This is a genomic window from Candidatus Enterococcus avicola (assembly GCF_047470845.1).
GTDB classification, from domain to species: Bacteria; Bacillota; Bacilli; order Lactobacillales; family Enterococcaceae; genus Enterococcus_D; species Enterococcus_D casseliflavus.
The window spans coordinates 1-57671 of sequence record NZ_JBLGTY010000007.1; the positions used below are offsets into that span (position 1 = coordinate 1).

Genomic DNA, 57671 nt, shown 5'->3' on the forward strand with positions numbered 1-57671 from the left:
AAATTAAAATAACGATGGTTCATAGGGTTATCCAATCAAAACCGGAAGGTTAAAACCCTAACTCTAATATACAAGGAGGTGGATACGTGCTGCACACTTACGCACCTGATCAGATTTATTTGTATGTATTGATTGGCTGTGCCATTTTAGCCTTTTTGCTGCTTCTGTTTGGCGATATCTTCGATTTTGATGGTCCAATTGATCCGATGTTGATCATCCCCTGGTTTGCCTTTACGAGTCTTTTCGGTTACTTAGGGGAAACTATTTTCCCAGGCTATTCGATGATGCTTTTCATTGGTAGCGCTTGTCTTTCTACAGGGCTCGTTTTTCTCTTGAATTTTTACGTGCTGATTCCCATGAGGAATGCTGAAGCGACGCTGTCGAGTTCCGAGAAAGACTTTGAAGGTCGAATCGCAACGGTGCTGACGCCGATTCCTTGTGAAGGAATGGGTGAAATTCAACTCACAAGTGTCACTGGTTCAAGTAATCGTCCAGCCTCGGCTTTTCAACCTATCGATGAACCATTAGCAGCAGGATCAAAAGTGTTGATTATTGAAGTCAAAGAGCGTATTTGCTACGTCGTTCCCTATACAGAAAAATTTTTGGACAACTAAAATAAATCACTAAAGAGGTGCATCTATGGATATTTTCTTATCACCAATTGTCTTTCCGATCGCAATCGTGGCGTTCATTTTACTGATGCTTTTGATCATCTTTGTCACGAAATATCAAACAGCCAAGCCCGATGAAGCGTTGATTATTAGCGGAAGTTACCTTGGCAACAAAAATGTTCATGCGGATGAGAGCAATAACAAAATCAAAATCGTGCGTGGTGGCGGAGCCTTTGTTTTGCCAGTGTTTCAACGTTCAAACCGAATCAGCTTACTTTCCAGCAAGCTGGATGTTTCAACACCAGAAGTGTATACGGAACAAGGGGTTCCCGTTATGTGTGATGGAACTTCCATTATCAAGATCGGCTCATCCGTGGAAGAAATCGCAACGGCAGCGGAACAGTTTCTAGGAAAAACCCGTGAAGAATTAGAAAATGAGGCACGAGAAGTCTTGGAAGGTCACCTGCGTTCGATCCTTGGTTCGATGACCGTCGAAGAAATCTATCAAAATCGCGACAAATTTAGCCAAAGCGTGCAAGAAGTGGCCTCTGTCGATCTAGCGAAAATGGGCTTGATCATTGTCTCCTTTACGATCAAAGAAGTACGAGACAAAAATGGCTATTTAGATTCTCTTGGAAAACCTAGAATCGCCCAAGTCAAACGGGATGCTGAAATTGCAGAAGCCGAAGCGCTGAAAGAAACCCGCATCAAAAAAGCCCAATCGGAACAAGAATCGCAAACAGCGGAATCAAAACGCATGACCGAAATCGCTGAAGCATTAAAGGAAAAAGAATTGAAGTTGGCGCTTTATAAGAAAGAACAAGACATCGCCAAAGCCGATGCCGATCAAGCCTATCATCTGCAAAGTGCCATCATGAAACAAAAAGTCCGAGAACAAGAGATTGAAGTCGAAGTCGTTGAACGACAAAAACAAATCGAATTGGAAGAAAAAGAAATCTTGCGTCGTGAACGCCAATTTGATTCTGAGATCAAGAAAAAAGCCGATGCCGATCGTTATGCGCTTGAACAAGAAGCATTAGCGAAAAAAGCGTCTGCGTTAGCAACCACTGAAGCTGAGCAGTTTCGAACAGAGTCGTTGGCTAAAGCTGAAGCCGATAAGATTCGTCTGATTGGTTTGGCAGAAGCCGAGACGACTTTGGCGAAAGGAACGGCGGAAGCTGAAACGAAGGAAAAAATCGCTGAAGCCTTCAAGAAATATGATGAAGCAGCGATCCTTAGCATGATCGTTGAGATCATGCCGCAATTAGTCAAAGAGGCTGCCGCCCCATTAGGCAATATCGATAAAATTTCGGTCGTTGATACAGGATCAGGTGAAGGCGGCGGTGCCAATCGTGTCACCAATTACGCCACCAATCTTTTGTCGACCACACAAGAAACATTGAAAGAAACCCTCGGTCTGGATGTGAAATCGTTGATCGAAAACTTCGCCGGTTCCAATACGAGCGAGCCGCCTCAAGAATAAGAAAACTGCTGTTCGTCTTCATCGCTTCAAAAGCGACAAGGCGAACAGCAGTTTTTCTTACTCATTGCTATTGTGCTTACTCAGTGACCTCTTTGACATAGTTTGCAGGTACACCAGCCACGATCGTGCGCTCAGCGACATCTTTGGTCACCACTGCCCCAGCAGCAATGATCGCATGGTCACCGACGGTCACACCCGCAACGATCGTTGCATTTGAGCCAATCCAGACATTCTTCCCAATCGTAATGGGTGCTGGATAAAGCGTACTACGATCTTCAGGGTGAAGTCCATGATTCAAGGTAGCTAGAACAACGTTATGCCCAATTAGGGTACCATCACCGATCGTGATCCCTCCTTGGTCTTGAAAATGACAACCGGCGTTAAGAAACACCCCTTTACCAATTTGGATGTTTTTGCCGTAATCTGTATAAAAAGGCGGAAAAAGCGAAAATGTCGGTTCAACTGCTTTCCCAGTCAATTGGGCAAAAAGTTCTTGTAATTCATGAGGTTCATGATAAGCCGTATTGATTTCCATGGTCAGTTTTCTCGCCTCAGCACTCAAAGCCACCATTTGTTTTGAAGCTTGCGAACCGGCAAGTAAGGGTTCACCATTTGCCATAAGTTTGTTTAATTGATCGATTGTCATTTGTTTTTCTCCTAATCATTCGTTACTCACGAGTATTTTCTAGCGAAAAGACAACCTCCACGTCCTCTCCCCCCATTGCTTCCCTTAATCCTGCTGGATCTTCAATCACGCCGATACGACTATAGCCACCATAAGAATTGGTAAAGGTCTGATAAAACAGCACCAGCGTATGACTATTCCAGCTCATGATTTCTCCTTCGTGAATGATCTCCGGCCGTTCTGTAGTCATTTCTGGCAAATTCTCAGAAAAACGATAATATTTCTCGTTGTTGTTCAAGTCACTCATTGTCAACGTGAAGGGCATTTGATTCATTAGGTATTCAGACGCCTCATTTTCATAAAACTTCGCTATAAAATCCTGTTGACCAACCGTAATGACGACAGCTGTTTGTGATTCAATCGTCGGTTGATCATGATCCTGACTTGCCTCAGAGGAAGTTTCGCTGGCAGACAGCACATGCCTCTCCTCTGTTCCACTTGTCCCACAGGCACTTAGCAGGAACAGCAAGACAGCAGGGATGAGTTTTATCAACATGGCTTCGCTCCTTTCTGCTGATGATTCGATGTAGCGGCGGGCAACGGAATGCTTATTTTCTAAAACACGACTGCTCAGCAGAAGATATGGGACTGAACAGTCGTGCAGCTGGTTGTTGCGGTTTAATTCAAATGCTCTTGGAAGAATTCGGTCATTTGGTCAAAAGGAATCACCTCTGTTTGGTCGTATAGATCAACATGCGAAGCATTAGGAATGACTGTCAGCTCTTTGTTATCGCCTTGTAATTGCTCAAAGGCGTCTTGACTGAAGTAAAGTGAGTGGGCTTCTTCTCCATGAAGCAATAAAACGGCGCTTTGGATCTCATCAATGTAAGACAAAAGTGGCATATTCAAGAATGACAGCGAAGACGTGACATTCCAACCATCATTAGAGTTCAAGGAACGTTCGTGGTAGCCTCGTTCTGTTTTGTAATAATCAAAATAATCCTGCATAAAGACCGGCGCGTCTTCTGGCAGTGTATCTGGTACCCCACCTGCTCGTTCGTAGCTGCCATTGGCAAAATCAACTGTACGTTGGGCGTTCAGCTGCTGGCGCAATTCATGGCGTCCTTCAGCCCCCATTTCATCAAAATACCCTTGAGCATTGACTCTCGACATGTCATACATGGTGGCAGAAACAGTCGCTTTCACACGGGTATCGATGGCTGCGGCATTCAAAGCTAGACCACCCCAGCCACAAATCCCGATCAAACCGATTCTTTCTTCATCTACGTTTTCTTGGACAGATAGAAAATCGACGGCTGCTTGAAAATCTTCTGTATTAATGTCTGGAGAAGCCACATAGCGTGGTTCGCCACCGCTTTCACCTGTATAGGACGGATCAAAAGCGATCGTAACAAAACCACGCTCTGCCATCGTTTGCGCATATAGACCAGATGTCTGCTCTTTGACTGCTCCAAAAGGTCCGCTAACAGCGATTGCTGGAAGTGGTCCTTGCGCATCAATTGGTTCATAAAGATCAGCAACTAAAGTGATCCCGTAACGATTCTGGAAAGTCACTTTTCGGTGATTCACCGTGTCACTTTCTGGGAAAACTTTATCCCATTCATCTGTCAATGAAACATTTTCTGTCATCGTTTCTCCTCCTGAGCTGGCTTGCGGCTCTTCATTCGTCTCCTCATTATTGCTGCTACAAGCACCTAAAACCAACGGTGCCAGCACAACTAAAGACACAAAGGCCTTCTTTTGCCATTTTTTCATTTCATTCGCCTTCTTTCTCGATCAACTATCCTGTACCTTAGGGCGATTCTCCAATGTTTCTCAAATGATCAAGGGCTGGATGATCGTTTTTTCTTGATCGCTTGAGCTATTTTTGGATAAACCTATTGTACTTGCCGCATCTTTCTATGTAAAATACTAATATCAAATAACTAACTATTCATATAAAGCATAGAAAAAAAGGAGTATAGACCTATGGAATTAAAAAGTTTAACCACCTTTCTAGCAGTTGCAGAAAAAGAAACAATTTCAGCTGCCGCAAAACATCTGCATCTCTCGCAACCATCCCTGTCACGACAGTTAATGGAGTTAGAAAAAGAATTAGGTGTCACGCTGTTCACCAGAGGCAATCGCAAAATCACGCTGACGGAAGATGGCCTCTTGTTTCGTAAGCGGGCGGAAGAAATTGTAGAATTGTTAGAAAAGACCCGTTCTGAATTTTTGTCACCTCGAGATACGATTGCCGGTAACGTGTCGATCGGTGCTGGAGAAACCTACGTGATCCAGTTGTTGGGAAAAATCATCAAGGAGATTCAAGTTGAGTACCCTAACGTCAAATTTCATTTATTTAGCGGCAATGCTGACGAGGTCAAAGAACGGTTGGACAAAGGATTGTTGGATTTTGGCGTCGTGATCAGCCCCGTCGACGTCAAAAAATACCATTCCTTGCGCTTACCTGCCAGAGACACCTGGGGCGTCTTGATGCGAAAAGACAGTCCCCTTGCTAGTAACGAAGTCATCACACCAAAGGATCTCTGGGAGGTTCCGTTGATTACTTCACGACAAAGTCTGGTCAGCAGTGAGCTTTCTAAATGGTTGAAAAAAGACATGAACAAATTGACTGTCGTTGCCACGTATAATCTCGTGTACAATGCGTCAAAGTTGGTTGAAGAAGGCGTCGGCTATGCATTGACCCTCGACAAATTAATCAACTTCACCCCTGACAGTCCTTTATGCTTTAGAAAATTGAGTCCCACTCTTGAATCAGATCTTGCGGTCATTTGGAAAAACACCCAAGTTTTTTCAAAAGCCTCTGGACTTTTCTTGGAGCGGATGAAGGAACGCTTTATAGAGGAATGAGTTTTGAAAAACAAAAAACTAGGTGCCTCGTTTTTGACATGACACACCTAGTTTTTTATTAATTAAGATGATTCATTGACCAAAATCAGTTAGCGCGTTTCCTCTCTTAATCTCAGTCATTTCAATCCATCAACTGAACGAAACGAAATAACAGCCTATTGCTCTTATTTCACAGACCTTTATCGTGAGGTTTTCTAAAAAGTCATTCGATATTCTTATAGCTATGTTTCAAAAAATGGAACAAATTCTCTTTTCTTTTTTTCGAAGATGTCTAAGGATTTGACTCTACCTTTGCGAGATAAAACAGCCTAAATAGAATGCTTTCGAAACTCAGCGATTTGGTAAATATCAAGTAAAGGAACATCATTAGCGACATCAAAAATCACAGAAAAAAACTTCATTTTCGTGCCATTAGTTGGCGCCTTAAGAATGGTTTCCTTTGTCTCATCGCTTACTGGTAAAGACAATAACTGTGTTCGGACTTTCTCGCTAAAGTGAAAGGAGACTTTGAAGAAGCCCTCCCACATCGAGAGCCAAAAAATTGGTTTCACTTTATTCGTTCCACGAGTCGTTGTCCATTTGTATTCGCCTTTTGACAACCACGCTTTTCCATCTTGGTAATAGCGCCAATCCATAAGAGAGATGCCCTCGTTTTCAAGGGTTTCGATAAAACGTTGATAAATAACATATCCTTCACCCAGAGATTCTGCAATCAGCTGCTCTGTTGGTTTCACGTTTTTGTCTCGAAACAATTGCTTTTTGCCTTCCATCCTTCCACTCAACTCCTTTGCGCTTCGTTTTTTAAGGTTTTCGCTACGTTACAATTTGATTTTGTTGATATCATCTGTGATGACCCAATCATCCATATTTTTTTCACGATTGTACTGAAATGGTGTTATTTCTTCTAATTCAGCGATTTCATAGACTGCTAGATATTTTTTCCCTGCCCAACGATCGACTTGTTTTTTCGATAAATTCAACTCTTTTTCATAGCGTTTTACAAAATCTATGGATTCTTCTTTCGTCATCTTTTCAGATTCAACCACGTTGGCAATGATACCCCGATGAGTGATGGTCAAATCGCCGCCGGTCTCCACAAAATACACAAGATCGTTGATTTTGGCTCTTCCTCCTAAAGGTGATTTTCTGCCGGCTGCCCCCCGAATGATCATTGTTTTGTCACCTTGAATCAGTTTCTCAAGCTCTTTGGCTTCCTTATTTAAATAGACCAAATGTTCTGCCCGACCGGCTTTTCCTTGATACCATTCTGCTGGTTTTGTCATAAGAAGTTCCTCTTTTCATATGAATTGTTTTTTGAGCTGTTCATTCCATAGTGGCTAGTTATTGGAACGTTTTTTCAATGGTGTATAGGTGAGAGGTGCAACTGTTTAGATTGATGAATGAATAAAACTTTTGTGCAAAGGCATTAGGCGTGCCGCATCGGGCAAATGTTTCCGCATCTTCTTTCGTTTCGAACTTGGTGATGTCCGCCCAAGTTTCTCCATCTACTAATAATTCAAAAGAAAGGTATCCTCTTTGTTTGGAAATGTATTCTCGGTTTAATTGTTCAACGACACGAACAAATTCCGCTGTTGAAACGCCTTTTTTTAATTTGTACGAATTATGAAAAGCAACCTGTGCCATCGGGGCTTCCTCCTTTTAGATTCCATCAAGTAATAGAGCGTTTTAAAAAAAACTAACAGTTCTCCATTCAACCGTTCAAATGACTTTTTTAACGTCCGTTGTATTTCTACCCTGTCCTTTCTTAACAGTTGCAACAAAAAGTCCGTTCAGCAGGAGAGCATTTGGTACTAAAGCGAACACTCAAGAACTTCCCCCAATAGTTTGTCGTGGGGAACGATCAAACATTTCTCCATTGCTTTCCAGTAACTTTCATACAACTTTTTTTGAGCTTTGCCATAATTTTCTTCGCTATCAAACTCCCAATAGTGAGCATATTTCACACATTTTATGACTCTCGTCAATGGATCTGGCAGGCGACCTTCCTTGATGGTCCTCATTTCTTTGATGTAATGGGTTCGTTTCATTAATCGAAAGAACAAAGCCCCCTCCATGGCCTTCATTGCCTCTGTTGCATCCTGCATGACTGCTTCAAAGGTCTCAACACTACTGGGTTTCACTTGATAGATACTGATTTCTGAAAACACCCCGACCGCTCCTTTCACTTGTGATTTTCTTCTCAATTATAGTATACCAAGTTTACGTCATTGATAGTTTGGTCATTTTATTCATTTCTCATTTATCTTCCGTTTATTATTGATTTAGCCTCCTACCTGCGGGATCAAATTGCTAAATTATAATTTCATAAAAAGGCTAGCAGCCGAGCTTTATCAGTAGGTCACCTGCCTGCCATAGTCACAAAAGGGATCATTAAGCTTTCGTCTACAAAAAAAGCAATCAACTTTTGACAGCAGACTGCTTTTTCTTAACGCTCATTAGTGCAAAAGGAACGGTTTTAGCTCTGTCTCGATAAAGTCGATGCGATCAAAGACAGTTGGCTTAAAATACGCCGTAATGGCGATAACAGTCTCTGATTCGGGATCAATATAAAGGACATTTCCACTATTGCCGATGACGGCATAGGTGCTTTTCTCAGCATCCAAGATCCACCATAAATACCCATAACTCATATTTTGAAATTTCTCTATGTTTGTCTCTAGCGGATTGACCATTTCAGTGAGCCATTGTGAAGAAATCACTTGTTGTCCTTGATGGATGCCTTGGTTCAAGCATAGCTCACCGATTTTGGCTAAATCTTTTGCTGAAAGACAAAGCCCGTAACCTGCAGTGCCAATATTTAAAGGATCGCAAAACCAAACCGGTTTTTTTGGTGCCTTGCTCATCGTAAAGTGCTTATGCTCTTGTGCCGTTTCCGCATAATAATTGGTCAGTTCGGCTACACCAAGAGGTCGAAATAAATAATGGTTCGCATAATCAACGGTCGTCATTCCAGAAGCTTTCGCTAACAAACCAGTGAGGATCTGCAGACAAACGGTTTGATAATTGAATTCATTTGTCACCCCTTTTCTTCCTCCCAATAAATCAAGCGAGGCGCTGGTCCAGTCGTCACTCGAACAAACCTTTGTCCATGGATCACCTTTGCATTTATACGGGGCTCGCATCGTTAATAGGTGTTTGATCGTAATATCCTGAATCGTTTTTTCGCCCCGTTTTACTTGATAGTCTGGAAAATAATCGAGTACTTTGTCATTGACACTTCGGATGACACCTTGATCGATCGCTATCCCAACTAGTAGAGAAACGATACTTTTCGTAGCGGACATAAGGTGGCAAGTATCCTCTGGCTTATACTCATGCCACTCATCCGAGTAAACTTCCTTTCCATTTTGGTAGGCAGCAATTTGGCAAATATTAGGCTGGTTTTTACTGATACATGCATGCAGTTCTTGTCTATTCATTTGTGAAGCCTCCCTTCAAAGATAAGCATAATACCATTAAAAATTGTTTTCAATGTTATTTTTAAAATTGTTTTTGAAGGGTCTTTTAAAAGTCTATTAGCGATGAATACGCAAAAAAAGGCCCTCAATGATAGAGGCGCCTTACTTAAAACTTTCGAATATCGATTTTTGATTTCTATCCAGATTTTTTGAGAGGATCGTTATCAGCAATTCTTCTAATGCGGAAACAGTGGCGATGGTCCCCAAAATCAAGACAACAATTTTTGCATGACTCACCATGAGCAGCAATGGGAAACTACCTAAAAGAAAACCGACTGCTTTGTTGAGCCATGTATGCAGACTACTAAAAGACCGATATTTTACATAGCCAATCAGATAACTGACAAAACGAATCATAGCAATCACTAGTAGCCAGACCCAAAGCGTATGTGCCGCCAACAACTGTGGTAGAAAAGAAAGAAAAACTGCGAGAAAAAAGCTTACATCTGCGAAACTGTCTAGTAAGGCACCCACCTCACTCGTAAGATTCATCCTTCTTGCAAGCAGCCCATCGACGAGGTCGCTTACAAAACAATAGGAATAGAGCAGCCAAAACCAGCCAGACATTGGCTGAAGGAATAGTAAAAGTGGTGCGAGAATCAGTCGAGATGTGGTAAGGATATTGGGTAAATGATTCATTTGTTCTCCTTGCATTTCATTTTCTTCACAAATTTTGAAAGCCTAAGATTATTTCACGTACTTAAAAGTAGTCCAAAGACTTTTAAACGTTCTTTCAGTTGAGCATCCTGCAAGCCCTGATGCGAATGTTTCAAAACTGGTCCTTAGTATTCCTTCAACAATCGTATCCGATCCGTACTTCCTGGTATCCGATTCTGCACCTTTGTCCATCCCCCTGCTTGGTACACTTCATATTCTTCAAAGCGGCAAGGAAGACCTTTTGCATGGCCGATATCACTTGTGTCCATCACTTGAAAATGCAGATGAGGCGAAGTCGAATTTCCTGAATGGCCAACGTTTCCGATCACCATCCCTTTGGTGATATTTTGTCCTACGGAAACAGTGACAGATCCTTTTTGCAGATGAACAAATGCCATATAAACGCCCTCAGAAGCTTTTATCACAATGTAGTTGCCAGCTATTTGTTGATAATCATCTTTTTGTTCATTAAAAAACAGACCATTTTTTACAGCGATCGAAAAATCTCTGATCCAGTGAACGATTTTCCGTTCCCGATAGCCATCTCTTGCAACAATTACTTCGCCATCACAAGGCGCATAGATTTTTTCGCCCCAACAATAACAGCTCTCCAGCGGAACCCCTAAGAAGAAATAGCGCAGAAAGCTTCGATTATGAAAAGCTTTGGTTTTCCCCTCAAAATTAACTTGTAAAAAATCAAAGGCATAACGCAACCCCATTCGATCGGTACCATGGCTAGGAATCTTCTCGGCTGGTGTAGTCGGCGCAAGCCACTCACCTCTTAAGGGGAATCCAATGGTTATCGGCTGCTCTTTCATAGGGCTTTCTCCTTTTTGGATCACATGATCTCTTTTATTTTGAAATGACTATCAATCGCGCGGCACTCTATACCCGTGCTTTACTCCTTTTCACTATAGGTCACCTAAGGATTTTTTTCAACTCTAAAAAGTGGGCTAACGGGCGTGCCTATCAAAAAAACACCTCAATCATGTAGTGATTCCAAACTGTTAGACCAAAAATTCTAACTTTTGAGCGTCGCTTCATGGATGAGGTGTTCTTACATTTTATTTTTTTGTAGCTCTTGGCGGTGACGGCTAATCCATCTAGCTATCGTCTGACAAAATAGCATTTGTCCCCCCGCTACTGTTTGCGCTCCACCAATCGATAGTAGACTCTTGCGGTGATGAAATACACCAGTAGATAAATCATTGTAAACAATAGGACAGAAATAATCGTTACCGTGATCAATAAGTTACGATCCGTCAGACCAAAAAGAATCAGTAATTTTCGAATCATTGGTAAAGCAAACGCCAAATGGATGATCGCTGCCACCAAAGGAAATGAGAAGATCATCAAAACTTGCTGCTGGATCACTTGCTTGACTTCCTTATGGCTTAACCCAACTTTTTGCAAGATCTCGAAACGTTCTTTGTCCTCCATCCCTTCGGAAACTTGTTTATAATAAATAATCAATGCAGCAGCTAAAATAAAGATCACACCAAAAATCAAGCCTAAGAAGAAGAAGCCGCCGGTAAAGGTTTTTGTCTCAACTTCAAAAAGATCTTTTGATTCAACGCTCGCCTGAGCATCTGCTGCCAGAAGTTCGCTGCGAATCTCTTTTGCGATGGCTTCGCGATCGCTTGTTTCTGCTGCTTGAAAATTAAAGACTGTTGTTGTCACTGGTTGCTGGTAAAGTTGAAACTCTTCGTTTTGATACCAAGCGCTTAGCTTTTCGGCAAGCCACTGATCATCCACCACGAGAACAAGATGCTGAACGGGGTTTTCTGTTTTCGTGAATGTTGGCAGTTCTTTCAATTCCCGCAAGCGAAATTGACGATCATCGATCGTCGTCTTTTCTGGTAACGCTTGATGCGTCCAGGTGGCGGGAAAAACGAATAGTTCGTCGTCAGTGGGTCCTGTTTTCCCAGTGATTTCATGGTATTCAGAACTGGTAAGAAAAATAAGATACACGGCTTTATCTAAACTACCGCTATTTTCTTCAAAAGTGGTTGAGGGAACAAAATTTGGTTCCTCAAAGGTAAAAAGCAACGGTCTTGTTGTAGTGACTTGCTGGCGCTCTTTGATCGTTAGCTTCTCTTCAAGTCCATTAATTGCTGTGTTGATTTGCTGGGAATCAGCCGCTGACTCAATTTGAACATCGTAAGGAAAACGGGTTTCGATCACATTCTTTTGTCCAAAATAAAGACTGGCGGTCGTAGCAACGGTCACTAAAACCATCGTTGATAAAATACAAATACTTGCTAAACCAGCCGCATTTTGCTTCATCCGATACAACATGGTAGAGACATTGATAAAATGGGTCGTTTGATAATAATAGGTCGTTCGTTTTCTTAAAAACTGCAATGCTTTGATACTGCCCGCAATAAACAACAAATAGGTAGCCAAGATTACGAGGACAACGGCGACAAAGAACAGGCCTAATGCACTGATAGGAGACTTGATCGTCACAGAGATCGTATAGCCTGCCACTAAACAAAGGACACCTAATAGTGCCAAAATACCTTTTGCTCGTGGTTCTTTTTCATTTCGCTTGCTTCCCTGCAGTAATTGAAGTGGATTGGTTTTTCGGACTTGCAGTATGTCAAATAAAAATAAACAACCAAAGACGAACATAAAATACAGGATCACCAAGCCAATACTCTCAAATGACAGTTTGAAGACAAAGAACTCGCCTACGGCTAAGATTTTCTTCAGTATCAAAAATCCTAATCGTGCAAACAATAAGCCACTGATCAGTCCGGCGGCAAGGCTAATGAGAAAACTGTAAAAGAGTTCCCAAAAGACCACGAAGGCTATCTCACGTTTTCCTAGTCCTAAAACATTGTAGAGACCAAATTCTTTTTTTCGCTGCTTGATCAAAAAGTTATTGGTGTAAAAGGAAAAGATCGCCGCAAAAATCATGAGGATGATATTTCCTAAACGAAACATGAAGATGGCGCTTTGACTACTAGGAAGTTCCTTCATTCCTGGATTGTTCACGATGATTTGCGTCATCATCAAAACAGCCACCAAGAAACTCATAGATAATAAAAAGGGTGTGTAAGCTTTGGCATTTTTACGCAAATTGGAGAAGGCGATTTTTTGAAAGAACATTCGTTACTCCTCCTTTGCAAAGACAGCAGTCATTGTTTCGGCGATTGCTTCTAGAAAAGCGGTATTGCTGCGATCCCCTCGATACAGCTGGTGAAACACATACCCGTCTTTGATAAACAAGACGCGTTGTGCGCGACTGGCTGCGATCGAACTGTGAGTGACCATCACGATCGTCTGTCCATTTTGATTGATCTGTTGAAATAATGTCAGTAATTGATCAGAGGTTTTCGAATCCAGCGCTCCGGTTGGCTCATCTGCTAATAGCAGTTCCGGTTTTGTGATGATTGCTCGTGCGACAGCAACTCGTTGTTTTTGTCCGCCAGACAATTCATACGGATAGTGCTGCAATAAATCGGCGATCCCTAAAGTTTGTACGATAGGTTGAAGCTGCTTTTCCATTTGTTTGACGGAAACTTTTGATAAAACTAATGGCAATAAAATATTGTCTTTTACCGAAAAGGTGTCCAATAAATTAAAGTCTTGAAAAACAAAGCCTAAGTGATCCCGTCGAAAACTCGCTGCGTCTTTTTCTTTGATCGTGGTCAGATCGATGCCATTCAGCTGCATTTCACCCGCTGTTGGTTGGTCTAACGTCGCCATCAAGTTCAGCAACGTACTCTTTCCCGAGCCTGATTCCCCCATGATAGCGACATATTCCCCTTCTTCTACCATAAAGGTAATATTTTTCAACGCTTCAACGGGTTGTCCGTTCAGCTGGCTTTGATAGATTTTTTTTACTTGTTGAATGTTTAAAAGTGTCATCTTGTTCCCTCCTTCCTTTTTAGAATAAGCTGACTGGCAGAAAAAAGCGACTTACAATAAAAACCGCAAACTTACAGTGTTGAAAGTTTGCGGCTATCGGTTATTTGTGGTGGGAAAATGAAGTGTGACGATGGTTCCCTGTCCCACTTCAGAATCAATCGCTAAACGGCAGCCGATTTTTTCAGCCGCTTGTTGACTCATATATAAGCCTAGCCCGCTCGCTCGTTGCTGAAAGCGACCATTTTGTCCCGTATATCCTTTCTCAAACACCCTTGGCAAGTCTTCCTTACGAATACCAATGCCGCTATCTTGAATCACTAAGGCATTGTCTTTAGTGAAAACGTTGATGCCACCAGTTTCGGTATACTTCAAGCTGTTGAAAAGAACCTGTTCAAAAATAAAAACGAGCCACTTTCGATCGGATGTCACCGTTAAATCCACCGCCATGTCCAGTTGCAGATTCTTTTTCGAGAAAAACAAGGCATACTTTTTGATCGTTTGACGAACGAGGGGCGCTAAAGCAATCGACTCAAAGACAAAATCTTCATTCGCTAAATTTTGTCGTAAATAATTCAACATCATTTGCAAGTAATCATTCACCTTAAATAATTCCGCTTTGACCTCCGTCGGTGACAACGAATCGCTTTGGACCAAAAGATCCAGCGCAGCTAGAGGCGTTTTGATTTGATGAAGCCACAAGCCGAAATCTTCATAAATTTCTTCATTTTTTAACGCTGCCTTGTAATCAGAAGTGGTTTTTTCTCTTGCCAATTGTTTAAGAAGGGCTTGGTATTCGTCTTCTAAACGATTTCGAGTGGCAGGCAAGAACGCCAACGCCGCTTCCGTCATACGTTCTTTTCTTAATAAATGCTGCAGCTGCTTTCTTTTTTGTGCGTAACGAAAATAATGAAAAAGGGAAAGTCCCCCTAAGATCACCCCTGAAAAGACCACATAGTCAATGAAGGGCTCCAACGAAAGGCTGTGGAGAAAGAATAGCCCAAATAGGCCCGCACTAAACAGCAGGTAAACGAGATAAAACTTTCCATAAAGGACGAAATATTCTTTCACGTTAGTCATAGGCGTGTTCCTTTTCTATCAAATACCCTTTATTCTTTACCGTCTGGATCAAATCGGATAGTTCGATCTGGCTTAATTTTTTTCGCAAGCGGGTCATATTGACCGCTAATGTGTTATTATCGATGAATTCTTCACTATTCCAGAGCATTTCAATGATGGTCTCTTTGGCTACGATCTTCCCTCGATGCTGCAAAAGCAAGGAAAGAATCCGAGCTTCATTTGGAGACAGTGGCAACTGTTCCCCCTGCTTTTTTAATACATTTTCTGTGGGATAAAAGGTTACTTGCCCTATCTCAAAGGTCAGCGCTTGTTGGTGGCTATACTGATAGCTGCGCCGCAGCAATGCTTGGATTTTTGCCAAAACGAAGGCTAAATCAAAGGGTTTTGTTAAATAATCATCTGCTCCCATGTTCATCGCCATGATCTGATTCATCTGTTGATCCATCGACGAAAGGAAAATGATCGGCACTTCTGACTTCTTGCGAATTTCTTGGCACCAATGATACCCGTTGTAATAAGGCAGCGAAATATCTAAAAGAACGAGATCCGGTTTGATCTCATGAAACTCTTGCAAGATGCTAGCAAAATTCTTCGCGGAAACACATTCGTACCCCCATTGCTGCAAATATTCTGCTAGAACAGAGACGATCGTTGCATCATCTTCAACAAGATATATTTTTTGCATGTCTTTCTCCTCTCTGTTGATTAATCACTTGCTTCTTTACAGACAGTGTACCAGAAAAGAAAAAGAATCGTCTAGATGGGGGGAACCTTTCAAAGGGCTGTTTTTTTCCTCAATCCTCTGCCAATCGAGCAAGAATTTCTTGGTAACGCTGTGTGGCAAAGGGACTGATATGCCCTTTTTGGCAAAAATTCAGTTTCCTCAGTTTGGGTACGACCCGTTCTACGATGACATTGCCATTTTGAACTTTCGATTCAAACTGCTGCAAAGCCTCCAAAAATCGTGCGTCTTTTCTAGCAGAAGGATAAAAAGACAAGACATACAGATAATAAAAAAGATTGTATCCTCTAAAGGGATATTCTGTCTGCATAAATAATGTACCCATCCCATAATGACAGGGACTGAGTGGCTGACGGATCTCCCAATGAGCAAGCAAAAATTCGCTTGCTTGCTTAAGCGTTTCCATCTGTTCACGATCATGAGTATAGCGAAAGGCATCAAGGACCGTTAACGTCGTCATTGGCGTGGAAAAGTGGGTCTCAGGGCCGCGACCAAAACTATACTTATTGCACTTCCAGCCGCCATCTGCTTCCTGAGTAGCAAGAAAATAGTGAAAGGTCTGTTGCAGCCGCTGGTCCCTTGTGTAACCAAGAGCACACAGCGTTCGCAAAGCCAACGCCGTATGACATGGATAGATCCCCCCTGACGGAGAAATTTTAAATCTGCCGTCTTCTCTCCATCCTTGAAAGATCAATGCGGCTGTCTCTTTTAATAAGTTCTCCTCACGTGACATGCCAAGTTCAAGTAAATAAAGAGGACTTTCTAAGGTCGTAAAGGGTGCTCCTTTTAGTAATTTATGGTCTGGCGTCGACCATAAATCGGCGCCATGATCATATTGATGGGAAATGATTGCTTCGATGTCTTGCTGAACCCTCTGATCCATATTGATCTTCCTCAATCTCTTAAGTGTCGTGCAATCAACCCAATAATCCTCATTGACCCACGGTGCACTCGCTTCTAGAATGATAAAAATTCGAACGTTTTTTAACACATGAGTTAAGTTTTTGTTTTTGAATTGTCCAAATGAATTTTAGAAATCAAATAGTTTTTTCCCGACGGACGTACTTTTAAAAAGAATGTTCTAGTTTTCCTGATGACAGGTTTTAAAAAAGTTTGTCTCTGAAATCGCATGATCATCCGAACCCCATAATGAAAGATCACCTGAATAGGAACACGCTCACGCAACAAGTTCATGCCCCACTCTTTTAATAAAAGGAATCAGGCATAATGAAATAATTCAAAACGAATGCCTTCTGGGCTTTCAAAGAATAAGGCATAGTAGTTAGGGGCGATGCGCTCTTTGTATTCCATTGGTCGATCGTGAAGGATCTTTACCCCTAAAGCTTTTATTTTGGGAAAGATCGCATCTACGACTTCGCGGCTTTCCGCCTTAAATGCTATGTGTTGAACAGAGCCCGGTTTTCTTGAATCGATTTTCTCGTTCTTCCATTCTTTTCGTGGGGAACAAATGCCGAAATCAAATGAATCGCCTATATATTCTACTACTTCCATATCGGCATGTTCTAAGTACCCAGAATATTTCTTCTGAAGGTCAAAACCTAATAGTGCAAATAATTGATCATAAAAGCCTTCTGCTTTTTTTACATCATTGACTGTGATTTGGATATGGTGAAACTGAATGTTCATATTCGCTCCTTTCTGGCTAACAAATTAAGTGTTTCATGAAAAAAGCCGCTTGCGGAAGTTTGATTCAACTAAATTAGCTAGGAAGCTCACTTAATGTAGAAATTACCTTTTCCATTGCCGTTGCTACTTCTTTAGGCAACTTATTATAGCCATCATTTTCTGTCTCTTGAGCCAAAATAAAGTCCAGCCGTCCTTGCATCCGCTCTCTTAAATGAGTAACATAGGAGGCAGCTTGAAAATCGACTTTAAAGCCTGTTACTGGCAGGAAACTCATTTCAGTGATCCCACCGAAATTTTTAAATTCAGCCTCGCCTTCCACAATTTTTTCAATCGATGTTAGTGTGACTTCAGGCGTGACTTTCTTGCCTTTGTAAAAGCCTGTATTTAGAATATAACAAGCCGTTTGGTTTTCTTTAAACAAGTGCATGAAATGGGCAAAATCTTCCCCTAAAGGATAGACTCTAAATGGATTGGCATAAGGTTCGATGACCAGTTTATCTATATCCGTGGTCTCGACAATATGTTCAGCTGTCGTGCGCTTCGTAGCTAAGGTCAAACCAAAAACAGCGGCTAAAATCGGATCGTCAATTTTTACTACAGGAGGCAGCGTGTCATCTTTCATGATCCAACATACGGCATCGATCGGCGAATCTAAATGGTCCACCCGATTAGGTGTGACATATCGTGATTTGACGGTTCGACCATTCCCATTACGAATATCTTGGGTCACGAGGACCTTTTTTCCTTTCTCGTCTAAAGTAACCCCAACATTTTGACAGGTGATAAAGTAGCGGACACTTGGGTTGGTTAGTGGATAGTCTTGCGTTTTATCAAAATAAGAAGGCTCCAGTGCAGTAGATGCCCCATTTGTTTGATTAATCACAAATGCATCGTCATGCAGAACCTTGATCTCATATTTGCCACCATGTTCTGCCAATGTGATAGTCGATTTTCCTGATCCTGAAAGACCAAAAGCAGCCATCGTAAATGTTCGATTCGGTAACTGATACTGCTTCATTCCCCCATGACACGCCACAAAGCCATGGCGATGCGCGGTAGCCCAAGCCAAAGTTAATGTCGCTTTTTTCAATTCACCAAAATAGTTTAAACCTAAGACTGCCGCAACATTGTGTTCAGGATCAAAAAGAGACAGTCCATAAGGAAAATCAGGATGAGACCAATCTGGATCAGCGTACAAAAAAATGTCCGTCTCTGGATATTCTTTGGAACGTTGGTACCTTTCTTCCCATGATTTCGTCATCAATTGAAAATTCAACAAATAAGAGTAAAAGTTGGTTTCATAGTGCTCTGGTATCAACAGGTGAGCTTTGACCATAAACGCTTCATCTAATCCTACAACAACTTCACCACCATAAAATTGCTTGCGGGTTCCTTGGTATAAGGCATCTCGCAAAATGTCTTCATATAATTCTCGCTGGATTCCAGGATGCCCGATGATGCGTCGAGCTGCCGCTGTCCGTCCAACCACTTTTCCGTCATTAAACACGATGACTTTTGCATCCTCTGGTAGTCCTAACCCCTTGGTGTGTGTTACCGGCATATCCGTAAGAATAGCGCCAGAAGATTCTTTTGCTAAGTGATAGGCAGTGGCTAGATCATGAATCCAAGTGACATTGTTCCCATAAAAAGCTGACTCTATCAACACTTTAAAACTCGACAAATGTGTATTTTGCGGTGTAATCTCTTTGTGTGAAAATGCACGAATCGTTGCCATGTGCAATCCCTCCTAACAAAATTTTTTTATTCACTACGTTTATTATAATACTTTCTAATCACGCTATGCCATATTTTTATACACATTAACTATAAATTGCCGACAAACCATTTTGTTAAAGGATTTGGCTGTCTGCATATTTGTAACTTCACTGCTTTTTGCATTGATTTTGTCCCCGCTCATCATTAGTGAGAAAGAACAAAAAAACTGGAACAAAAAAGAATGTCTTTCTGTTCCAGTTTCTGGTTTTATATTTCATCCATTCCAAACGTCACAATCGACGTAATTAGATAGACAGATGGGTTATAGTTGCTTATTTCTCAATTGATTCGCCTTCTCTAGTAACTTTGTTATCGTAAGATTTTATGACAATTACCATAAAAAGAATTCACGGTCAAAATTGCTGAAAAGAACTCGTTTTTCTTAACGACGTTCTAACAACACGACACACTCCACATGGGTCGTTTGTGGGAACAAATCAACAGGTTGGACTTCTTTTGTCACATACCCTTCTTCTTCAAACAACGCGAGATCACGAGCCAAGGTTGCTGGATTGCAGGAAATGTAAACGATGCGCTCTGGTTTAACTGCAGCGGTCGTTTCAATAAAGCTGGCATCTAAACCTTTGCGAGGTGGATCAACGAAGACGACCGTCGGTTGAATGCCTTCACGTAGCCATTGCGGCATGATTTTTTCGGCTTTACCGATAAAGTAATGCACGTTTTCGACACCATTTCTTTTGGCATTGGCTTTGGCATCGTTCACTGCTTCAGGAATGACTTCCATCCCTAACACTTCTTTCACGCGATCAGCCAAACTGATCCCGATCGTTCCGATTCCTGCATAGGCATCCACAACGATATCATTTTCAGACAGTTGTGCCATCTCGAAGGCGGTTTGGTACAAGACTTCTGTTTGCGCTGTGTTGACTTGATAGAAAGATTTCGCTGAGATTTGGAAGGTTTTGCCTAATAATTGATCATCGATCGATGACTTGCCATACAAGACACGCTCGAACTCGCCCATGATCACATTGGTTTTTTCTTCATTGATGTTTTGAATGACAGAAACAACTTCTGGAATCTCTTCGTGGATCACTTCCGCGATCTCTTCTCCCTTGAAGAATTTCGGTTTACGTGTCACTAATACGACCATCATTTCACCTGAGTGATGCCCACGACGAACGACAATGTGGCGTAAGAACCCTTCATGGGCTTCTTCATTGTAGGCTTTGACATTGAAGCGCTGCAAAATATCTCTGACTTTGCTGATTGCTTGATCGATGTTTGGATCTTGAATATAAAAGTCTTCGATCGGTACCAGAGTATGGCTGTTTTTGCGGTAAAATCCAGTCGTTAATTTTCCATGAATCTTTTGCACAGGGATTTGCGCTTTGTTGCGGTAACCAAATGGTTTTTCCATTCCGATTGGTGCCTTGACCTTGATTTCAGGCAGTTTGGCGATTTTAGCCAAAACATTCTCTACTTGCTGCTGTTTGAAGGCTAATTGCTTGTCATAGTTCAAATGACTCAATGGGGCGATCCCGGTGCGCAACAATGCTTCATTCGGTAATTCTTGCCGATCAGGACTTGCTTGCAACAGTTTCATCACTTTGGCAAAACCAAATTTGTTGCCGACTTTCAATACTTTGACTAAGGCACGTTCATTTGGCAGGGTGTTTTCAATAAATAATAAGTAGCCATCGACTTTGGCGATCCCATTTCCTTCATGGGAAAGGTCCAAAATATCGACTTCAAGTTCCTGATTCTTTTTAACAGGATAATTTTTCATAGATTTCTCCTTTGTGCTTACTTTCTCCATTTTAAAAAGGAATGGTCGAAATTGCAAGCGCTGCTTATTTTAACGGTTCAACAGATCGGGTAGACGTGCAAAAAAGAACCGAAGGAGGGAAATCGGCTGATTGCTTTTCTAGGGGTTGCGGCGAAGAGCCGCTGCACCACAGGAGCAATCCCTTTTCCATCCTTCGGAAAATCGAACAGATCAGAAGTTGGTAAAAACCTTGATCATTGTTTATTTGTCAGCTGTTTTTTTCTTTTTCTGTGATTTTTCCCGTTCGCTCTTGTTCAAGATTTGTTTTCTCAAACGAATGCTTTCTGGTGTTACTTCACAATATTCGTCATCGTTCAAGAACTCCAATGATTCTTCTAGTGAAAGGATTCTTGGTTTCTTGATGACAGATGTTTGGTCTTTCGTCGCTGAACGAACGTTGGTCATTTGTTTTGCTTTCGTGATATTGACCGTTAAGTCATTGTCACGAGAGTTTTCGCCGACGATCATTCCTTCATATACTTCAGTACCTGGTTCAACGAAGACCGTTCCACGTTCTTCAATACTCATGATTGAGTAAGTCGTTGCTTTTCCTGTATCGATCGATACTAGTGCGCCGTGGTGGCGTCCGCCGATTTGCCCTTGGATCATTGGCAAGTATTGGTCGAAGGTGTGGTGCATGATACCGTAGCCGCGAGTCATTGATAAGAATTCTGTCGTATAGCCGATCAAGCCACGAGCTGGTGCTAAGAAAATGATCCGTACTTGTCCATTTCCTGTATTGATCATATCTTGCATTTCTGCTTTACGAATCCCTAGTGATTCAATCACTGAACCCATGTATTCTTCTGGTGTGTCGATTTGCACTCGTTCAAATGGTTCGCATTTCACGCCATCAATTTCGCGTTCGATAACTTCTGGACGAGAAACTTGCAATTCAAAACCTTCACGACGCATGTTTTCGATCAAGATCGACAAATGAAGTTCGCCACGTCCTGAAACAGTCCAAGAATCTGGTCCGATTGGTTCAACACGTAGAGACACGTCTGTTTGTAGTTGCGCCATCAAGCGTTCTTCAATTTTACGAGCGGTTACGAATTTCCCTTCACGACCTGCAAATGGTGAATTGTTCACGACAAAGGTCATTTGTAACGTTGGCTCATCAATGTGTAAAACAGGTAACGAGTCTTGGTGATCGATCGGTGTGACTGTTTCACCAACGAAGATGTCTTCCATCCCAGAAACAGCGATCAAATCGCCAGCTTTCGCTTCTTGGATCTCTAAACGTTTCAAACCGAAGAAACCGAATAATTTTGTGACACGGAATTTCTTCACTTGGCCATCAAGTTTCATCAAAGCAACTTGGTCACCAACTTTGATCGTTCCACGAAAGACACGTCCGATTCCGATGCGTCCAACGTAGTCATTATAATCAAGCAACGATACTTGGAATTGCAATGGCTCATCGCTGTTGTCGATTGGCGCTGGAATATGTTTTACGATCGTATCAAACAATGGTGCCATCGTTTTTTGTTGATCGGCAGGATCATCTGATTCACTTGAGGTTCCGTTGATCGCTGAAGCGTAGATCACTGGGAAGTCCAATTGGTCATCGTCTGCACCTAATTCGATAAATAGTTCTAATACTTCATCTACCACGTGCTCAGGACGAGCAGATGGTTTGTCGATTTTGTTAACAACAACGATTGGTACTAAATGTTGTTCCAACGCTTTTTTCAATACGAAACGTGTTTGAGGCATCGTTCCTTCATAAGCATCAACAACTAAAACAACACCATCGACCATTTTCATGATCCGCTCTACTTCACCACCGAAGTCCGCGTGTCCTGGGGTATCCATGATATTGATTTTGGTTCCGTTGTATTCAACCGCTGTATTTTTCGCTAAGATCGTGATACCACGTTCTTTTTCGATCGCATTTGAATCCATCGCCCGTTCTTGTAATTGGGTATGGCTATCTAACGTTTGGGATTGTTTCAATAATTCATCAACTAATGTAGTTTTTCCGTGGTCAACGTGGGCAATAATAGCGACGTTGCGGATATCATTTCTAATATTCAATTTATAAACTCCTTTTTTGGTGACATTGCACTCGACAAGCCATTATACCAGAATTTCTTTCTGAAATATAGTGCAAAGTTTTCATTTTTACAGAAAAAACCAGATATTTATTAAATATCTGGTTTTTTCTTATTGATTGACGATCGCCAATAATTCTTCAAAAGCTTTCGGTGTACCGCCTACGAACAATTCCCGTCCATTCAAGGATAGCGGCTCTCCTTTGATGTTTGCCATTTTTAATCCAAGGGTTTCTAACAAAACGCCCCCTGGCGCATAATCCCATGGCGCAAGATGAGAAAGATAGCCTGCTCTTTGTCCTTTAGCGAGGGCAATCAGCTCTACCCCAGCACAGCCAGTCATACGAATGCCTAATGCTTTGTCACTGACCTCGGTTTCGTGGTGGCGGTTATGGATCAACATGGGTGAATTCAAGCCAACGAGACCTTCGGATAAGGCAATATCTTTCGGCGGTTCGATCTTCTCGCCATTGTTATAGACACCAATCTCTGGACCACCCCATAAGAATTCATCTTTCATAACATTATAGACAAAGCCAAAGCGCCCTTTGCCCTCTTCGTAAATCGCGATCATGATACAAAAGTTTTCTTTTTCTAACACGAAATTCATCGTTCCATCGATCGGATCAATGATGAAGACCCGCCCACTCATGTCGGCAAGTGTGTCCAGTCCGTTTTCTTCACCTAAAATTTTGGCATCCGGATCATAGGATTGGATCTTACCAATCAGAAAATCTTGCGTGGCTTTATCCAATTCTGTCACTAAGTCTTTCCGTCCTGATTTTGTCTCGACCACTAAGTCTTCTTTATTTAAATTGTCTTTGATCGTTTCACCTGCAGCGATCATCCACTGGCGAACTTCATTAACGATTTCATGCATTCGTTGATCTACCCTTTCATTTTTAATTTTCCCTCAGTCTTTTTCGCTGCCTGCACAGCATGGTACAGCGAGTAGCCTGATAGTTCTTCAAATTCTCTGCCTAAACGGCGTTCCTCGCCAATACTAGGAACGACTTTCTTAAAGGCTTGATACGCCTCAAGAAACGTACTACTAGGAAGGCCTTTTTCATAGGCTTGTTCTAACCGTTCCCACATCTTCATGACGACGACCATTTCATCTGTCGACCAATCTAAGTCAAGAGGATATTGATAATCCCGCATAGTTTTCACCTCTAGTTTCTTTCTCTTCCAGTGTACCATAAAACCTCTTATTGTCGAAAAGAGGTTCTTTGGTACAAGCATTTTTTTATAAGTAATTCTCTTAAAAAAACTAACAAAGAATCACTCTGCTCGTTTAGTCACCGACAGCAAAGCGGATATTTTGTTGTTTTTCTAGGCATTTGTTACACTTGTGTTAGCAACCTAAAGGAGGAATTCTCTTGCGTTTAGAAAACAAAAAAATCATTGCCTTAGTCGACAATGATTTCGAAGATTTAGAACTGTGGTACCCGGTCCATCGGTTACGGGAAGAAGGCGCGCAAGTCGATTTAGTCGGTGAAGAAGCGCATAAAACGTATATTGGCAAATACGGTGTACCCGCAGAATCAGCCTATGCTTTTTCTGATATTCATGCCGATGACTACGATGCCATCTTAGTTCCAGGTGGTTGGGCGCCTGATAAATTACGACGTTTCCCAGAGGTCATCTCTTTCGTGCAAACGATGGACAAAGACGAAAAAGTCATTGGTCAAATCTGTCATGCAGGCTGGGTCTTGATTTCTGCGAATATCCTGCAAGGCAAGACGGTCACCAGTACACCAGGCATCAAAGATGATATGACAAATGCTGGAGCCACATGGGTGGATACACCTGTGGTTACGGATGGACATATCGTTTCCAGCCGCCGTCCTCCAGATCTACCAGACTATATGCGGGAATTTATCGCTGTATTAGAAAAGAAATAGTACCCGTTGATCAGATTCAAAAGAGTTGCGACCGAAGCAAATACGGCCGCAACTCTTTTTTCTACCTATCGATCATTCGCTTACGATCGCTAGTTTCTTGTTACTTTTAGGGATTTTTTTCACACCGATAAAGGTCAATGCAGCACCTAGAACGGCAAACCCAGTCCCAATCAAAAGCATTTCCCAAACACCGAAGCTTTGGATCAGCATCCCGCCCAAAAGATTACCGATCACGCCACCGATCGTGGTAGCAATGATAATAATCGTTTGTCCAAAAACCCGATCTTCATCTGCCAAACTATGGTTGAACAAATAAGCCGAAGCTGGAATAAACAAAGCAAAGCTAACCCCTTGCATCAAATGGCTCATTTCCATCAGGATGATGGAGCTGATCAACAGCATCAGCACCCCACGAATGGCAAAGGCAACACTGGAAAACAACAGCCAAAAACGACTAGACCGTATCCTCACTAACTGTTCAAAGAAAATCATGCCTGGCAATTCACATAACGCCGCAACCATCAGGGCGATGCCAACTTCCTTACTGCCACCGCCAATATCGGCAAAAATTTGTGCCAAAAAGCTGTTGATCATCGTGTGGAAGCTGAAAAGAAAGCTAAACCCGACAAAGAGAAAGAGTAGAAAAGGATATTTCTTCAAAAAGGCACCTGAATGACTTTGTTCTGTAAGCATCACGGGCATTTCTGGCTTCTTAATCGCTGGCAGCAAAAGCAAAATAATGAGAAACAAAACGGCCTGCCCGATAGCGATCATCGGCAAAAGGGCTGCCGAAAACTCCTCCAAGAGCTGCCCCAGTAAAAAGGAGGTTCCCGCAAATCCTAGTGACCCACCCGCACGCGAAAAGCCAAAATTGATTTTGTTGCCGCTATTCGTGTATTCAAACGCCAAGGCGTTGAGAAAGGACTGCATGGAAACGAGCAAAATCCCTCCTAAGACATAGGTCAGTATTGATAATGCAGGGAAAATCACACCTGCTAAGAGCACCGCGACCACGCCGATTGTCATCGTTTTCAAGACAACGATCAGCGGTACTTTACTTTTTTTGATAATGATTTGACTGATGAAGGGCTGCAAAATCGTAGACGCAATATTGACTAAGGCTAAAATACCGCCAATTTTTGCTGGATCGACCTTGAAATAAATCAAAAAAAGGGTCGCAAAGCCATAGATTGAGCAAAACATCATCCAATAAAGAAATTGCAAACTTGTGTAGTAAAACCGAATCCTCTTGTCACTCGCATGATTACGCATACATCCCCCACCTTATCCATATTCCTTAGCAACTAAATATAGCATAGAACCGATGGATTTTCTATCCTTCTACCAACAGAAACCGCAGTTTTATTTGAAACACTAACCGACAACAAAAAAGCGCAGCATAGTATCCTGCGCTTTTCCTACTGCTTCAACTATTTAGAGCTGTTGGAAGGCTTGCGTGAGATCTTCCAAGAGATCGTTGATGTTTTCCAATCCAATGGATAGGCGAATCGTCTCTGGACGAATTTTGGCTGCTGCAAGTTCTTCTACGCTAAGCTGGGAATGGGTCGTCGAAGCTGGATGGATGATCAAGGACTTTGCATCCCCGACATTTGCCAGCAAAGAGAAGAGCTTGGTTGCGCCACAAAAGGTTTTGCTTGCTTCTGCTCCACCCTTTAATCTAAAGGAAAAGACGGAACTGGTCCCTTTGGGGAAATACTCCTGCGCCCGTTCAAAATAGGGGCTGTCCGGCAGTGTTGGGAAATGAACCCAAGAGACTTCCGAGTGCTTGGCTAAAAATTCAGCAACTTGTTGCGCATTTTCTACATGACGTTCCATCCGCAACGAAAGCGTCTCGATGCCTAACAGCAACACCCATGAATTGAAGGGAGAAATCGCAGCGCCTGTATCTCGTAAAAGAATCGTTCGTGCCCGAGTGATATAGGCAGCGTTACCAGCGGCTTCTACCCATGAGATTCCATGGTAGCTATGATCGGGATCGACCAGCTTGGGAAATTTGCCATTTGTCCAATCAAAGTTGCCGCTGTCGATAATGGCCCCTCCCAAAGCAGCGCCGTGACCACCGAGGTATTTTGTCGTGGAATAAACGACGATGTCCGCCCCATGCTCAAATCCTCGAAACAGATAGGGAGTCGCAAAGGTATTGTCAATGATGAGGGGAATCCCTGCTTCATGAGCGATCGCTGCAATCTTTTTAAAGTCGGCAATATCAATATCTGGATTGCCTAAAGACTCTAGAAAAACTGCTTTAGTATTTTCTTGGATGGCTGCTTTTAGTGCTGCCAGATCTTCACTATCAACAAAGCTTGTAGTGATGCCAAAATCTGGCAACGTATGAGCGAATAAATTATAGGTCCCCCCATAAATTGAAGCAGCAGAAACGATATGATCTCCTGCTTGTGCAAGATTTAAAATCGCATAGGTGATCGCTGCTGAGCCAGAAGCCGTTGCTAACGCACCGACACCGCCTTCTAAGAGGGCTAATCGTTCTTCTAGAACAGCCGTTGTCGGATTGGTAATACGGGTATAGATATTGCCATTCTCACTAAGACTAAATCTCGCTGCCGCTTGATCTGCGTCCTCAAACACATACGATGTGGTTTGATAAATGGGTACGGCGCGACTCCCTGTGGTAGGATCTGGTGTTTGTCCTCCGTGTAATTGAATCGTCTCAAATCTTTCTGTCATACTATTCCTCCTTAATAATACAAATAAAAAAGCCCTCTGATATCGAGATATCAAAGGACGTGTTTACGTGTTACCACCTTTATTCAAGCAGACTTTCCAGCATGCTTCTCAGCAAGTACGCGACAAATTAACGTCGTTATACTCTGACGCGATAGCGGGCGCACCCGGATCTCCTTATCTTTCGTACAAGTTCAGAAGATCACCTCTGAGGCCATTTTCGATTGATTCTACAAGTTCTTCTTGCACCCTACGAAGACTCTCTAGGCTTGCCAAATCAATGTACTTTCCTCATCAACGGTTGAAATATTAAGAGCATCGTATCATTTACAGAAGATTCTGTCAATAGCTTAGGATCGCTTTATTTTTGGTGATAAAAAAACTCGTTCACCAAATGATGAACGAGTTTCAAAAAACTTAAATGTGGATTGGTAAACCTAGAGCTAACTCAGCAGCATCCATTGTTATCTCACCTAGAGATGGATGTGGATGGATGGTTAACGCGATATCTTCTGCGTTCATGCCAGATTCAATAGCAAGAGCAAGTTCTGAAACCATATCGCTTGCTCCTAAACCAGCAATTTGCGCACCGATGATCACATTGTCTTCAACCGTTGTTACTAAGCGAATGAATCCTTCGGTTTTTCCTAAAGATAACGCACGACCGTTACCTGAGAATGGGAATTTGAATGCTTTTGCTTCAATTCCAGCATCCTTGGCATCTTTGATCGTCATACCGACAGAAGCCAATTCTGGGTCAGTAAAGGCAACTGCAGGCATCGCTTTGTAATCAACAGCAACTTTTTTGCCAGAGATTGCTTCAGCAGCGATTTTTGCTTCGTAGCTGGCTTTATGTGCTAATGCAGCACCAGGAACGATATCACCAATTGCGTAGATGTTTGATACGTTGGTACGGCCTTGTTTGTCAACCGTGATCAATCCGCGTTCGCCTACTTCAACACCTGCTTGTTCCAAGCCCATGTCATCAGTATTTGGACGACGGCCAACAGTAACCATCACGTAATCAGCAGTAACTGATTCTTCTTTACCATCTACGGCATATTTCACAGTTACGCTATCGCCATTGTCAATTGCTTCTTTCGCCATTGCGTTGGTAACGACTGTTACACCTTTTTTCGCAAAGTCTTCTTCAACCAATTTGACCATGTCTTTTTCATAGGTTGGCAAGATTTGAGGAGAACCTTCAAGGATCGTTACTTCTGCACCTAGGTTTGCATACGCTGCACCTAGTTCAGAACCGATGACACCGCCACCGATAACAACGAATTTTTTAGGAACTTCTTTTAATGCCAATCCGCCAGTTGAATCAAGGACACGTCCGCCGAATTTGAAACCAGGGATTTCAATTGGACGAGAACCTGTTGCGATGATCGCATTGTTGAAAGAGTAAGTTTGTGCTGAATCTGGGTGGATGACACGCAATGTGTGATCATCAACGAAGAAAGCTTCTCCTTCAATTGTTTCAACTTTATGTTTTTTCAATAGGAAACCAACACCAGAAGTTAACGTTTTAACGACTTTGTTGTCTTTCCATTCTTGTGTTTTGGTAAAATCAAGGGAAACATTTTCACTTGTTACACCAAACATTGTTGAATCCAAAGATTCTTGGTAATGATGACCTGCAGCGATCAAAGCTTTTGAAGGGATACAACCAACGTTTAAACAAACGCCGCCGATGTATTCTCTTTCAATGATTGCTACTTTTTGTCCCATTTCAGCAGCGCGGATGGCAGCTACATAGCCGCCAGGTCCCGCACCGATTACAACTGTATCTAATTCAACAGCAAAATCTCCAACTACCATTTGTTAATCATCCTTCCATCATTAATAGCTCTGGATCAGCTAATAGACGTTTGATATTATTCATTGCTTGTTGCGCTGTTGCGCCATCAACGATACGGTGGTCGAAGCTTAATGAAAGTTTCATCACACGTCCGACAACGATTTCGCCTTCAGCGTTTACGATTGGTTGTTGCGCGATCGTACCTACACCCAAAATAGCTACTTCAGGGTAGTTGATTACTGGTGTGAACCAGCCGCCACCAACTGAACCGATGTTACTGATCGTGATGGTACCGTTACGCATATCATCTGCAGCTAATTTGCCGTCATGAGCAAGTTTTGCTTTTTCGTTGATTTCATCAGCGATAGCAAACATGCCTTTACGATCTGCATCTTTTACGTTTGGTACATACAAACCATGGTCAGTATCTGTTGCGATACCGATGTTGTAATAGTTTTTGTATACGATCTCTTGTTTTGCATCATCGATCGACGCATTCAAGATAGGGAATTTTTTCACTGTTGCAGTCAATGCTTTCACAACATATGGTAAGAAAGTAAGTTTTGTGCCGTTTGCAGCAGCAACTTCTTTGAATTTCTTACGGTTATCCCATAGGTTTGTTACTTCAACTTCATCATGCAAGGTTACATGAGGTGCTGTTTGTTTGCTGTTTACCATCGCTTTAGCGATTGCTTTACGTGTAGGTGTTAAGGCCACACGTTCTTCTAAATCACCTAAGTTTGATTTGAAGGCTTTTGCTGGAGCTGCTGGTTTGCTTTCAGTTGCTGCAGCTTTTGTTTCTTCTTTCGCAGGAGCTTGAGTTTCAGCTTTTGCAGCTTGTCCGCCACCTGATAGGAAGTTTTCGATGTCTTCTTTTGTTACACGGCCGCCTTTACCTGTTGCTGATACTTGAGAAATATCAACATCTTTTTCACGAGCAAATTGACGGACAGAAGGCATAGCCAAGACGCGTTTGTTAGGATCTGCTGCTTCAACAACACTTGCTGAACCAGAAGTTTCCACTTTTTCTTTTGGTGCTGCTGCAGATGTGCTTGATGAAGCAGGCGCACTGTTGTGACCAGGTGCGTCGATTTCAACTAAAACATCCCCAACATTTGCGACTGTTCCTTCAGCAACAACGATGTTTTTCACTGTTCCTGTTACTGGAGATGGAATTTCTTCCACTGATTTGTCATTTTGAACTTCAAGCAACGTATCATCTTCATTGATGGTATCTCCTGCTTTAACGAACCATTTTACGATTTCACCTTCTGCAATACCTTCACCGATATCTGGTAATTTGAATTGGAAAACGCCTGCGCCTTCAGAAGAACCAGCTGATGCTTCAGCCGTTTCCGTTGTAGGTTCTGCCGCTGGTTTTGCTGGTGTTTGAGACTCTGCTGCTACACCTTCATCGCCTTCGTTGTCTTCATGTCCTGGTGCATCGATCTCAACAAGGACGTCCCCAACGTTTGCGACTGTACCTTCAGGGACAACGATATTTTTCACTGTTCCTGTTACTGGAGATGGAATTTCTTCCACTGATTTATCATTTTGAACTTCTAGTAAGGTATCATCTTCATTGATGGTATCCCCTGCTTTGACGAACCATTTTACGATTTCGCCTTCTGCAATTCCTTCACCGATATCCGGTAATTTAAATTGAAATGCCATTTTCTATTCTTCCCTTCTTCAACTATTAAAAGTTCACGATTTCTTTCACTTTGTCTTCGATGTCTTTTGCATTTGGCAACCAAATGTTTTCAGCTTGACCGAATGGGAAGATCGTATCTGGTGCAGACACGCGTCCGATTGGAGCTTCTAGTGATAGAACCGCACGTTCAGAAATTTCAGAAACGACTTGAGCACCAACACCTGCTTGTTTTTGTGCTTCTTGAACGACAACCACACGACCAGTTTTTTCAACTGATTTGATGATCGTTTCAACATCAAGAGGAGCAACTGTACGCAAGTCGATGATTTCAGCGTTGATGTTTTCTTTCGCTAAGTTGTCAGCAGCTTTGATTGCTTCACGAACCATCGCACCATAAGTGATGATGGAAACATCAGAACCTTCACGAGTTACTGCTGCTTTGTCTAAAGGAACTTCGTATGCTTCTTCTGGCACTTCTTCACGGAATGAACGGTAAAGTTTCATGTGCTCTAAGAAAACAACTGGGTCATTGCTGCGGATAGAAGCAATCAATAATCCTTTTGCATCATATGGGTTTGATGGAATAACGACACGGATACCAGGTGATTGAGCGATCAATCCTTCCAAGTTATCTGAGTGCAATTCTGGTGTGTGCACACCGCCACCAAATGGTGAACGAATAGTGATTGGTAAATTACGTGTACCACCCATACGGTAACGAGTACGCGCCATTTGACCAACGATTTCGTCAAAGGTTTCAAATACGAAACCAAAGAATTGGATTTCTGGAACTGGACGGAAACCTTCTAATGCTAAACCGAAAGCCAAGCCGCCGATACCAGATTCAGCAAGAGGGGTATCGAAGACACGATCTTCGCCGAATTTTTCTTGTAAACCTTCTGTTGCACGGAAAACCCCGCCGTTTTTACCGACATCTTCACCAAAGACTAAAATCTCTTTGTCATTTTCCATTTCAACAGCTAAGGCATCTGTAATTGCTTGAATCATTGTTTTTTGTGCCATGACTATTTCGACTCCTTCGCTTCGTAAGTTGCAATTTGTTCTTTAATGTTTTGTGGTTGAACTTCAAACATGTTTTTCAAGAAATCTGAAACTTTTTGTTTTGGCACGCGGTCAGCTTCAGCGATCGCTGCTTTGATTTCTTCTTTTGTTTGTTCAATGACTTGTTCTTCTTTTTCTTCAGACCAAAGTCCTTTTTCAGTTAGGTAAGTACGGAAACGTACCAATGGATCTTTTTGTTGCCATTCGCTGTCCATGTCTTTTGAACGGTAACGGGTTGGATCATCACCAGACAATGTATGTGGACCGTAACGGTAAGTCAAGGTTTCAATCAATACAGGACCGTTGCCGTTTGCTGCCCATTCACGAGCTGCTTTAGAAACATAGTACACTGCCAATGGATCCATACCGTCAACTTGGATACCAGGGATCCCAGCTGCTGCTGCTTTTTGTGCCAATGTTGGTGCCGCACTTTGTACTTCACGAGGTGTAGAGATCGCAAAACCATTGTTTTGGATGTAGAATACAGCGTTTGCATGGTATGCCCCTGCAAAGTTGATTGCTTCATAGAAGTCCCCTTGTGAAGAACCGCCATCACCTGTATAAGTGAATACAACATTTTTCTTATTGCGTTTTTTCAATCCTAAAGCAACGCCGGCTGCTTGGACGTATTGTGCACCGATGATGATTTGTGGTGGCAATGCTTTTAAATCTTCTGGGTAAAGGTTCCCAGCAACGTGACCACGTGACCATAAGAACGCTTCTTTCAATGGCAGACCGTGTTGGATCAATTGTGGTACATCACGGTAACCAGGTAATAGAACGTCTTCTTTTTCAAAAGCAAATTGACTTGCTAATTGGCTTGCTTCTTGTCCAGCAGTTGGCGCGAAGAAACCTAGACGACCTTGACGGTTTAACGCAGTTGAGCGTTGGTCTAATACACGAGACCATACCATACGAGTCATCAATTCAACTAATTCGTCGTCACTTAAATCTGGTACTAACTCTTGATTTACAATTTTCCCGTCTTTGTCCAAAGCTTGGTAAGTTGGAAAATCTGCATTGACTTGCTCCAAAATCGCTTGGAAATCAAGTGCTTTTTGTTTTTTTGCCATCTTGACACACTTTCCTCTCTGATATAAAAATTCACTTTCGTATGTAACAGGGTTTAAATCTGTACTATCGAAATTTCATTTACTCTTATAAATTATCATTTAACTTCGAAAATGACAAGTGAAAAGGGTATTTTTTTTAATAAAACAATTCCCACTGTAGCAACTCTTAAGAAAACATTAGTGAAATTAATCACATTAAAGCAATCGCTTTCTTCAATTTTTTCTTTTCAGATTCTTTTTTTTATTTAAGAATAGTACAGCAATCATCATTTAGCTAAACAGATTTACCATTAACCTCCTTTTATTACTTGTGAAGGATTCGACTTGAATCAAAAAGAATTTTCTTAAGATGAGAAAAAAATAATACAGAGATCGGATAAAAAGAAACAGATCGGCAATTCTCCCCTCCATAGGAAGAACGCCGACCTGTTTTTTTAAATCCATTCTTTCGTCACATGAATGTAAATGCGTTTGGCAAATTCAACTGTTACTAAATAAGCGAAATTGATACCAATAAACCATGGCCAGTAGCTTGATGGCAGCGCCGCAAAATCGAAGACGGTGTGCAATGGCGTCAAGATAACTAAGAAGCCAACTGCAATTGCTAGGACGCTGGAGATCAGGACTGCCGGTGAAGCAATACTATTGATAAATGGTAATTTTCTTGTTCGGATCATGTGAACAACTAAGGTTTGTGTCGTTAAGCCGATCATAAACCATCCTGCTTGGAACAAGGCTTGCTCTTGGATCGTATTTGCACTAAAGACATGCCACATCACAAAGAAGGTCAAAATATCAAAGATGCTGCTGACCGGTCCAATGCCGACGGTAAACTTCAATAGTCCGCCTACTTGCCATTTGACTGGTTTTTCTAACTCTGCTTTGTCTACGTTGTCCCATGGAATCGTCAATTGTGCCATATCGTACACCAAGTTTTGAACCAACAATTGAATCGACAACATTGGTAAGAAAGGTAAAAAGGCACTAGCAACTAAGATCGAGAAGACATTCCCGAAGTTCGAACTCAACGTCATTTTGATGTACTTCATCATATTGGTAAATACTTTGCGCCCTTCGATGACCCCTTTATCAAGGACATTTAAACTTTTTTCTAATAAAATGATCGAGCTGGCATCTTTGGTGATATCTGCTGCTGTATCAACCGAGATGCCAACATCTGCCGTGCGTAAAGCAGGCGCATCGTTGATGCCATCTCCCATAAAGCCGACTGTATGGCCTGCTGCTTGAATGGTTTCAATGATTCGTGATTTTTGCATTGGGTTTAATTTTGCAAACAGATTGGTTTTTGCAGCTTTCGCTGCTAACTCTTCATCTGACAGATGATCAATATCGGTTCCCAATAAGTATTCATCTGCATCGATACCAACATCTCGGCAAACTTTTTGCGCAACGATCGCATTATCTCCAGTCAACACTTTGACATTGATGCCATGACCGTGTAAAGAAGCAATCGCTGTTTTGGCTGTTTCTTTTGCTGGATCTAAGAAGCCCATAAAGCCAATCATGATCATGTCTTGTTCGTCTGCTACAGAATAAACGGCATCTGCGTGAGCATCGCGTTTTACGGCAACTGTCAACACGCGCATTCCTTGTTTATTCAAGCGCAGGTTCACTTGACGTAATTGCTCTCTCAATTGAGGAGTCAATTCCATCACTTTGCCATCAACTTCTACGTATTTGCAGACTTGTTCCATTTCTTCAGCTGCACCTTTTGTGACCATCAGTTGATGACCATCCGCATTGACAACAACCGTCAAGCGACGACGTGAAAAGTCAAAAGGAATCTCATCGATTTTTGTCACATCGTTAAATGGCGCTGCCAAACCTTCTTCTTCATAGTAGTTTAGCACTGCGATATCCATCAGGTTTTTCCACCCTGTTTGATAGTAAGAATTTAAATAGGTCATATCAAGAACTTGTTTATCTTCTACGCCAAACGGGTTTAAATGTTGTACCAGCACGACACGATCTTCGGTGATCGTACCCGTTTTATCGGTACATAATACATCCATTGCACCTAAGTTTTGAATCGAAGGCAATTCTTTGACGATCACTTTTTCTTTTGACAAAGAGATCGCCCCTTTGGCTAAGTTACTGGTAACGATCATTGGTAGCATTTCTGGCGTCAAACCAACTGCTACTGCAATCGCGAAGAACAACGCTTCGCCCCAATCACCCTTGGTTAATCCATTGATCAATAAAACGATTGGGAAAAGAACCATGACCATTCGCAACAATAGTTTGCTGACTTTCGTTAAGCCATCTTCAAAGGTTGTTTTGCCGCGTTTCGTGGTCGCATTTTTAGCAATATCGCCAAAGAATGTACTTTGACCGGTTTTCAAAATAATGGCTTTTCCTTGACCACTTAAGACATCGGTACCCATGAAAACAAGATCTTGCATATCTAGTGCAGAAATTTGTTCATCGCTTTCTTTGATCCCAGCATCGACAAATTTTTCAACGGGCATTGATTCGCCTGTTAATGAAGATTGATTGATAAATAAATCTTTGGTCCAAATCAAGATCGCATCCGCAGGGATCATGTCGCCAGTTGCTAAGGTGACGATGTCTCCAGGAACGACTTCATCCATTGGAATTTCTCTCGTGATTCCATCTCTGGTTACGGAACAAGTATTTTCAATAAGTTCTTTTAACGCTAAGCTTGCTTTTTGGGAACGGTATTCTTGGACGAAAGTAATCATGACACTGGCTAAAATCATGATTCCCATCACGATCACTGCTTCAATATCGCCTGTTACAAAAGAAATAATCATTAATAGGGCTAAAACTAACACAAAGGGATCTTTAAAAGCGCCTAAGATCATCAACCAAGCGGGTGTTGGTTTTTGTGCGTCGACTTTGTTTGGACCATACTCTGCTAAACGTTCTGCAGCATCTTCTTCCGATAACCCTTGGAAGGAGGTCCGCATCTCCATCAATAATTCTCTTTCGGTCAATTTTGCAAGTAATTTTAGTTCTTGATCTTTCGATAGTTTTTTTAACATCTTTTTTTCCTCCTAGCACTTAGGAGTTGCTTACGCCACCCCTAGCGATTCGATAACTACTCCGCTGTTTCATCTGGGGACTGGGGTATTCCATGTGAATCTTCCTTTCTTTTTATTAGGTAAGTCACTGTGGAACGCGCGCAAAAGACACAAAAAAACGCACGCTCCCAATAAGCATGCGTAAAAAACTCATGATCATTGTAGAGCTTTAGCACTATAGGGCGTAGATAGCAAATTTGCTATCAGCTACTTTGGGTTTAACCTTCACGATTAGACCTGTCCTACCAACTAAGCATCTCTCGATGCTTTTGCGGCAGCAGCTTGTGTCCATATAGGAGCCTCACCTAACAATTATTTGTATAAAATGTCAGTTCGTCGGAAGTCTTTCTTCCAACTACCCACATAATAACTGCTATCCTAACCAATGTCAACAGCATCTAAGGAAAAAAGCACCCTTTTTTCCAAGTTTTCCATAGGTTTTCAAATGAAAGGTCTTACAATAAAATAACAGCGTTAAAGAACTGATGTGATTTTATACTTGATAAACCTTTATATACGAGCAGATGAACAGAAATCCTTTCAAAGCGAAACTCACACTTAATCAAGCTTCTTCGTTTGTCACAATCAACGAAAAAATGGAAACGGCGTTCCCGCAGGTTTCATGGATATAAAAAAGACAGCCATTTAACAAACAGCTGCCTCTTCCTCTATGTTCACCTATACTGGGAGAATTATTATTTACTCTAGCTCTCATGAAAAATGATCGGCTAAAATCTGAAGGATTCGCTGGCTTGCTTTCCCATCGCCGTATGGATTTTCTGCATGTGCCATGGCATTGTAAGCTTCTGGATCTTCTAGCAGTCGCTTTGTTTCCTGATAAACCGCAGCTTCAGACGTACCGATCAGTTTTAACGTACCTGCAGCAATCCCTTCGGGACGCTCTGTTGTATCTCGCAAGACCAAAACAGGAACACCTAATGACGGCGCTTCTTCTTGAACACCACCGGAATCCGTCAAAATCAAGGTACTTTGATTCGCAACGTTATGAAAATCAATGACATCTAAAGGCTCAATCAACGTAACATTTGCTAGTTCCCCAAGAATCTCCTGAGCAATCCCTCGGACTTGGGGATTCTTGTGCATAGGGAAAACCACTTTGATCGTTGGCTTCTCCTTTGCGATCTGCGCCAAAGCACGAAAGACCTGCTGCATCGGAGCACCTAAGTTTTCTCGACGATGCATTGTTAATAGGATCATGGCTTGATCTGCTGCGGAAAGTTCTGGATGCTGGTATTCCTCCGAGATCGTATAACGCATCGCATCAATGGCGGTATTACCTGTTACATAAATTGCAGACTCATTGCGGTTTTCAGCCAGCAGATTTTTTTTGCTTTGGGAAGTTGGCGCAAAATAAAAATCAGCTAAGACATCGATTAACTGACGATTGGCTTCCTCTGGATAAGGAGATTTTTTGTTCCATGTGCGCAAACCGGCTTCCACATGCCCCACAGGAATTTGCTGATAAAAGGCGGCCGTCGCGGCTGCATAAGCGGTGGTCGTATCCCCATGAACCAGCACGATATCAGGAGTTTCTTTTTGCAGGATCGGTTCTAGATCCAGTAAAACTTTGGTGGTGATCCCTGTCAAGGTTTGCCCTAAAGTCATAATATCCAGATCATAGTCTGGTGCGATCTCAAAAACCGTTAATACTTGATCCAACATTTCTCGATGCTGCGCCGTCACCACAACGATCGATTCAAAACGCGGGTCGTTTTCCAATTCCTTAACTAGTGGCGCCATTTTGATGGCTTCCGGTCTGGTACCGAACACTGACATCACTTTGATTGTCATTTGGTCACCCGCTCCTCTACTCTTCATTGCTTCTATTATAACGAAGAAAACAGAAAAACAAAATGGTTCTTCTTACAAAAAAAGAAACGACCAATAGGAGGTCGCTTCTTTAGTATCCTGTTTAGATCGTATCTCCATTGAAAATCGAATTCTTCACGATTACGTAATCCACTTTACGAATCGATTCTAAATCTTTTCCACCTGCATAAGAGATCGATGATTGCAAGTCTTGCTGCATTTCAACTAACGTGTCTTTCAAAGAACCTTTGTATTGAATCCAAATTTTCTTTCCTTCCACGTTTTTCTTTTCACCTTTTTGAAATTCTGATGCAGAACCAAAGTATTCTTTCATCACAACGCCGTTTTCTACCTTGGTTTCTCCTGGTGATTCTTCATGACCTGCAAACAATGAACCGATCATGACCATTGTTGCACCGAAACGGACAGATTTAGCGATATCGCCGTGTGTCCGAATGCCGCCATCTGCAATGATTGGTTTGCGAGCAGCTTTGGCACACCAACGTAGTGCTGCTAACTGCCAGCCGCCAGTCCCGAAACCAGTTTTGATTTTTGTGATACAAACTTTCCCAGGTCCAATGCCGACTTTCGTTGCATCTGCACCAGCGTTTTCCAATTCACGAACTGCTTCTGGCGTTCCAACATTTCCAGCGATCACAAACGTTGCTGGCAAATGCTTCTTGATGTGTTGGATCATATTGATCACGGCGTTTGAGTGGCCATGAGCAATATCGATCGTAATAAAATCAGGAACAAGCTCTTTGTCAGCTAGTTCTTCCACAAAGGCATATTCATTTTCTTTGACACCTACGCTGATAGAAGCAATCAAGCCACGGCTCTTCATTTTTTTGATAAATGGAATCCGTGCTTCTTCATCAAAGCGGTGCATAATATAAAAATAGCCATTTTCAGCTAAAAATTCTGCGATCGAATCATCAATAATCGTTTGCATATTTGCAGGAACGACAGGCATCTTAAAAGAGTGTCCGCCTAATGTCACCGTGGTATCACATTCTGAACGGCTGTTCACGATACACTTGTTAGGAATCAGTTGTATATCTTCGTAATCAAAAACTTTCATGTCAAACATAAAAATATCCTCCAAATCTTACTAAGAGTGAAGCAAGCATCAAATGGCATCAGCCTATTTTTAACGCCCACAACAATTTAAACCACCTAGAAGTGAAATACAAGCTTTTTAGAAATACTTTTTGAAAAAAAAGGATGAATGTTCGTCTTTTGCGAACATTCATCCTTATAAGTACTGAAAAAAACGGGATTTACTAATAAATTACGGCAAGATGTTCCCTGCTGCTTTATACACCTCATACCATTCATGGCGAGTCAATACGATCGAAGATGCTTGCGCGATTTCTTCGATCCGATGTGGGGTCATCGTTCCAGCAATCACTTGCATGTTTGCAGGGTGACGTAAGATCCACGCAGAAGCAATACCTGTCGGTGTCGTTTGATACTTGTCCGCTAGTTCAGTCAATTTTTCGTTCAACTCGGGGAATTTCTCGTTACCGATAAAGACACCTTCGAAGAAACCATATTGATACGGAGACCAAGCTTGGATCGTCATCTCATGCAAGCGAGAATATTCAAGAATTTCTCCATCATGATCGACACTACCAGCATCCGTCATGTTGACATGAATTCCTTGATCGATCATTCCCGTATGCATGATCCCGAATTGCAGCTGATTCGCTACTAAAGGTTGGGAAACATATTTTTTCAACAATTCGATTTGACCAGGTTTTTGATTGCTGACACCGAAGTATTTCACTTTGCCGTCTTTTTCTAATTGATCAAAGGCAGCTGCCACTTCTTCTGGTTCAAACAAAGTGTCAGGGCGATGCAATAGTAGCGCATCCAAATGATCGGTTTTCAAACGCTGTAAACTACCTTCCACGGAAGAAATGATATGCTCTTTCGAAAAATCAAACATTTCACCTGGAACGATGCCACATTTTGATTGAATGAACAACTCTTCTCTTTTGGCATCCGTTTTTGCTAACGCTTCCGCAAAAATCGTTTCACACTCCCCGCGCCCATAGATATCGGCATGGTCAAAAAAGGTAATGTCATTTTCAATCGCTGTCGTCAATACTTTCACTGGGTCTTTGGCATTGTTGATTCGCATCAAACCTAAAATCACGCTAGATACTTCTAAATCTGTGGGACCGAATTTAATTTTCACGTAAAGTTCCTCCTTATTTAAACTACATTCTTATTTTAGCACAACAAGATGAAAACGCTACACCAACGTCAAAAAAACCTCCTATAAAATGAAAACCACCAGCACAACCGATTGGTTCTACTGGCAGTCATCCTTTACTTTCAATTTGCATTACGCATTGAAACGTTCTTTACTTCATTGCCTTTGATGAGTTGCTATAGTGTAAGGCTTTGTCACCAATGTCATTTCGATAAAACAAACCCGACAAAGGCAATTTATTGATTGCTTCATAGACGTTCTTTTGTGCAGTAGCTAAATCCTCAGCTGAAGCTTCCACAAGAAAAACACGACCACCAGCTGCCGTCAAATCGCCTTGATCAGCAGTCTCCTCCACTCCTGCATAAAAGAATTGTGTTCCTTCTCCTTGAGGAGATGGAACAGGCATTCCTTGCTGATACTTGCCAGGATATCCTTGCGATGCAATCACGACACCGATCGAAGCCGCTTGATTCCAGCGGATCGCGGGCTCTCGATCCTGCAAGAGATCATCAATGATCTGTGCCAGGCTACTATCTAAACGACTTAACACGACTTGCGTTTCTGGATCACCAAAACGAGCATTAAATTCAATGACTTTCGGTCCATCATTAGTAGCAATCAGACCTGCATAAAGAATACCAGTAAATGATGTCTTATTAAGAATCATCCCTTTTGCTGCAGGAAGTAAAACTTCTTTGACCGCTTGATCGACCATTTCTTGCGGAATCTGCGGTACTGGTGTGTACGCCCCCATACCTCCTGTATTCGGCCCTAAATCGCCATCAAACGCACGTTTATGGTCTTGGGCAATGACCATTGGATAGACGGCTTCGTCCTTAACAAACGCCAAGAGCGAAAACTCTTCGCCAGCCAAAAACTCTTCGATCACCACTTTTGCACCACTTTCACCAAAAGCATTTTGCTCCAGCATCGCTTCGACAGCTGCATTCGCCTCATCAACGGTTTCAGCAACAACTACGCCTTTACCTGCCGCTAAGCCATCCGCTTTGATAACGATCGGTGCACCTTTAAGTTGGATATATGCTTTTGCTTGCGCACTATCTGTAAAGCTTTGATAGTCAGCTGTTGGAATGTGATTGGCACGCATCAATTCTTTGGCAAACTCTTTTGATCCTTCGATCATCGCTGCTTGTCGATTGGGACCAAAAATTTCCAAGCCCGCCGCCTGAAAATCATCTACGATGCCATTTAGTAATGGAACTTCTGGACCAACGAAGGTCCAATCAACCTCCTGCTCTTGAGCAAAAGCAATCAAACCTTCATGATCAGACTCTTCAATTGCGACTGTCACGATCCCGTCTTTTCGCATTCCAGGATTGCCCTTTGCACAAAAGACTGTTTCAACTTGAGGGTCTTGCAGAAACTTTTTTGCGACGGCATGTTCTCTGCCACCACTACCAATAACAAGTATTTTCATCGTCTTCTCCTATTTCTTAGTGTTTAAAATGACGAACACCAGTAAAGACCATCGCCACACCGTACTTATCTGCCATGTCGATCGATTCTTGATCTTTGATACTACCACCAGGTTGAATAATCGCTTTGATTCCTTGTTGTGCTGCATATTCGACACTGTCATCCATCGGGAAAAAGGCATCGCTTGCCAGCACTGAACCAGCCAATTTATTGTTTTCACGGGCTTGTTCCACAGCGATTTTCACTGAACCAACGCGGTTCATCTGACCAGCACCGATCCCGACGGTTTGCTGTTGATTGGCTAAAACGATCGCATTGGACTTCACGTGTTTCACCGCTTTCCAAGCAAATGCCAAGGCTGCGATTTCTTCTGGTGTCGGCTGTCTTTTGGTCACCACGGTCCAATCTGCTGGTGACTCCATTTGATCGTCTGGTTCTTGCACCAATAAGCCCCCAAGGACAGAGACAACTTCTGGCTGTTTGGCTGCTTTTTCGAAATCAACAACCAGCAAGCGCAGATTTTTTTTCTTCGTTAGGATTTCAAGTGCTCCTTCTTCAAATGCAGGTGCAATAATGATCTCAAGAAAAATCCGCTGCAGCTGCTGCGCAGTTGCCACATCAACTGGACGATTTAAGACGATAATCCCGCCAAAAATCGACACTGGGTCTGCTTCGTAAGCTTCTTGGAAAGCTTCAGCAATCGTTTCTCCACTTCCGATTCCACATGGATTCATGTGCTTTAGGGCTACTGCAGTTGGCTCTGTAAATTCTTCTGCGATCCGTAAGGCAGCGTCAGCATCTTTAATGTTGTTGTAAGACAATTCTTTGCCGTGGATTTGTTTTGCGCTGGCAATCGAATAGGGCACGGGTAATGCGTCTTGATAGAAGGAAGCTTTCTGATGACTATTTTCACCATAACGCAATGTTTGTTTCAAAACATAGGTTTTCGTCAAGTTCTCCGTTTCTGTTTCAGCCACCGCTTTGGTCAAGTATTCACCAATCAAGGCATCGTAGGCTGCGGTATGGCGGAAGACTTTGGCAGCTAATTTCTTTCTTGATGCCAACGTCGTATTGCCTTCCTTCAGCTCAGTTAAGACCCAGTCGTAATCCTTGGGATCAACGACAACAGTTACTGAGGCATGGTTTTTCGCCGCAGAACGCAGCATGCTTGGTCCGCCGATGTCGATATTTTCGATTGCGTCGGCTTCTGTGACATCAGGCTTGCTGATCGTTTCTTTGAATGGATAAAGATTGACGACAACGAGGTCGATCGGTAAAATACCGTGCTCAGCCATTGCCTCCATATGAGAAGGCAGATCACGTCGCCCTAATAGACCACCATGCACCCGCGGATGTAGCGTTTTTACCCTACCGTCCATCATTTCAGGAAATTCTGTGATCGCTTCGATGCCGATCGGTTGAAGCCCTGCTTCCTCCAAGACGGTTTTGGTCCCGCCAGTTGAAATGATCTCAAATCCTAAATTGGTCAATTCTTGGACAAATGGTACCAGTCCTTCTTTGTCAGACACACTGATTAATGCACGTTTATTCACGATTTGATAGCCCCTTTTCCACAATTTCAGCTAAAACAGCTGGATAGATTTGGTGTTCCACTTGATGAATTTTCTCTGTCACACTTGTTAACGTATCGTCGGTGTCAATCCGAACGATTTCTTGGGCAATGATTGGCCCTGTATCAATGCCAGCATCGACATAATGAACCGTAACCCCCGTCACTTTCACGCCATAAGCGAAGGCATCGGCAATCCCAGATTTGCCTGGGAAGCTCGGCAACAACGAGGGATGGATATTGATGACTCTGCCTTCATAAGCGGATAATAGGGTGTTCCCGATGATCCGCATATACCCAGCTAAAACAATAAAATCGATGGCATGATACTGCAATTCTTCGATCAATTTCCTTTCAAAGGCTGCTTTTGACGCAAAAGCCGCTGGCTCCAAGACAAGCGTTTCATAGTCTCTTGCGCGGGCTTTTTCTATCACTGGCGCTGCTGGTTTATCGGAAAAGACCAATCCGATCTGCGCCCCTTTGATTTCATTAGCCTGGATCGCATCGGCGATCGCTGTAAAATTGCTGCCCGTTCCAGAAGCAAAGACGGCGATCCTCATCGGACTGCCTCTTTAAAGCAGACAGCTTCGTTGTCACGTTTCGTCACTTTACCGATCCGATACGCTGGTTCTTCATTGGCGGATAGAAGCGCCATTACTGCCGCAACATTTTCTGGCGCAACGGCTAAGACCATACCGATCCCCATGTTGAAAATCTCGAACATTTCTTGGTGAGGAATCGCGCCATGAGCAGCGATCAGATCAAATATCGGCAACTGCGGCCAAGTGTCTAAGGAGATTTCTGCCGCCAGACCTTCAGGCAGCATCCGCGGGATATTTTCAACAAAGCCGCCACCAGTGATATGAGAAATTCCAGCTAGCAATCCTTCTGTCAATAAAGGCTTCAATGCATCCACGTAAATTCTCGTTGGCGTCAATAAACTTTCTGCAAGTGTTTGGTTGTCAAGTTCTGCAAATGTTTCTGCTCCTGTATAGCCATGCTGTTCAAAAAAGACTTTTCTGACTAAAGAGTACCCATTCGAGTGAATGCCTGATGAAGGCAAACCAATCAGCTCATCGCCTTCTTTGATGGTTTCTCCAGTGATCAAGCGACTTTTTTCGACGATTCCTACGGCAAAGCCAGCAAGATCATATTCTTCTGGTTGGTACATTCCCGGCATTTCAGCGGTTTCCCCACCAATCAGGGCAGCACCCGCTTGCACACAGCCCTCTGCGACACCAGCAATGATTTGTTCGATCTTTGCCGGATCGTTTTTACCGACTGCAACATAGTCAAGGAAGTAGATAGGTTCTGCCCCTTGAGCGACGATATCATTCACGCACATTGCGACACAATCAATGCCGATCGTTGTGTGCTGTTCTTGCTGGATCGCCAATAAAAGCTTAGTTCCTACACCATCTGTCCCAGAAACGAGTACTGGTTCTTTCAATTGGTACGATGATAAGTCAAAACAGCCACCAAAGCCCCCGATTGCCCCCATCACGCCTAGACGTTCTGTTCGTTTCACATGCTTTTTGATCCGTTCGACTACTTCATAACCGGCTTCGACATCGACACCGGCTTTTGCATATGCATTTGCCACGTTCGTTCCTCCTCAATCATTCATCCGCTTTTCTTCATTCAGCTCATTCGTCGTTAACGCAAGTAAACCAGCGGTCCTTCACTGCTTCGTTTGAAAAACCATTTTTGCCTACAATTTATTCAGCTAAAGACGCGAGATAGTTTTCTTCATAATCATACAAAGGGGTTGGATAATCGCCATTGAAATAGGCCATACACAATCCTGAGTAAGGTGCGTCAAAATCTAAACCGATCGCTTCGATCAACCCGTCTTCACTTAAAAAGGCCAAAGAATCTGCTTCGATTTTTTCACAAATCTCAGCTTCCGTATATTTGGCTGCGATCAATTCTTTTCTCGTTTGAATGTCGATCCCGTAAAAACACGGATAGCGCAAAGGCGGCGAACCGATACGTACATGAACTTCTTTGGCACCTGCTTCTTTTAGCAGTTGCACGATACGGCGGCTGGTGGTTCCTCGGACGATCGAATCGTCGACTAGAATCACTCGTTTGCCTTCGACTACGCCACGAACAGCTGAGAGCTTCATCCGTACACCTTGTTCCCTTAACTCCTGCGTCGGTTGAATAAACGTTCGTGCGATGTATTGATTTTTTACTAAGCCTAATTCATAGGGAATACCTGAAGCTTCTGCATACCCGCTGGCAGCAGATAAGGATGAATTCGGTACACCAATGACCATATCCGCTTCGATCGGCGCCTCTTGTGCTAAGCGACGGCCCATATTTTTACGGGCACGATGGACGTTGACGCCAGCGATGTTGGAATCAGGACGGGCAAAATAGATAAACTCCATCGAACATATCGCGGGTTGTACTTCTTGGGTATACTGTTCAATTTGAATGCCTGCATCATCAATGATCACGACTTCGCCTGGTCGGACATCACGAATAAATTCCGCACCGATGACTTCCAACGCACAGGTTTCTGAAGCCACCACATAAGCACCATTGACCATTTTCCCGATTGACAATGGCCGAAAGCCATTGGGGTCTAGTGCTGCGATCATGGCATTTTCGGTCAGTAAAAGGTACGCAAATCCACCTTTAACTTGATTTAATGCCTCCTTGACCCGATCCATAAAAAGCGGTTCTTCGCTGCGACGGATCAAGTGCATGAGAATCTCTGTATCGGAATTCGAGTGGAAAATCGCACCAGCCTTTTCTAAGGATTTCCGTAGACTTTTCGCATTCGTCAAGTTGCCGTTATGAGCTAAGCCAATCTGCTGATCAAAAAATTTGAATAAAAATGGTTGAATATTATCAACGCTACCATTACCAGCAGTTGCGTAACGAACGTGACCAATGGCAGCATCTCCTGTCAGACGCTGGAGGACACGTTCATCCGAAAAGACTTCCGCTAGCAACCCTAAATCACGGTGGCCATTGAGTTTCCCCGCATCATTCGTGACAATCCCTGCACCTTCTTGGCCGCGATGTTGCAAACTGTGTAGTCCGAAGTAGGTGACACGAGCGGCATCTGGATGACCCCAAACACCAAAAACCCCACATTCCTCGTTGAGGCTCTTTACTTCATTAAACATGGAATGGCTTCCTCCCATTTCAATTTCGCCTCAGTAAGGGGCATCTCGATCGTATCATCTTGTGCTTGCATGCGAATCTGGCCATCAGCAGTCACTTCCCCGATCGCTGTTGCAGCAGCGCCTACCAGTGCTTCAAAAGCTGCTTGCTTATCAGGTGCGACTGAAAGCACAAAACGGGATTGGGTTTCTGAAAACAATTGTGCTGCTGGCAATGACACGGTCACATTTAGACCAAAGCCCTTGTCAAAAGCGGATTCGGCTAAAGCGATCGCTAAACCACCTTCGGCACAATCGTGGGCACTTTGAACAAGACCTGCTTGGATCGCTGCGGTAACCAATTGTTGGTTCATTTTTTCTGTTTCAAGGTCAAAGGACATTAAACGCCCAGCGATCTTTCCTGTCTGCAGTTTTTGCAATTCAGACCCATTGAAGTCAGCATGGGTTTCCCCTAGGACATAGATCAGATCCCCCGCTGCTTGGAAATGCTGCGTCGTGATATGCGCCAGCTCTTCGATCAATCCGACCATCCCAATTACCGGCGTTGGATAGACCGATTGTCCGTCCGTTTCGTTGTATAAGGAGACGTTCCCAGAAATGACTGGTGTCTCTAGCACACGACAAGCTTCTGAGATCCCGTCAGCAGCCGTGGATAACTCCCAGAATCCTTCTGGTTTATCTGGCGAGCCGAAGTTAAGGCAGTCAGTGATCGCCAATGGACGCCCACCGGAAGCGACGATATTTCGAGCAGCTTCTGCAACTGCGATCTGTCCGCCGACTTCTGGATCTAAGTACAGGTAACGAGCATTACAGTCAGTCGTCATCGCCAAGGCTTTATTGGTTCCCTTGATTCGTAACACAGCGGCATCACTGCCGGGTCCTACCACGGTATTGGTACGAACTTGCGAATCGTAGGTTTCAAAAATCGAGCGTTTTGAAGCGATCGTCGGCTGCTGCAGTAGATCGGCAAATACAGACGTTGCTGAGTGAATCACTGGAACAAAGTCTGGTGTTTCCTTAAACACTTTGATCCGTTTCGGTTCTGCCATCTCTTTGTAGTAAGTCGGCGCATCTTCAGCTAAAGCATCTACTGGCAAATTAGCGACTTCCTGTCCGTGATGGAACAAACGATAGTTGCCATCATCTGTTACTTCACCGATCACGACGGCTTCTAGATCGTATTTCTTAAAGAGTGCTTCCACTTCAGCTTCATGTCCTTTTTTGACACAGATCAGCATCCGCTCTTGAGATTCTGACAACATCATTTCATAAGGCGTCATATTGGTTTCTCGTTGTGGAACATCATCTAACGTTAAGCGCAACCCTGATCCGGCTTTTGATGCCATCTCGGCACTAGAAGAAACCAATCCAGCAGCACCCATATCTTGAATTCCGACTAAAATGTCCGAATGATCCACGATCAATTCCAAACAAGCTTCCAACAAAAGTTTTTCCATAAAAGGATCACCGACTTGTACGGCGGAACGTTGTTGTTCTTCCCCTTCGACAAATTCTTCCGATGCAAAAGTCGCCCCATGTATCCCGTCGCGTCCTGTTTTTGCGCCGACATACATGATGGTGTTTCCAACACCTTTGGCCTGCCCTTTTTGAATATCCTTGTGAGCAATGATCCCTACACACATCGCATTGACTAATGGATTGCCTTCATAACAAGGATCAAATGCCACTTCACCACCGACGGTCGGAATCCCAATACAGTTGCCATAGCCACTGATCCCAGCAACGACTTCTTCCAAAAGATATTTCGTTCTTGGATTATCTAACTCACCAAATCGTAAGGAGTCTAAAACAGCAATCGGTCTTGCACCCATACTGAAGATGTCGCGGATGATCCCACCAACACCAGTTGCTGCTCCTTCATAAGGTTCCACCGCAGAAGGATGATTATGGCTTTCCGCTTTAAAAACGACGGCTAGATCATCGCCGATATCCACGATACCCGCACCTTCGCCAGGTCCTTGCAGTACTTGCGGCCCTTCTGTCGGGAATTTCCGCAAAACAGGTTTGGAATTTTTGTAAGAACAATGTTCACTCCACATCACTGAAAAGAGTCCAGTTTCGGTATAGTTCGGTAAACGCCCCAAAATATCTTCTGAGATCATCCGATATTCTTCTTGGGTCAATCCCCATTGCTCGTATAATTTCGTGTCTTTGATTTCTTGTGGTGTAGGTTCTTTTACGATCATTTTATCCATTTACCGGCACCTTCCCAAAATTTTTCAATAATGAAGCAAAAAACTTCTTGCCATCTTCTGAGCCCAATAAGCTTTCCATCGCTCGTTCTGGATGAGGCATCATGCCTAGAACATTGCCAGCTTTATTACAGATACCAGCGATGTTGTGTAGGCTGCCGTTGACGTTATCTTCATAACGGAAAACGATTTGATTGTTGGCAACCAATTCCTGATAAGTCGTTTCATCACAATAATAATTGCCCTCACCATGAGCGACAGGAAGCGTAATAACTTGATCCATTTCATATTCAGAAGTAAAAGCTGTTTGATTATTCACTTGCAGACGGACCGGTTTGCAAATAAAATGCAGAGATTCATTTCTTTGTAAAACCCCTGGTAACAAGCCCGCTTCCGTTAAAATTTGAAACCCATTGCAGGTACCAAAGACAGGTTTGCCTTCATTTGCCAAACGAATGACCTCTGACATGATCGTAGAAAAACGGGCGATCGCTCCACATCTTAAGTAATCACCATAAGAAAATCCTCCTGGAAGCAAAACACCGTCAAAACCAGCTAAGCTGTCTGCATCATGGCGTACATATTCTGCTTCTGCCCCCATGATATCTTTGATTGCCCGCATCAAATCAACATCACAATTTGATCCAGGAAAGACGATCACTGCAAATTTCATAGGGCTGCTTCCTCCATTTGGACCATTTCATAACGGTAGGTTTCCATATTGACGTTTGCCAAAAGCTTGTCGCAGATCGCTTCGATTTCTTCTGCTACAGCTGCTTGTGTTTGATTGTTTGAAGGTGTCACTTTGATTTCAAAGTATTTCCCGATCCGAATATCACTGACATCTTGATACCCCAAGCGATGAACGGCTCCTTTCACAGCTTCTCCTTGAGGGTCTAAAACAGATTCCTTATAGGTTACATAAACTTTGACTAAATACATGCTGAATTCTCCTTTTCTAAACGATTTAAGACTTCTTCATAAACAGGAACGATGTCCCCTAAATCACGTCGATAGACATCTTTATCAAGATGCTCATTTGTCCCCATATCCCATAAACGACAAGTATCTGGTGAAATCTCATCAGCCAGGAGCAACTCGCCCTTTTTGGTTTTGCCGATCTCGATTTTAAAATCGATCAAGCGAATGTTGATATTCGCAAAGATTTCCAGTAACGCAGCGTTGACTTGCAGCGCCAATGTTTTGATCTGGTCCAGCTCCTCTTCTGAGGCAAGCCCTAGATAAAACACATGATCATCATTGATAAACGGATCATCCAAACGATCTTCTTTGTAGTAAAACTCTACGATCGGCTTTGGCAGTTTGGTTCCTTCTTCGATGCCCAAGCGCTTTGAAAAACTACCAGCAGCCGTGTTGCGAACAACGACTTCTAAAGGAATCATAGCAACAGCTCGAATTAATTGTTCGTATTTAGACACTAATTGAAGAAAGTGACTTGGGACGTTTTTGTCGGCTAAGCGCTGAAAAAGATGCGCAGTGATCTGATTGTTCAAGGCACCCTTTCCTACAACGGCATCTTTCTTTTGACCATTCAATGCAGTAGCTTGATCCAAATAAACGACTCTCAATACATCCTCTTCGTTGGTTTTAAACAATTTCTTGGCTTTTCCTTCATAAAGAAGCACTTCTGATTCCATAATCCACCTCAGTTAAGTAATATTTTTCACATAGCGATGACACACATCTTTATTTGCTTATTATTCTAACAACGCAGAAAAAGCGGGTCAACGATTATCTGTACATTTACATATTAATAATCACGAATGTTCGCTTTTTACCCAGTTGATTGAAAGCAGATTCCTCTTTAGAAGCAACGAAGGATTTATAAAGCGTTTACAATATTCTTTTTTCATGCTATATTTAGGTCGTATTGTAGCTACATTCAAGGAGGAGTACTATATGTGGTCGCTAAAGAATCGTGCTGAACTTTTTTTAGCTCATTTATCAGACAAAGAAAAACAACAGCTCCATAACGAATTATTGGCCGTGCAGCAAATCCTTTCCATCAACCAACAAACAAGTTTCTATTTATTCAGTCCCTTCAAAAAAGGGGCGCGCCCTCATTATGCCGAAGAACAAAAGCGTGTTCTACAATTTCAAAATGAGCGCAATGACGAATTGATCATTCATCAAATCCATCGCCAAAGCTTATTTAAACATACGTATTCTTTTCGGATTTATTTTAATTTAGAAGAAATGGACTTTTCTTTCTTGGATGATCTTTTGCATCTTTTGAAGGAACATAGCCAGACATCAACGTTTAAATTGAGTCCAGCGGCAAATTGACTGAGTATCCTTCAATAAAAAAAGGTAAAATAAACAAAAGCCCGTAATTTATCGGGCTTTTTTTGTTATACTATTTTCAGACAAAAGAAAGGATACGATTATGCTATTTACGAAACAATCATTTGATGCTTTTTCTTTAGAAACGTTAGACGAACGAATGGAAAAAATCCGTGCCGAGATTCAGCCGATTTTTCAAACGATCGGTGAGGCAGCGATCCCATTAATTGAAGAAAGCTGCCAAGAGCCTTTTTATTTGCATATTGCTCAGCACCGACGCAGAACCGTCTACCCTCCTGCCGAAACCTGGGCAGGGATCGGTCCGAACAAACGAGGCTATAAAATGGATGCCCACTTTCAAATTGGGATCAATCAAGCGTATGTCTTTGTTTGGCTCAGCGTGATCGACCAACCGAAAAATCAGGCAACGATCGCTGAATCCTGGTTGGCCCAAAAAGAATTATTCGATCAATTACCAGCTGACTTTACACTTTCTCCTGATCACACAAAATACGACCACCACCCTATCGCCATGTGGCCAACCTATTTGGAACGATTGAAGAAAGTCAAAAAAAGCGAGCTTCAAATTGGGAAGATTTTTCCGAAAGAAATGATCGAAGACGTTGAAATGGCGGATATTTTAGCAGTTTATCAAACGCTGTTGCCGCTTTATCATGCCCGTATGACGGCTCTGAAGGAGGAACAATAATATGTCAGAAAATCGGCGCTCTCGCAACGAAAAGCCAGCGAAAAGCCCTAAGCGCTTCGTCTGGTTGGCACTTCCTGCCGCCTTATTGGTACTAGGTGGCGGCTATTATGGTTATACCGTCTATCAGGATCGGCAAGAAGAAGCCGCTGCTAAAAAAGCCCTCACTTCCTTTATCGACGCTTTGGCCGATCAGAAGTACAGTGACTTGCCTGCCTTCGTGTCTGAAGACAGTTTAGCATCAACCGGCTTTACCGCAGACGAAGTCTCTGCAAAATACGAAGCGATCTTCACTGGTATCGGTGCCGAATCATTTAAAGCCTCTGGGATTGAGGTAACTCCTAATGACAAGGATTCCGATCAATTCAATTTCCAATACAACGGTTCCTTGACCACCTCGTTAGGTGAATTAACCGAGCTTTCTTATAGTGGCACGATCACTGTAGCTGATAACGAAGCCAAGATCGATTGGTCCCCTCAGTTGATCTTTCCAGGAATGGAGGGACAAGACAAAGTCAGTATTTCCGTAGATAATGCCACTCGCGGTGAGATTCTCGACCGAAACAACGAACCACTAGCAGAAAATGGCACGCTTTATCAGTTAGGCGTCGTTCCGGGGCAACTGGGCACGGGAGACGAAAAAAACGCCAATATCAAAGCGATCGCGGAACGTTTCGACCTGACAGAAGAAGCCATCAATCAAGCGTTGGGGCAATCTTGGGTTCAAGATGAGTTGTTCGTCCCCTTGAAGATCATCGAACCAACGGATGAGATGCCAACTGGAACAAGTTTAAAAGAAACGACTGGACGCACTTACCCACTTGGGGAAGCTGCCGCCCAACTGATTGGTTACTTAGGAAATGTAACAGCGGAAGATATCGAAAAAGATGAAACACTAGCAAGCAACGGACAAATTGGTCGTAGTGGTCTGGAAGCTGCCTTCGATAAAGAGTTGCGAGGAGAAAACGGCGGAAAAATCGCCATCACAGATGAAGATGGTGCTGAGAAAGCCGTCCTGTTAGAAAAAGAACGCGCAGATGGCAAGGATATCCAATTGACCATTGATGCCCAAGCCCAAAAGACAGCGTTTGACTCCTTACAAAACCAAGCAGGAGCAACGGTCGTTACCGAACCCAAAACTGGCGATCTGCTGGTACTTGCCAGCTCGCCAAGTTATGATCCCAATAAAATGACCCAAGGGATCTCACAAGAAGATTATGATGCGTATGAACAAAATGAAGACCTGCCTTTCATCAGCCGCTTTGCTACGGCCTATGCACCTGGTTCGACCTTTAAGGCTATCACTGGTGCGATCGGCTTGGAAAATGGCACGATCGATCCTACGCAGAGTATCGCGATCGATGGATTGAAATGGCAAAAAGATAGCTCATGGGGCGACTACTTTGTGACGAGAGTTACTGATGTAGCTTCTGTGAATCTCAAGGATGCACTGGTATACTCTGATAACATTTATATGGCGCAACAAACCTTATCTATGGGCGAAGATGCCTTTCGTGACGGCTTGTCGAAGTTGATTTTTGGTGAAACATTGGATTTACCGATCGCGATGAATCCTGCTCAAATTTCAAATGAAGACTCCTTCAATTCGGACATTTTACTGGCAGATACGGGCTATGGCCAAGGAGAATTGTTATTGAATCCAATCCAGCAAGCGGCTATTTACTCCGTCTTTGCCAATCAAGGGAAGCTGGTCTATCCCCGTTTAGTGAAAGAGGCAGAGCAAAAAGACAAAGAAGTCTTTAAAGCAGAAACGATCGATCAAATCAATCAAGATTTGACCGCCGTTGTTTCCGATCCAAACGGAACTGCACATTCCTTGGCAGCATTAAACATTCCATTGGCTGCTAAGACAGGAACAGCTGAAATCAAAGAAAAGCAAGATGAAAAAGGCCAGGAAAACAGTTTCTTATTTGCCTTTGATTCGCAAGACCAAGGATTTCTGATGGTCTCCATGCTAGAAGATCGCCAGGAAAACCAATCAGCAACTGGTTTAGCACCTGAGCTATTGACTTACTTAGCTGAACATTATTAAAAAAAGCTGCAACCTTCAGATAAGGATCTGAAGGTTGCAGCTTTTTTCTTATTCGGCTAAACCGACACGTTCAAAGATCGTGTCGACTTGTTTTAAGTGATGGTTGTAATCAAACGCATCGTCTAAGTCTGCTTTGGTCAACACATCCGTAATGGCTGGATCAGCTTCTAATAGTGGACGGAAATCCGTTTGCTCATCCCAAGCTTGCGCTGTTTTTGGCTGAACCAAGTCATAGGCTTGCTCTCTTGTCATTCCGTGATCGATCAATTTCAACATCACTCGTTGGCTGTAGATCAATCCAAAGGTCGCATTCATATTGCGCTTCATATTCTCTGGGAAAACAGTCAGATTTTTGACGATATTGCCAAAGCGATTCAGCATATAATCGATCAAAATCGTCGTATCCGGAATAATGATCCGTTCTGCCGATGAATGTGAGATATCCCGTTCATGCCACAGTGAGACATTTTCATAAGCTGTCACCATATGGCCGCGAACGACTCGTGCAAGTCCCGCCATATTTTCAGAACCGATTGGGTTACGCTTATGGGGCATGGCAGAAGAACCTTTTTGTCCTTTGGCGAAGAATTCTTCAACTTCTCGGGTTTCTGATTTTTGTAAGCCCCGGATTTCGGTGGCAAATTTCTCAATGCTAGTTGCGATCAACGCCATTGCAGAGAAATACTCTGCATGCAAGTCACGAGGTAGTACTTGTGTGGAAATATCTTGCGCACGAATCCCTAATTTTTCACAGACATACTCTTCGACAAACGGTGGAATATTTGCAAAGGTTCCAACTGCTCCGCTGATCTTTCCTGCTTCGACCCCTTTTGCTGCCCGCTCAAAACGCTCGACATTGCGTTTCATTTCCGCATACCATAAGGCTAATTTCAAGCCAAAGGTCGTTGGTTCCGCATGTACACCATGGGTACGTCCCATCATTACGGTATGTTTGTATTCTTTGGCTTTTTCACCAATGATCGTCACAAAACGATTTAAATCTTCCCGAATCATGTCGTTGGCTTGTTTCATCAAGTAGCCATACGCAGTATCAACAACATCCGTCGACGTCAAGCCGTAGTGGACCCATTTACTTTCATCACCTAAAGATTCAGAGACTGCTCGGGTAAAAGCAACCACATCATGTCGCGTTTGCGCTTCGATCTCTAAGATACGGTCGATATCGAAGGTTGCTTTTTCACGAATCAAAGCAACATCCTCTTTCGGTATCTCCCCTAGTTCCGCCCAAGCTTCATCCGCCAATATTTCTACTTCTAACCACGCTTGGTAACGGTTTTGATCGGTCCAAATAGCACCCATTTCTGGTCTTGTGTAACGCTCTAACATGTTATTATCTCCTTTAATCCCAAATATTGGTTTGATAGATTTCTTCAGTGGTCTCTGCGATATCTTCTGTCAAAACAGTGATATGACCCATTTTACGCCCGGTTTTCGCTTCTTCTTTGCCATAGTAATGGAATTGCCAAGCAGGTTTTGTCGCAATCAACTCATACGTTTCTGTCAATTCATCGCCTAAGACATTGACCATGACTGCTGGTGAAAGCAATGACACTTCTGGTAATGGCCAGCCACAGATCCCCCGGATATGGGCATCAAACTGACTCATGGAACAAGCTTCGATCGAATAGTGACCAGAATTATGTGGTCGCGGTGCCAACTCATTGACATACAAGCCGCCACTTTTAGTCAAGAACATTTCGATGGCTAAAACGCCTTGCAGATCCAAGGCCTTCGCAATAATATGAGCGATCCGTTTGGCTTCTTTGGCAACTTCTGGATCAATGCGCGCAGGAGCGATCGTTTGATGCAAAATATTGTTGCGGTGGACGTTTTCTACCACTGGGAAAGTGGTAAAGGTTTCTCCATTACCAGCAACTAAAATCGACAATTCTTTTTCAAAAGGAATCCACGCTTCTAATTCGCACGTCCCTTCACGCAGTAAGTTCATCGAAGGCGCTAAGTCCGCGGTACTGTATAACACGTGCTGCCCTTTTCCGTCATAACCGCCTCTAGTCGTTTTTAACACACAGGGATAACCGATACTGTCGATGGCATCTTGGATATCCGTTGGACTGATGATCGTGGCATAAGGTGCAATCACGATATTGTTAGCCTCTAGAAATGACTTTTCTAATAAACGGTCTTGAGTGATTGCTAACAGGTCAGTCCCTTGAGGGATATGGGAATAAGGCAAAATGGAATTCAATGCCTCGACACTGACATTTTCGAATTCATAGGTAATCACGTCGGCACGTCGAGCCATTTCTTCTAAAGCAAACACATCATCGTAGGCAGCAACAATATGCCAATCAGCGACTTGGGCTGTTGGACAATTGGCAGTAGGGTCTAAGACGCCAACCCGAAAGCCCATTTCTTTGGCACTCATTGCCATCATACGACCTAGCTGTCCTCCGCCAACGATTCCGATCGTTGCGTTGGGCATTAAAGGTTTAATCAAGTTGATCACTACTTTCCAATACAATTTCTTTTAATGTATTTCTTCGCGCGTTTAATTTCTCCGCTATCTCTAAATCATACATGGAAAGCATCTGCGCTGCAAGTAGTCCTGCGTTAGTTGCGCCAGCTTTTCCGATCGCTGTTGTTGCCACTGGTACCCCAGCTGGCATCTGCACGATCGATAGTAGGGAATCCAACCCGTTTAATGCGCGAGATTGTACAGGCACACCAATGACGGGCAACGTTGTTTTCGCTGCGACCATTCCTGGCAAATGAGCTGCTCCTCCTGCTCCTGCGACAATGACTTTGATTCCTTCTGCACGAGCAGTTTCGGCAAATTCGAACATCAAATCTGGTGTACGATGTGCCGAAACGACTTTTTTCTGATAAGGTATCGCTAACTCATCTAAAATCAAGCAGCACTCCTTCATTGTTTCCCAATCTGACTTGCTCCCCATAATCACTGCAACTGCTGGTTTCATTTGATTTTCCCTCCAACGATTTTTTACTAGTTTCTTCTGAAACAAGCTCAGAAGTATTTTCTCACGAAATTAGTTTGTTAGCAGCAGTTTGTCACTGCAACCCAACGCCCCTTGCATAACACGTTATGACTAACAATCACTTTCACCTTTAAATAGTAACGAGTTGCCGGAGCAATGTCAAAATATTTTCGAACTATTTGCTAGTTTATCTTTGTATCGTTCGTTTTTATAGCCAAGAAAACTATTCAGTCTTTCTGTTTGGTAGGAAAAAGACAAATAAAGGAACAATACAAAAAATCCAGACGAATCCTCGTCTGGATCAAATCAACTTACTGTTGCAAGCTCAATTCCGTCACATCGTCTGTTTCTTTCGGCAATCCATTGAAGAACAGATTCAAAACAATGGCTGTCAAACTACTCATGACGATCCCATTGCCTGTAAACATTTGGACGGTTTCAGGCATCTGACTGAATAAGGTTGGCATCATATTGAACCCTAACCCAAAACCGATCGATACCGCAATCACTAACAAGTTCTTGTCATTCATAAAATCAACTTTGCTCAGCATTCGCATCCCTTGAACAGCGACCATGCCAAACATCACTAACATGCCGCCTCCCAGTACTGCTTCTGGAATGATTTGCGCAATGGCACCAACTTTTGGAAACAGCCCTAATACGATCAAAAAGATAGCTGAAAAGAAAATCGGGCGTCGCGTCTTAATACCTGAAAGTTGAACCAAACCTACATTTTGTGAAAATCCAGTATAAGGGAACGTATTGAAGATCCCCCCAAGGATCACCGCCAAGCCTTCCGCGCGATAGCCGCGCTTTAAGTCATTGCCTGTAATCGGTTTTTCAGTAATATCTCCCAGCGCAAAATAAACGCCAGTGGACTCTACCAGACTCACGATGGAAATAATGATCATCAAAACGATCGACCACAGATCAAAGGTTGGTAAGCCAAAATAAAAAGGCTGAGGCAAATGAAACACAGGCGCATGGGCGATGGCAGAAAGATCCACCAATCCTAAGAGCGCTGCTAAAATGGTCCCACCGATCAAACCGATCAAAACGGCAATCGAGCGAATAAAGCCTCTCCCAAAGACCTGCACCCCAATGATCAAGGCAATCGTCACAAAGCCTAACAATAAATTCGTTGGATCACCAAAGTTAGCAGCTGCAGCATCGCCGCCACCGATTTTAGTGATGGCGACTGGAATCAAGGTCAAGCCGATGACGGTAATCACGGTTCCCGTCACCAATGGGGGAAACAAGA

Annotated in this window: 51 protein-coding genes, 1 riboswitch and 1 other annotated feature (1 of these 53 running past the window's edge); of the genes, 7 read left to right on the forward strand and 44 right to left on the reverse strand. The window is 42.9% G+C overall.

The annotated features are described in order from the left end of the window. Positions 1-86 precede the first annotated feature (86 nt). Together ACI3E5_RS07865 and floT are read left to right on the forward strand one after the other, a co-directional pair. Positions 87-614, forward strand: a complete 528-nt coding sequence (locus ACI3E5_RS07865) for an NfeD family protein (RefSeq protein WP_034858578.1) — start codon at positions 87-89, stop codon at positions 612-614. Positions 615-639: 25 nt separating this feature from the next. Further along, complete coding sequence (floT, locus tag ACI3E5_RS07870) at positions 640-2094, forward strand: flotillin lipid rafts scaffold protein FloT (protein WP_005230116.1); 1455 nt, start codon at positions 640-642, stop codon at positions 2092-2094. A 76-nt stretch (positions 2095-2170) separates the two neighbouring features. Here floT and ACI3E5_RS07875 read toward each other — a convergent pair whose 3' ends face one another. From ACI3E5_RS07875 to ACI3E5_RS07885, 3 genes are all read right to left on the reverse strand, one after another. Continuing rightward, complete coding sequence (locus ACI3E5_RS07875) at positions 2171-2740, reverse strand: sugar O-acetyltransferase (RefSeq protein WP_325845064.1); 570 nt, start codon at positions 2738-2740, stop codon at positions 2171-2173. A gap of 22 nt (positions 2741-2762) precedes the next feature. Next, on the reverse strand, positions 2763-3275 hold the full coding sequence (locus tag ACI3E5_RS07880) for a cyclophilin-like fold protein (RefSeq protein WP_325845063.1): 513 nt from the start codon (positions 3273-3275) through the stop codon (positions 2763-2765). Between the two features lie 122 nt (positions 3276-3397). Then, entirely contained in the window at positions 3398-4495 is a 1098-nt protein-coding gene (locus ACI3E5_RS07885; protein WP_411814115.1) for an alpha/beta hydrolase, read from the reverse strand. 213 nt (positions 4496-4708) lie between these two features. Here ACI3E5_RS07885 and ACI3E5_RS07890 point away from each other — a divergent pair, with 213 nt between their 5' ends. Further along, on the forward strand, positions 4709-5593 hold the full coding sequence (locus ACI3E5_RS07890) for a LysR family transcriptional regulator (RefSeq protein ID WP_074535248.1): 885 nt from the start codon (positions 4709-4711) through the stop codon (positions 5591-5593). A 308-nt stretch (positions 5594-5901) separates the two neighbouring features. Here the strand turns inward: ACI3E5_RS07890 and ACI3E5_RS07895 are convergent, their stop codons facing one another. From ACI3E5_RS07895 to ACI3E5_RS07980, 18 genes are all read right to left on the reverse strand, one after another. Next, a complete protein-coding gene (locus tag ACI3E5_RS07895; protein ID WP_142964824.1) occupies positions 5902-6363 on the reverse strand; it encodes a DUF3788 family protein in 462 nt (153 codons plus the stop codon). A 48-nt stretch (positions 6364-6411) separates the two neighbouring features. Beyond that, complete coding sequence (locus tag ACI3E5_RS07900) at positions 6412-6876, reverse strand: hypothetical protein (RefSeq protein ID WP_325845060.1); 465 nt, start codon at positions 6874-6876, stop codon at positions 6412-6414. Between the two features lie 58 nt (positions 6877-6934). Then, positions 6935-7237, reverse strand: coding sequence for an antibiotic biosynthesis monooxygenase family protein (locus tag ACI3E5_RS07905; RefSeq protein WP_015509867.1), 303 nt, complete (start codon positions 7235-7237; stop codon positions 6935-6937). Positions 7238-7404: 167 nt separating this feature from the next. Further along, positions 7405-7779 (reverse strand): hypothetical protein, encoded by a 375-nt coding sequence (locus ACI3E5_RS07910; RefSeq protein WP_325845059.1) that lies wholly within the window; start codon positions 7777-7779, stop codon positions 7405-7407. 270 nt (positions 7780-8049) lie between these two features. Continuing rightward, complete coding sequence (locus ACI3E5_RS07915) at positions 8050-9033, reverse strand: serine hydrolase domain-containing protein (protein WP_498821336.1); 984 nt, start codon at positions 9031-9033, stop codon at positions 8050-8052. 141 nt (positions 9034-9174) lie between these two features. Next, on the reverse strand, positions 9175-9726 hold the full coding sequence (locus ACI3E5_RS07920) for a CDP-alcohol phosphatidyltransferase family protein (RefSeq protein ID WP_142968180.1): 552 nt from the start codon (positions 9724-9726) through the stop codon (positions 9175-9177). A gap of 128 nt (positions 9727-9854) precedes the next feature. Then, a complete protein-coding gene (locus ACI3E5_RS07925; protein ID WP_121261144.1) occupies positions 9855-10547 on the reverse strand; it encodes a M23 family metallopeptidase in 693 nt (230 codons plus the stop codon). 322 nt (positions 10548-10869) lie between these two features. After that, complete coding sequence (locus ACI3E5_RS07930; protein WP_498821339.1) at positions 10870-12843, reverse strand: ABC transporter permease; 1974 nt, start codon at positions 12841-12843, stop codon at positions 10870-10872. Positions 12844-12846: 3 nt separating this feature from the next. Beyond that, positions 12847-13605 carry an ABC transporter ATP-binding protein gene (locus ACI3E5_RS07935; RefSeq protein ID WP_010749611.1) on the reverse strand — a complete coding sequence of 253 codons (759 nt, stop codon included), beginning with the start codon at positions 13603-13605 and terminating at the stop codon, positions 12847-12849. Between the two features lie 93 nt (positions 13606-13698). Continuing rightward, the gene (locus tag ACI3E5_RS07940; RefSeq protein ID WP_074932632.1) at positions 13699-14682 is read right to left on the reverse strand and encodes a sensor histidine kinase; all 984 of its coding nucleotides are present in this window, start codon (positions 14680-14682) and stop codon (positions 13699-13701) included. Continuing rightward, on the reverse strand, positions 14675-15367 hold the full coding sequence (locus ACI3E5_RS07945) for a response regulator transcription factor (RefSeq protein ID WP_010749609.1): 693 nt from the start codon (positions 15365-15367) through the stop codon (positions 14675-14677). The genes ACI3E5_RS07940 and ACI3E5_RS07945 overlap by 8 nt, the downstream gene beginning before the upstream one ends. A gap of 109 nt (positions 15368-15476) precedes the next feature. Beyond that, positions 15477-16307, reverse strand: coding sequence for a prenyltransferase (locus tag ACI3E5_RS07950; RefSeq protein WP_325845056.1), 831 nt, complete (start codon positions 16305-16307; stop codon positions 15477-15479). Positions 16308-16642: 335 nt separating this feature from the next. Further along, on the reverse strand, positions 16643-17071 hold the full coding sequence (locus ACI3E5_RS07955) for a VOC family protein (RefSeq protein WP_010749608.1): 429 nt from the start codon (positions 17069-17071) through the stop codon (positions 16643-16645). Between the two features lie 73 nt (positions 17072-17144). Next, positions 17145-18806 (reverse strand): phosphoenolpyruvate carboxykinase (ATP), encoded by a 1662-nt coding sequence (locus ACI3E5_RS07960; RefSeq protein WP_498821344.1) that lies wholly within the window; start codon positions 18804-18806, stop codon positions 17145-17147. A gap of 423 nt (positions 18807-19229) precedes the next feature. Further along, complete coding sequence (rlmD, locus tag ACI3E5_RS07965) at positions 19230-20597, reverse strand: 23S rRNA (uracil(1939)-C(5))-methyltransferase RlmD (protein ID WP_498821346.1); 1368 nt, start codon at positions 20595-20597, stop codon at positions 19230-19232. Between the two features lie 240 nt (positions 20598-20837). Then, positions 20838-22676 (reverse strand): translational GTPase TypA, encoded by a 1839-nt coding sequence (gene typA / locus ACI3E5_RS07970; RefSeq protein ID WP_005230064.1) that lies wholly within the window; start codon positions 22674-22676, stop codon positions 20838-20840. A gap of 129 nt (positions 22677-22805) precedes the next feature. Then, the gene (locus ACI3E5_RS07975; RefSeq protein WP_016611043.1) at positions 22806-23573 is read right to left on the reverse strand and encodes an inositol monophosphatase family protein; all 768 of its coding nucleotides are present in this window, start codon (positions 23571-23573) and stop codon (positions 22806-22808) included. Between the two features lie 8 nt (positions 23574-23581). Further along, complete coding sequence (locus ACI3E5_RS07980) at positions 23582-23854, reverse strand: UPF0223 family protein (RefSeq protein ID WP_008381425.1); 273 nt, start codon at positions 23852-23854, stop codon at positions 23582-23584. Positions 23855-24072: 218 nt separating this feature from the next. Between ACI3E5_RS07980 and ACI3E5_RS07985 the strand changes: the two genes are divergently transcribed. Further along, positions 24073-24597, forward strand: a complete 525-nt coding sequence (locus ACI3E5_RS07985; RefSeq protein WP_005230058.1) for a type 1 glutamine amidotransferase domain-containing protein — start codon at positions 24073-24075, stop codon at positions 24595-24597. Between the two features lie 72 nt (positions 24598-24669). On the opposite strand, the gene ACI3E5_RS07990 is transcribed toward ACI3E5_RS07985, so the two are convergent. The 19 genes from ACI3E5_RS07990 to purC all read right to left on the reverse strand — a co-directional run bounded on the left by ACI3E5_RS07990 (position 24670) and on the right by purC (position 50027). Beyond that, complete coding sequence (locus tag ACI3E5_RS07990) at positions 24670-25869, reverse strand: MFS transporter (protein ID WP_325845053.1); 1200 nt, start codon at positions 25867-25869, stop codon at positions 24670-24672. Positions 25870-26031: 162 nt separating this feature from the next. After that, a complete protein-coding gene (locus ACI3E5_RS07995; protein WP_325845052.1) occupies positions 26032-27303 on the reverse strand; it encodes an O-acetylhomoserine aminocarboxypropyltransferase/cysteine synthase family protein in 1272 nt (423 codons plus the stop codon). A gap of 50 nt (positions 27304-27353) precedes the next feature. Then, positions 27354-27607, reverse strand: a binding site (T-box leader). 110 nt (positions 27608-27717) lie between these two features. Continuing rightward, complete coding sequence (lpdA, locus tag ACI3E5_RS08000; RefSeq protein WP_005230052.1) at positions 27718-29124, reverse strand: dihydrolipoyl dehydrogenase; 1407 nt, start codon at positions 29122-29124, stop codon at positions 27718-27720. Between the two features lie 7 nt (positions 29125-29131). Then, positions 29132-30778, reverse strand: coding sequence for a dihydrolipoyllysine-residue acetyltransferase (locus ACI3E5_RS08005; protein ID WP_142974095.1), 1647 nt, complete (start codon positions 30776-30778; stop codon positions 29132-29134). A gap of 25 nt (positions 30779-30803) precedes the next feature. Further along, positions 30804-31781: an alpha-ketoacid dehydrogenase subunit beta gene (locus ACI3E5_RS08010; protein WP_005230047.1), complete on the reverse strand. Its 978-nt coding sequence runs from the start codon at positions 31779-31781 to the stop codon at positions 30804-30806. Between the two features lie 2 nt (positions 31782-31783). Further along, positions 31784-32893 (reverse strand): pyruvate dehydrogenase (acetyl-transferring) E1 component subunit alpha, encoded by a 1110-nt coding sequence (pdhA, locus tag ACI3E5_RS08015; protein WP_005231936.1) that lies wholly within the window; start codon positions 32891-32893, stop codon positions 31784-31786. A gap of 434 nt (positions 32894-33327) precedes the next feature. Further along, positions 33328-35919, reverse strand: coding sequence for a magnesium-translocating P-type ATPase (mgtA, locus tag ACI3E5_RS08020; RefSeq protein WP_010749598.1), 2592 nt, complete (start codon positions 35917-35919; stop codon positions 33328-33330). 187 nt (positions 35920-36106) lie between these two features. Continuing rightward, a riboswitch (M-box (ykoK) riboswitch) is annotated at positions 36107-36278 on the reverse strand. A 391-nt stretch (positions 36279-36669) separates the two neighbouring features. Then, on the reverse strand, positions 36670-37770 hold the full coding sequence (gene wecB / locus ACI3E5_RS08025) for a non-hydrolyzing UDP-N-acetylglucosamine 2-epimerase (protein ID WP_325845051.1): 1101 nt from the start codon (positions 37768-37770) through the stop codon (positions 36670-36672). A 121-nt stretch (positions 37771-37891) separates the two neighbouring features. Continuing rightward, positions 37892-38869, reverse strand: a complete 978-nt coding sequence (gene guaC, locus ACI3E5_RS08030) for a GMP reductase (protein ID WP_005230038.1) — start codon at positions 38867-38869, stop codon at positions 37892-37894. Positions 38870-39079: 210 nt separating this feature from the next. Next, positions 39080-39991 (reverse strand): aldo/keto reductase, encoded by a 912-nt coding sequence (locus tag ACI3E5_RS08035; protein ID WP_325845050.1) that lies wholly within the window; start codon positions 39989-39991, stop codon positions 39080-39082. Positions 39992-40160: 169 nt separating this feature from the next. Next, a complete protein-coding gene (gene purD / locus ACI3E5_RS08040; protein WP_498821353.1) occupies positions 40161-41447 on the reverse strand; it encodes a phosphoribosylamine--glycine ligase in 1287 nt (428 codons plus the stop codon). Between the two features lie 16 nt (positions 41448-41463). Continuing rightward, positions 41464-42999 carry a bifunctional phosphoribosylaminoimidazolecarboxamide formyltransferase/IMP cyclohydrolase gene (purH, locus tag ACI3E5_RS08045; RefSeq protein WP_015509884.1) on the reverse strand — a complete coding sequence of 512 codons (1536 nt, stop codon included), beginning with the start codon at positions 42997-42999 and terminating at the stop codon, positions 41464-41466. Next, positions 42992-43576 carry a phosphoribosylglycinamide formyltransferase gene (gene purN, locus ACI3E5_RS08050; RefSeq protein ID WP_010749592.1) on the reverse strand — a complete coding sequence of 195 codons (585 nt, stop codon included), beginning with the start codon at positions 43574-43576 and terminating at the stop codon, positions 42992-42994. Before purN ends, purH begins: the two co-directional genes overlap by 8 nt. Next, the gene (purM, locus tag ACI3E5_RS08055) at positions 43573-44619 is read right to left on the reverse strand and encodes a phosphoribosylformylglycinamidine cyclo-ligase (protein ID WP_010749591.1); all 1047 of its coding nucleotides are present in this window, start codon (positions 44617-44619) and stop codon (positions 43573-43575) included. Before purM ends, purN begins: the two co-directional genes overlap by 4 nt. Positions 44620-44734: 115 nt before the next feature. Beyond that, positions 44735-46159 carry an amidophosphoribosyltransferase gene (purF, locus tag ACI3E5_RS08060; RefSeq protein WP_010749590.1) on the reverse strand — a complete coding sequence of 475 codons (1425 nt, stop codon included), beginning with the start codon at positions 46157-46159 and terminating at the stop codon, positions 44735-44737. Then, positions 46144-48372, reverse strand: coding sequence for a phosphoribosylformylglycinamidine synthase subunit PurL (gene purL, locus ACI3E5_RS08065; protein ID WP_170927531.1), 2229 nt, complete (start codon positions 48370-48372; stop codon positions 46144-46146). Before purL ends, purF begins: the two co-directional genes overlap by 16 nt. Next, positions 48365-49042, reverse strand: a complete 678-nt coding sequence (gene purQ / locus ACI3E5_RS08070; protein WP_325845049.1) for a phosphoribosylformylglycinamidine synthase subunit PurQ — start codon at positions 49040-49042, stop codon at positions 48365-48367. Before purQ ends, purL begins: the two co-directional genes overlap by 8 nt. Further along, entirely contained in the window at positions 49039-49311 is a 273-nt protein-coding gene (gene purS / locus ACI3E5_RS08075) for a phosphoribosylformylglycinamidine synthase subunit PurS (RefSeq protein ID WP_010749587.1), read from the reverse strand. The genes purQ and purS overlap by 4 nt, the downstream gene beginning before the upstream one ends. After that, the gene (gene purC, locus ACI3E5_RS08080) at positions 49302-50027 is read right to left on the reverse strand and encodes a phosphoribosylaminoimidazolesuccinocarboxamide synthase (RefSeq protein ID WP_325845048.1); all 726 of its coding nucleotides are present in this window, start codon (positions 50025-50027) and stop codon (positions 49302-49304) included. Before purC ends, purS begins: the two co-directional genes overlap by 10 nt. 214 nt (positions 50028-50241) lie before the next feature. Here purC and ACI3E5_RS08085 point away from each other — a divergent pair, with 214 nt between their 5' ends. The 3 genes from ACI3E5_RS08085 to pbp4 all read left to right on the forward strand — a co-directional run bounded on the left by ACI3E5_RS08085 (position 50242) and on the right by pbp4 (position 53432). Continuing rightward, positions 50242-50676, forward strand: a complete 435-nt coding sequence (locus ACI3E5_RS08085; RefSeq protein WP_325845047.1) for a hypothetical protein — start codon at positions 50242-50244, stop codon at positions 50674-50676. Positions 50677-50776: 100 nt separating this feature from the next. Then, positions 50777-51382, forward strand: coding sequence for a DUF1054 domain-containing protein (locus ACI3E5_RS08090; RefSeq protein ID WP_016611021.1), 606 nt, complete (start codon positions 50777-50779; stop codon positions 51380-51382). Between the two features lies 1 nt (position 51383). Then, a complete protein-coding gene (gene pbp4, locus ACI3E5_RS08095) occupies positions 51384-53432 on the forward strand; it encodes a penicillin-binding protein PBP4(5) (protein WP_270787813.1) in 2049 nt (682 codons plus the stop codon). 48 nt (positions 53433-53480) lie between these two features. Here pbp4 and purB read toward each other — a convergent pair whose 3' ends face one another. The 4 genes from purB to ACI3E5_RS08115 all read right to left on the reverse strand — a co-directional run. Then, positions 53481-54779 carry an adenylosuccinate lyase gene (gene purB / locus ACI3E5_RS08100; protein ID WP_325845045.1) on the reverse strand — a complete coding sequence of 433 codons (1299 nt, stop codon included), beginning with the start codon at positions 54777-54779 and terminating at the stop codon, positions 53481-53483. 13 nt (positions 54780-54792) lie between these two features. Continuing rightward, complete coding sequence (gene purK, locus ACI3E5_RS08105) at positions 54793-55920, reverse strand: 5-(carboxyamino)imidazole ribonucleotide synthase (protein ID WP_325845044.1); 1128 nt, start codon at positions 55918-55920, stop codon at positions 54793-54795. Continuing rightward, positions 55904-56392 carry a 5-(carboxyamino)imidazole ribonucleotide mutase gene (gene purE / locus ACI3E5_RS08110; protein ID WP_010749580.1) on the reverse strand — a complete coding sequence of 163 codons (489 nt, stop codon included), beginning with the start codon at positions 56390-56392 and terminating at the stop codon, positions 55904-55906. The genes purK and purE overlap by 17 nt, the downstream gene beginning before the upstream one ends. 329 nt (positions 56393-56721) lie before the next feature. Continuing rightward, positions 56722-57671, reverse strand: the 3' portion of a protein-coding gene (locus tag ACI3E5_RS08115) for a nucleobase:cation symporter-2 family protein (protein WP_325845043.1). 355 nt of this gene lie beyond the right edge of the window; only the last 950 of its 1305 coding nucleotides appear in the window; its start codon lies off the right edge, out of view; the stop codon is at positions 56722-56724.

Excerpts from the sequence above, each read along its gene's own strand:
- floT (WP_005230116.1), top strand. The coding sequence starts at position 640 with ATGGATATTTTCTTATCACCAATTGTCTTTCCGATCGCAATCGTGGCG.
- ACI3E5_RS07875 (WP_325845064.1), bottom strand. The coding sequence starts at position 2,740 with ATGACAATCGATCAATTAAACAAACTTATGGCAAATGGTGAACCCTTA.
- ACI3E5_RS07880 (WP_325845063.1), bottom strand. The coding sequence starts at position 3,275 with ATGTTGATAAAACTCATCCCTGCTGTCTTGCTGTTCCTGCTAAGTGCC.
- ACI3E5_RS07885 (WP_411814115.1), bottom strand. The coding sequence starts at position 4,495 with ATGAAAAAATGGCAAAAGAAGGCCTTTGTGTCTTTAGTTGTGCTGGCA.
- ACI3E5_RS07890 (WP_074535248.1), top strand. The coding sequence starts at position 4,709 with ATGGAATTAAAAAGTTTAACCACCTTTCTAGCAGTTGCAGAAAAAGAA.
- ACI3E5_RS07895 (WP_142964824.1), bottom strand. The coding sequence starts at position 6,363 with ATGGAAGGCAAAAAGCAATTGTTTCGAGACAAAAACGTGAAACCAACA.
- ACI3E5_RS07900 (WP_325845060.1), bottom strand. The coding sequence starts at position 6,876 with ATGACAAAACCAGCAGAATGGTATCAAGGAAAAGCCGGTCGGGCAGAA.
- ACI3E5_RS07905 (WP_015509867.1), bottom strand. The coding sequence starts at position 7,237 with ATGGCACAGGTTGCTTTTCATAATTCGTACAAATTAAAAAAAGGCGTT.
- ACI3E5_RS07915 (WP_498821336.1), bottom strand. The coding sequence starts at position 9,033 with ATGAATAGACAAGAACTGCATGCATGTATCAGTAAAAACCAGCCTAAT.
- ACI3E5_RS07920 (WP_142968180.1), bottom strand. The coding sequence starts at position 9,726 with ATGCAAGGAGAACAAATGAATCATTTACCCAATATCCTTACCACATCT.
- ACI3E5_RS07925 (WP_121261144.1), bottom strand. The coding sequence starts at position 10,547 with ATGAAAGAGCAGCCGATAACCATTGGATTCCCCTTAAGAGGTGAGTGG.
- ACI3E5_RS07930 (WP_498821339.1), bottom strand. The coding sequence starts at position 12,843 with ATGTTCTTTCAAAAAATCGCCTTCTCCAATTTGCGTAAAAATGCCAAA.
- ACI3E5_RS07935 (WP_010749611.1), bottom strand. The coding sequence starts at position 13,605 with ATGACACTTTTAAACATTCAACAAGTAAAAAAAATCTATCAAAGCCAG.
- ACI3E5_RS07940 (WP_074932632.1), bottom strand. The coding sequence starts at position 14,682 with ATGACTAACGTGAAAGAATATTTCGTCCTTTATGGAAAGTTTTATCTC.
- ACI3E5_RS07945 (WP_010749609.1), bottom strand. The coding sequence starts at position 15,367 with ATGCAAAAAATATATCTTGTTGAAGATGATGCAACGATCGTCTCTGTT.
- ACI3E5_RS07950 (WP_325845056.1), bottom strand. The coding sequence starts at position 16,307 with ATGGATCAGAGGGTTCAGCAAGACATCGAAGCAATCATTTCCCATCAA.
- ACI3E5_RS07955 (WP_010749608.1), bottom strand. The coding sequence starts at position 17,071 with ATGAACATTCAGTTTCACCATATCCAAATCACAGTCAATGATGTAAAA.
- ACI3E5_RS07960 (WP_498821344.1), bottom strand. The coding sequence starts at position 18,806 with ATGGCAACGATTCGTGCATTTTCACACAAAGAGATTACACCGCAAAAT.
- rlmD (WP_498821346.1), bottom strand. The coding sequence starts at position 20,597 with ATGAAAAATTATCCTGTTAAAAAGAATCAGGAACTTGAAGTCGATATT.
- ACI3E5_RS07975 (WP_016611043.1), bottom strand. The coding sequence starts at position 23,573 with ATGCATGAAATCGTTAATGAAGTTCGCCAGTGGATGATCGCTGCAGGT.
- ACI3E5_RS07980 (WP_008381425.1), bottom strand. The coding sequence starts at position 23,854 with ATGCGGGATTATCAATATCCTCTTGACTTAGATTGGTCGACAGATGAA.
- ACI3E5_RS07990 (WP_325845053.1), bottom strand. The coding sequence starts at position 25,869 with ATGCGTAATCATGCGAGTGACAAGAGGATTCGGTTTTACTACACAAGT.
- ACI3E5_RS07995 (WP_325845052.1), bottom strand. The coding sequence starts at position 27,303 with ATGACAGAAAGATTTGAGACGATTCAATTACACGGAGGACAAACACCA.
- lpdA (WP_005230052.1), bottom strand. The coding sequence starts at position 29,124 with ATGGTAGTTGGAGATTTTGCTGTTGAATTAGATACAGTTGTAATCGGT.
- ACI3E5_RS08005 (WP_142974095.1), bottom strand. The coding sequence starts at position 30,778 with ATGGCATTTCAATTTAAATTACCGGATATCGGTGAAGGAATTGCAGAA.
- ACI3E5_RS08010 (WP_005230047.1), bottom strand. The coding sequence starts at position 31,781 with ATGGCACAAAAAACAATGATTCAAGCAATTACAGATGCCTTAGCTGTT.
- pdhA (WP_005231936.1), bottom strand. The coding sequence starts at position 32,893 with ATGGCAAAAAAACAAAAAGCACTTGATTTCCAAGCGATTTTGGAGCAA.
- mgtA (WP_010749598.1), bottom strand. The coding sequence starts at position 35,919 with ATGTTAAAAAAACTATCGAAAGATCAAGAACTAAAATTACTTGCAAAA.
- wecB (WP_325845051.1), bottom strand. The coding sequence starts at position 37,770 with ATGACAATCAAAGTGATGTCAGTGTTCGGTACCAGACCGGAAGCCATC.
- guaC (WP_005230038.1), bottom strand. The coding sequence starts at position 38,869 with ATGAAAGTTTTTGATTACGAAGATATACAACTGATTCCTAACAAGTGT.
- purD (WP_498821353.1), bottom strand. The coding sequence starts at position 41,447 with ATGAAAATACTTGTTATTGGTAGTGGTGGCAGAGAACATGCCGTCGCA.
- purN (WP_010749592.1), bottom strand. The coding sequence starts at position 43,576 with ATGAGGATCGCCGTCTTTGCTTCTGGAACGGGCAGCAATTTTACAGCG.
- purF (WP_010749590.1), bottom strand. The coding sequence starts at position 46,159 with ATGTTTAATGAAGTAAAGAGCCTCAACGAGGAATGTGGGGTTTTTGGT.
- purL (WP_170927531.1), bottom strand. The coding sequence starts at position 48,372 with ATGGATAAAATGATCGTAAAAGAACCTACACCACAAGAAATCAAAGAC.
- purQ (WP_325845049.1), bottom strand. The coding sequence starts at position 49,042 with ATGAAATTTGCAGTGATCGTCTTTCCTGGATCAAATTGTGATGTTGAT.
- purS (WP_010749587.1), bottom strand. The coding sequence starts at position 49,311 with ATGTATTTAGTCAAAGTTTATGTAACCTATAAGGAATCTGTTTTAGAC.
- purC (WP_325845048.1), bottom strand. The coding sequence starts at position 50,027 with ATGGAATCAGAAGTGCTTCTTTATGAAGGAAAAGCCAAGAAATTGTTT.
- ACI3E5_RS08085 (WP_325845047.1), top strand. The coding sequence starts at position 50,242 with ATGCTATATTTAGGTCGTATTGTAGCTACATTCAAGGAGGAGTACTAT.
- ACI3E5_RS08090 (WP_016611021.1), top strand. The coding sequence starts at position 50,777 with ATGCTATTTACGAAACAATCATTTGATGCTTTTTCTTTAGAAACGTTA.
- pbp4 (WP_270787813.1), top strand. The coding sequence starts at position 51,384 with ATGTCAGAAAATCGGCGCTCTCGCAACGAAAAGCCAGCGAAAAGCCCT.
- purB (WP_325845045.1), bottom strand. The coding sequence starts at position 54,779 with ATGTTAGAGCGTTACACAAGACCAGAAATGGGTGCTATTTGGACCGAT.
- purE (WP_010749580.1), bottom strand. The coding sequence starts at position 56,392 with ATGAAACCAGCAGTTGCAGTGATTATGGGGAGCAAGTCAGATTGGGAA.